Origin of the sequence: Halomicroarcula saliterrae, from assembly GCF_031624395.1 — an archaeon.
Lineage (GTDB): Archaea > Halobacteriota > Halobacteria > Halobacteriales > Haloarculaceae > Haloarcula > Haloarcula saliterrae.
Genome location: NZ_JAMQON010000003.1, coordinates 55,633 through 109,759 on the forward strand (window position 1 = coordinate 55,633; position 54,127 = coordinate 109,759).

Consider the following 54,127-nt stretch of genomic DNA (forward strand, 5'->3'; position numbering starts at 1 on the left):
TTCCCGTCGACGCGGGAGAAGTGCCGTCCTTCAGTGACCGTTTCGATGGGACCGAGCGTCGCGATTTCGGGGGGTTCGTACGCTTTCATATGCTCGTATCTTGGCGGCCGGATACAAGAAGATTACGGCCAGTAGACCCCGGAATATACGCCGCGTTACGAGGGGATTCGCTGTAGCCACCGTTCGAGCGTCGTCGCCATGGCCAGGGTTCTGGCGTCGCTCGCGGTCAGGCCGTTCCGGAGCCGCCCGACGGCGTTCGCGAGCGCGTCGCCGTCGAGATAGCGACCGACTGCCGGCTCGCCGTCGGCCAGCGTCCGCTCGACGAGGTCGGTGTCGTATCGCTGGAGGCCGTAGACGACGTTAGGCGAGAACTCGGCCTTGTCGGTCCGGTCGCGGACAGCCGCGGGCAGGACGTCTGCCAGCGCCCGCCTGACGATGGTCCGGTCGAGGCCGTCGCTGACGGTGTGTCCGGGCGGGAGCGCCACGGCGAACTCGACGAGCCGCTTGTCGAAGTACGGGAACCGCGGTTCGACGCCGTGTGCCGCCCCCGCGATATCGTTGAGTTCGAGGTTGAACGCCGGCTCGTCCGTCGTCAGCGCCCGCCGGCGAATCGCCCGCTGTGTCCGCGGTTGGCCGCGGCGCTGGTCGGCAGCGATGCGGTCGACGAGCCCGGACCGACGGGCGAACCCGCCGTCGAGCGGCGCAAACGCCATGTCGAGGTAGTCCGCCTCGTCGAAGCGCCGGTGGTAGAGCCGCCGGAGCCGGTCGGGCACCAGCGGTCGAGCGATGTCGTCCCACAGCGCGTCCCGGGCGTCGAGCCACGGGTAGTTGTCCAGATACCCCCGGAACTCGCGGGCGAACGTCGGGAGCTGTCCGCGGCCGAGGAGCCCGCGGAGGTAGCCCCGAACGTCGGACCCCATCGTCTGGTCGCCCCCGTAGCCGTTGAGCACGACGCCGGTGTCACACTGCCCGGCGACCTCGAACAGCCGCCAGATGAGCATACACAGCGAGGGGTAGTAGGGCTGGCCGCGGTGGTCGAGATGCCTGTCGAGCCCGACCAGCGGGCCGATTCCGTCGCCGTCGACGTAGTGGGGGTCGAAGGCGCCGCTGCCGAGGACAGCGTCGATGTAGCGCCCCTCGTCGCAGGCCTCGACGGTGTCGAAGACGGCCGAGAACGTCCGCAGCGGCGGCGCTCCGGCCGCGGCTCGCTGTGTGGCGGCGACACCGGCTATCGAGGAGGAGTCCAGCCCGCCGGAGAGCAGCGACCCCACCGGCCCGACGCTGCGGCGGCGGTCGGCGACCGCCCGCTCGAACAGGTCCCGGAACCGCTCGTCGTAGGCGGAGCGGTGGGCCTCGGGCAGCGGGTCGACCTCGGAGAGCGACCAGTACCGCGTGCGGTCGAGCCCGTCGTCGGTCACGACCAGCCGGTGGGCCGGCGGGAGCCGCGAGACGTCCTCGTAGAACGTCCGCGAGGAGTCGGCGAACCGGCCCACCAGGAAGTCGCCGATTCGGTGTTCGTCCGGGGCCGACCGCACGCCGTCGAGTCCCAGCAGTGGCCCCGGCTCCGAGGCGAGCGCGACGCCGCCGTCGGCCGTCTCGGCGTAGTACACCGGCTTGACACCCATGTGGTCCCGGGCACAGACGAGCCGTCGACGCTCGGGGTCCCAGACGACGGCTGCGAACGCGCCGACGAGGTGACGGGGGTAGTCGACCCCCCAGCGGCGGTAGGCGTGGGCGACGAGGTCGGTGTCGGGCACCTCGCTCGCGACGCCGAACGCCGCGCACAGCTCGGCCCGGTTGTCCAGCCGCAGGGCCGCGGTGACGACGACGCCGTCGACCTGTCTCGGGAACGACCGGCCGCGGGCTTCGGGGAGCGTGCAGTTGTGCTGGTGGCCGAGTGCGACGGCGTCGCCACACCAGTACCCCGACCCCTGTGGCCCCCGATGGGACTGGGCCGCCGTCAGCTGCCGAACCGCTGGCGCCGCCGAGGTGCCGTCCCCACACAGCACCGCGCTGATTCCACTCACTGGCACGCAGTTACCGCAGGGCGGCTGAATAATTTTCGGCGGCGCTCGCCACGAACGGAGCGTGACGATAACGGTTTGTCCGTCGAGTCCGTCCACCCGCCAACGTGGAATCACAGGACTGCACCGACCTCGCCGTCGTGGTCGCCAAGCCACGGACCGAATCGGTCATCGACGCGCTCGACACGGAGGGGGTCTACGACGCCGACCGGAGCGTCCAGCCGTGGGACGCGGAGAGCGTCGCCGTCCCCGTGACCGCGCCGCCCGAGACCGTCGAGGTCCGCGAGGTCGTCCGGCAGGTCGGCGAGCGGCGGCTGCGGAACCTGGCGGACCACCTCCGCCAGCGCGGGTGGAGCGAGGCCGAAATCGACGCGGCCCCGTCCTCGTGGGCGGCCATCGGCAGCGTCGTCCTCGTCGAACTGGGCGAGACGCCCCGGCCGGCGGCGGTCGGCGAGGCGCTGCTCGCCCTGCACGGCGAGGCCGACACGGTGCTCGCTCGCAACGGCATCGACGGCGTCCACCGCGAGCCCGACGTGACCGTCATCGCCGGCGAGGGCGACACCGAGACGGTCCACACGGAACACGGGACCGAGTACGCGCTGGACCTCGCCGAGGTGATGTTCTCACCGGGGAACAAGGCCGAGCGGGCCCGGATGGGCGAGCGGGTGCAGGCCGGCGAGCGGGTGCTCGACATGTTCGCCGGCATCGGCTACTTCACGCTCCCGATGGCCCGGGCCGGCGCGGAGGTCACCGCCGTCGAGCACAACCCGACGGCCTTCCGCTATCTCGTCGAGAACACGATGCGCAACGGCGTCGACGGGCTGGTCCACCCCTACCGAGCGGACTGTCGTGACGTCGTCGAGGCGGGCATCGACGGCGGCCCGGTCGACCGCGTGGTGATGGGCCACTACGAGGCGAGCGAGCCGGACGGCGACGGCGGCTACGCGTATCTCGACCACGCCCTCGACGCGCTCGCACCCGGCGGGGTCGTCCACGTCCACGAGACGACCCCGGAGGCGCTGGTGTTCGAGCGCCCCGTCGAGCGCCTGACGGCCGCGGCGGTCGCTGCGGGCCGCTCGGTCGAGGTGCTGGACACCAGACGCGTCAAGAGCCACAGCGAGGGCGTCGCCCACGTCGTCGTGGACGCGAGAATCGAGTAGGGGCTCAAAACAGCGGCTTCAGGTCGCCGTCACCGCTCCACAGCAGGTCCGAGAGGCGGTCGTCGGCCGTCTCGCTGAGCTCGCGCATCGACTGCTGGGTCTCGATGGCGACCGCCTGCAGCTCCTTGACCCGCGGGATGTCGCTCACGCCGGAGAGCAACACCGCCGCCGCGACCTCGTCGGCATCGGGCACCGGGAAGTCCCCGCCCCGGACCTCCATCGTCCCGGTGGCCTCCTCCAGCCACGTTCGGGCCTTCTCGACGCCGCTTCGGGAGAGCATCTCCGGCGGGCCGGCGACGACCACCAGCGCGCGCTCGGCGCTGGTAATCTCACAGGGGAGCGTGAGGCGCCCGAGCGTGGCCTGACGCACCAAAGCGAGGATGCGCGGGGTGGCGTCGCTGACGTCGGCGCGGCCCTTGCCGCCGAAGAGCCCGCGTTTGCGCTCGATTGGCGAACTGGCGTAGCCGAAGGTCGAGACGCCGCCACAGCCCAGCGTGTTGATTATCTCGCTGGCGTCGACCACCTGCTCGGGGACCGCCGTGCCGTCGGTCTCGCCGGCGGCGAAGAGGACGCCAAAGCGGCGGGCCAGTTCCTCGTTCGCTTTCGCGAACCCGCTGGCGAGGCTGTCGGCGCCACTCGCCATCGTGTCGTTGTCGTAGACCACGAGGTTGTCGACTTCGCGGACGAACGTCTGGAACGAGCGGGCGGCGTTGAGCGTGTAGATGCCGCCCTCGTCCTTGCCGGGCAGCAGCCCAAGCCCGTAGACGGGCTCTTCGTAGCGACGGCGCAGTTCCTTCGCGAGATACGGCGCGACGCCCGACCCCGTGCCGCCGCCCAGCCCGGCGACGAGCATGAACGCGTCTATCTCGTGGGTGGGCATCCCCGCGACTGCGTCCATGACCACGTCGCTGTCGTCGGCGGCGATCTCGGCCCCGAGTTCGTTGTCGGCGCCGACGCCGTGGCCCTTGACGCGGTCGGTCCCGATGAGCAGTCGCTTCGAGACGGGAACCCGTTCGAGGCCGAGCAGGTCGGCCTTGGCCGTGTTGACCGCGAGCGCGTCGACGACGATGTCGCTGTCAGTCCGGTCGGCGTACTCTAAGAACGCATCCGTCACCTTGCCGCCGGCCTGTCCGACCCCGAGAAGTGCGAGACGCATGTGGTGACAGTGTGGGACTGTCGGCTTAACAGTATGGAACGATTCGGCCGGAAGTCGGGCGCTTCCGCCGGCTTTCCGGTCGAGATTGGACGAGAGCCCGGCCAGATTCGTGTCAGAGCTCGGGAGATACCCGTCGTATCGAACCCGCTCTGTGCGGCCGATGACGCTGCCGACCGAACCCCGCCCCGCGTTCCCCGGGACGACCGCGGCTCACGCTGGAGTCAGCGGGCGTCGTAACGCCTAATTGGCTGTCGGCGAAAGGGGTGCCATGAACAGACAGCAGATACTCGCCATCATTCTCGTCTTCCTGATGGTCGGTTCGTCGTTTATCTACGGCGCCTCGTTCCTGATCTAGTCCCAGACGTCCGAGAGGGGGTGGGTACCGCTCGACCGGGACCGCGAGCGGTCGTGCCGACGTTTCGAGCCCGCGAGCGCCTGCTCCGGGGAGAACTCCGGAAGCGCCGGCTCGGAGACGCGGTCCACCTGCGCCCCGAACCAGTCGGGCATGTCCGTCCGGGCGCGCTCGAAGAGGTCGAGCAGCGAGCTGTCGGCGAGGTAGGTCGCGCCGTGGTCGTCGGGCGCCCGGACGACTCGCCCACAGGCCTGAATGACGGTTCGGAGCGCGGTCCGGTAGTACCAGCCCCACTGGCCGTCCTCCAGCCGGCGGGCGACCCGTGAGTCCCGGGTGTTGGGATACGGCGCCTTGCACAGCACCTGCCAGCGACAGAGGTCGCCCTCCAAGTCCAGAGCCTCCTCCATCTTCACCGAGAGGAACAGGTCGGGGTTGTCGCTGCGCTTCCAGGCCGAGAGCGCGCCGTCGCGGTCCTCGGTGTCGTGGCTGCGCACGCGCGAGCCGACGCCGAAGTCGGTCAACAGCTCGTCCAGTCGCTCCTGAATCGCGTAGGAGTGACAGTGGACCAGCCCCTTCTCGTCGGGGTGGCGGGCCATCGCCCGGACGATGGCCCGCGCGACTTTCGGAAGGGTGTCGTCACGGTGTTCGAAGGTCATCTTCCCCTGCGTGACGTCGTACAGCGGGCGGTTCTCGACGGGGAAGGTGTGACCGACCTCGACCAGGGCCACGTCGGCGGGGTCGAGGCCGACGTTCCGACAGAACGCGTCCTTGTTGAGGATGGTCGCCGACAGCAGGGCGAACCGGTTGCCCCGGTCCCAGACGGTGTGTTTGAGATACTTCTCGGGGTTCATCGGTTTGACCGTCACCGGCGCGCCCTCGCCGCCGTTCTGGTCGACGACCCACGTGGTCGCGCTCTCGGGGTCCCGGTAGTCCTCCTGAAACCACGAGAGGTCGCTGCGGAGTTTGTTCAGCGAGTCCCGCTCTGCCACCTCGTCGGGCGTGAGTTCGGCGTTGCCCCGCAGCTCTTTGACCCGCCGTTCGGTGACGTGTTCGATGCGCTCGGCGAATCTGACGGCCTCGTCGAGCCCGTCGAGGTCGGGGACGTCGAGTTCGCCCCAGAACGGAATCGTCGAGGGCGACAGCTCGATGGTGGCGTACATCTCGGCCCACTCGCCCAAGCCGTGGGCCTCGTCGACGACGACCACGTCGCGCTTCCCGAACACGTCGCTGCCGGCGGTCTGCATGAAGTACGCGAGCGTCATCGCGGCGATGCGCCGGTTCGAGGCGATAGCGCGGTCCGAGAAGTACGGACACCGGTGTTTCACCTGGCAGTCGAACTCCCGTTCGCGGACACAGGGGGCCTGATTGACCGGCGTGTCCGTCTCCCCCGGGAGGATGCAGTCGTAGTTGTTCTTCCCACGGATGACACAGAGGTCTTCTAACAGACTGTCCTCGGCCACGTCGTCGAGCTGTGAGACCTGCGGCGTCGTGTAGTAGGCGTCGACGACCTGTTCGGGGGCGGCCTCGCCCGCGGTCCGGGCACAGCCGGCGATAGCCCGCGCGAGCAGGGACTTCCCGCTGCCCGTCGGGGCGCGGACGAGGACGACGTCCTTGCCGCGCTCGAAGGCCGCGCGGATGTCGGCGAGCGCCTGCTTCTGGTTCCCCCGATGGCTCGGGGCCGGGAACTCGTCGTGAATCCGCGCGGGGTACACACCGGAGCGAACGGCCGGGTGGGCCTAAACCTTTCCAGTCGCCACAGCTCGAACAGCGCCGTCTCCGCCCGCTCGCCGACTCGGCCGTGGCCCCATCGTGTGCCGTGTTGACACTCTCGGCGTGAGACCGTCACCCTTCGCTCGCGAAAATCGGCCGACGGTGGCGTGGACGGCGCGCAAGCCCGTCGTGTCGTGCCCCGTGGTCACATACACACGGTCGTGATAATGGCACCCTCGCAACTCTTATACATATACCCCCTGTACATTTGATTGCAATGGCAAACGGAAAGGTTGATTTCTTCAACGACACTGGCGGCTACGGTTTCATCTCGACTGAGGACGCGGACGAGGACGTTTTCTTCCACATGGAGGACGTTGGCGGTCCGGACCTCGAAGAAGGCGAGGAGATCGAATTCGACATCGAACAGGCCGACAAGGGCCCCCGCGCGACGAACGTCGTCCGCAACTAATACTGCCGGCTGTAAGTTCGCAGAGATATTCGCCACCCCGATGGGTGGCGAATTACTTTCGTTCGTTACAGCCACCAGTATACTCGGATCTCCGGTCGCTTCGGCGACCACATCTGATACTTTGTTTTATCGACGCTCACCGACGAGCGGTCGCCGTGCCGGACCGGCGCTCGCCGAGCGACTGTATATAAAAGCCGGGGCCGAACTGCTGGGCCTGCAACGCTGGGGTGGGATATAGGGGAACCCGCACCGAACCCGAAAGTGCCGGCGGTGTCCCCGCCACCGGCCCTCTTTGCCCTCACAGCGGTCCCCCCTCCGCTGTGACACCCCCCATCTCCCCAGTGTTAATTAGTTGACAGCTCGTAGCTGTCGGTACCGATGGCAGACACGACCAGTCACGAGACGGAGCTGACCAGAGCGGAGACCGCACAGTTCCTGCGCTCGATCGCCGACGAGCTGGACGCTGACAAGGACCGCATCCGCGTCGCTATCGGGAACAAGCGCGTTCGGCTCTCGCCGCCCGAGCGCATCGCGACGGAGGCGACGGTGACAGAGCGGTCCCGACGCCTTCGGAAGGACGTCGAGGAACTGGAGCTGCGGTTCAGATGGACGCCCACGAAGGCGACCGCGGAAGCGACGACCGGCGGGGGCACCACGGGAGGCGCGGAGCGGGAGTGATGTCCGGCGCACTGGCGGGGCCGGTGCTGCAGGCGAGCGTCGAGACGGCGGCCGTCGTCAGTGGCGTCCTCGTCTTCCTCGTGAGCTTCCTCGTCGGAACCGTGGCGATAGCGCTTGGGGCACAGGTGCTCGTCGACCGGGACACGGGGTTCCGGCGCGCGGCCGTCACGGCCCTGATCGGCGCGCTCGTCTACGCGCTGGTGGGCGTGTTTCTGGGCTGGATTCCGCTGCTCGGCCCGGTGCTGATGCTCCTCGCATGGGTCGCCGTCATCAACTGGCAGTACCCCGGCGGCTGGGGGACGGCGCTGGGCATCGCCTTCCTCGCCTGGCTCGTCGCGGTGCTGATCCTCTACGGGCTCGCACTGCTGGGTATCGCGACCGACGCCTTCGGCATCCCGGGGGTGTAGAGGGGCACCGCCGGGTTGCGAACATTTTTATGCGAAAAATCAGCCATGGATTTTATGCTCAGGAGACGACGAAACGTGCTTCGAGTCGTCGGCGGAGTCTTGGCAGGGAGTCTCGCCGGCTGTCTCGGTTCGGAGTCGGAATCGACGCCCACGAACGAGCCCAGCGAGACACCGGGTAGTACCGACGGGCTACAGCGCAGCGGTATCCCCGAGTGGACCTCGTGGGCGCCGAGCCCCGCCGCGCTGGGCCTCGACGGCGGATACGAAGTGGTGTCGTTCGAGCCGGCCGAGGTCGCGTCCTACAGCGAGATCCTCCCGTCGAGCGCGACGAACTTGTCCACGACCGACCTCGGGATAGACGGCCTCGGGCCGATTACCGACCAGCGGCGAGGGATACTGCTATCGGACGGCATCGCGGCGCTGTTTGGGCCCCACGAGACCGACAACGTCCGGGCCTACCTGACCGACTGGGGGCTGGAACGCCAGCGAACCGTCAACGGCGTGGAGATATACGCGTTCGAGAGTCAGGACCTGCAGGACGCCTTCGGCGTCGCGTCGGACGTCTTCATCCGTGCGGGGACACGCTCGAAGCTGGGTGTCGACACCGTCGAAGCGGTCGCAGCCATGGCCCGGGACGACGAGCGGCTCCCGGCAGCCGTCCCCGATATCGGGACGGTACTGGCGCTCGTTGCGCCGGGCGAATCGGTCGCAGTCCGGTCGAACACCCCCGATATCGCCTCCGTCGACGGCGCGAGCGCCGAAGGGTACAGCTGGCGGCTCGGAACGGACCGCACGACTGTGTCGGCCGCGTTCGTCGGCGACGCCGTGGGAGCCGACGCAGTGCGGTCGTGGGCCAGCGAGAGCGAGCGCTTCGACTCCGCGTCGGTGGCGGCTCCCGCGGACGGGTCGGCCGTCACCGCGACCGCATCTGTCCAGACTGGGGATGTAGGCTCCCTGGACCCGAACTGGGCGACGGAGTCGACCGAACCGGCCCCACAGGTCCAGTGGCGAGCGACGTACGACGCGGACGCCGGTCACGTGACGATCGAGCACCGCGGCGGCGACAATATCGACGCAAGCGACCTCTACGTCCGTGGAAGCGGGTTCGCCGACGCCGGTGGGGCCGACCAGACCGCGGCGGGCCCGTGGCAGGGAGAGACAAGCGACAACGACGGCATCGGCGCCGGCAACACGGTCGCTGTCGGCGTCACGTCATCGTACGATATCCGTCTCGTCTACGAATTCCCGGACAGCGACCGCACGGCGACGCTGTTCAGCGACCGAGGCCCCGATGCCTGATTACGCCAGATCCTCGACATCCGCCGCCCGCACCTCGCGGTCGTCGGGCAGCCGGTCGATGCAGTCGTAACAGAGCAGGTGCTCGGTGCCGTCGCCCAGTTCCAGAATAATCCCCTCGGTGGGGCGACTCTCCTGTGTCCAGATGTTGGCGATACCGCCGCCGATGGACACCGAGTCGTTACAGCCGTCACAGGTGTCCGAAGCCATACCCGCTGTAGCGGCGACGGGCGTAAGGCCCTTTCTTTTTGTTGTTGGATTGTCTACACTACACCATGGAGGTCGACTGCGAGGGGTGTGCGGGCTGTTGTATCGACTGGCGACCGCTCACCGGCCGCGATATCGACCACGAGCGGACGGGGCCGTTCGACCCGTTCGACGACAGCTACAACCTCGTCCCCCTCGGCCGCGAGGAGATTCGGGGCTTCGTCGAAGCGGGCTACGGCGACGCGCTCCGCCCGCGGCTCTGGCGGGCCACCGACGACCGGTCGGTCACCCTCGACGGCGTGGACGTGGCCGCCATCGACGGCCGGCCCGTCTTCTTCGTCGGCCTCCGGAAGCCGCCCAAACCCGTCGCGCCGTTCGACCGGCCGCCGACGTGGCTCCGAAGCTGCGCCTTCCTGGACCCGACGACGCTGCAGTGTCGCATCCACGACGGCGACCTGTATCCGGACGCCTGCAGCACCTACCCCGGCGAGAACCTGCTGCTCTCGACCGAGACGGAGTGTGAGCGCGTCGAACGCGTCCACGGCGGCCGCCGTCTGCTCGACGACGAGCCCCCTGACGTGACGCCGCGCTTTGGCCCCGACGCGGTCGGCGAGCGGGTGTTCGCCCACCCCGAGCCCGACCGGGTGGCCGGTCGCGTCGAGCGCTTTCGCGACGGTGAGCTGACCCCTGCGGACCGCGCCGAGTTCGTCGCCGTCGCCGCCGCGTCGAGTCCGGGGACGCTCGCGGTCAACGGCGACCGCTACGAGCAGGTGCTGGAGACGGTACTGGAGGCCGATTCGTGGGCCGGCCGTGCCATCGAGACGTGGGAACGGGCGGTCGAAGGCATCGGCGAGCGCGCCACGGACGCTCCCGAGCCCAGTGACGTGGAGGACGCCGACGGCGCACCCCCGACGCCCGGCTGGTGACTCGGTCGCAGCGTTCTGCTCGTGGCTATTCAGACCGCGAGAGCCAGAAAGGCCGGCCAGCTCCGTTGGAGGCCTCCCGGTAGTTCGCAACGCTGTCGACAGCCACTGCTGGCGGGGCTGTCCGGCTGTTCAGCCGCGCCGCGATACCGAGACACACCGCTGCGACGACGGTGCATTTTAACCGCCTGCAGTCCTCTCTGTGGGACATGCACGCACGTCCGGTCCCGAGCGGGGGCGAGCGGTGAGCAACGAGAACCCCCACCCCGACTACGGCGAGACGTGGGTGTACGAGAGCATCGTCGGCGCGCTGCCGGGCATCCGACTGCCGACGTGGGCGGCCCTCGCCATCCAGCTCGTCGTCTTCGAGGTTGCCGTCGTCGGGCTGTCGTGGTACTACGACACGTGGAACGTCGCCATCGCGGCGACGGCGGTCATCTTCGTCGCCACCGTCGGCAGTATCGAGATGCTCCGCATCAGCACGCTCGTCCGCCGTATCGACGTCCCGCCGACCTACCGGGCGCTGCTTTTCTCCTCGAACATGGAGGTGGTGCTGTCGGTGCTCGCGTACATCGCCCTGCTGACCCACATCTTCGTCTTCGACCCGCAGACGGCCAGTTCCCCGTTGCTGAACACGCTATTCGGCCCCGAGCCACCGGTGCTGGTGGTGTATCTCATGTTGCTCATCCTGTGGGACATCTGCTATCGCATCGGCACCGGCTGGTGGGCCAGCGTCACCGGGCTCTGGCGGTCGCTGCGTTTCCGGTTCGACCCCGAGACGGCCCGGGTGTTCCAGCGTGCGGATATCGAGACGTGGGGCTTTGGCGTTCTCCAGCTCGTGCTCGTCCCGTTCGTACTGAACCAGTCGGTGCTGCTCGCGGCGTTGCTCGCTCACGTGGTCGCGGTCACGGTCGTCACTGGCGCCTCCGTCGGGCTGTTAGAGGTCAGGTCGAGAAGCGGCGTCAATCGGAGTTGATCTGCTTGAACTGGTCGAGCAGCTCCTCGGTGGATTCGCCGCTGTCGTAGTCGACCGACCCGTGATACGCTGTCCGGTCGTCGTCCTCCGACAGCACTACCTCGTTGTTCTTGCGCTCACGGCGTTCGTGTTCGTCGTCGTCGTATGCTCCCATCGACATAGGTTACCACACTACAAGTTGTGTGGTAGTCGTTATCAATGTAACGGCGCACTTTTTTCCTTGTCGGCGTTTTCCGCTCGTTTCGGTCACCGCGAGATAAGCGGCGACGACACCACGTCGTGCGGGTGTGAGCCGGTAGCCCACGACCCGTTCCCCGAAAAAGCGCCTTCCCCGCGTCCGGTCTCGATGCCGTGAACACCGCGCGGAGAGCGGGGACGAGGCGACGCTCAGAGTTGTTTCTCTATAACGTACCCCCACTTCTCGTACGCTCTGTTCTCGTAGTATCGATGGGTTCCGTCTTTCGCGAGTGGCGATGCCAGCGCGACGTACTCGCATCCTCGCTCTCTGGCCCACTCCTCGACGAACGCGACGAGCGCAGTTCCGTATCCCTCCTCCCTCCGAGCGTCGTCGACGACGAGATCGTAGAGCCACGCGTGGCGAGCATGGTGGAGCAGACACGTGACGAGGACGCCAGCAGCGCCGACTAGCTCCCCCTCAACGAATCCACCGAACAAGCGGTACTCGTCGTCTCCCGTCCACTCCAGTATCTCGTTTGGCTCGGCGTCACACCACAGTTGACGGAGAACTGGAACGGCCTCACGCCGCTCGCTTTCGTCCCGTAGCTCCCGGATTTCCATGCGTTTAAATCATACAGCTGGCGCTGGAAATATGTTCGCGTGATATCTCCGACCGATCGGCTCACACTCCTACTGAGTGGCTGTTCGGGACAGACGACCGAAGCAGGTGTCCTTCGAGACAGTTGCCCGGCTCCAGCAACGGAACGCACAAGAGCACTGACCGGTTATAACACACCGTGGCTGGCCCGATTCGATTTCGACACTCGACAGAACGCTGGAACGAGGACCGTGTCCGGCGTGACCTTCTCTCACCGCTCGACGACACGTTCGGCGCAGAACTGAACGGCCCGTGGTTCGCCCCGCCCGACGGGTGGGCGGCCCGCCGGCTGGAGATGGACAACGGCGACCTGGCGCTCTTTACGTGGAACGGACAAGAGGCGTACTGGCTCGGCAACACGCAGACGCCCGAGACGCTCTGGCGGACGGACAAGCGGACGTTCGAGCGAAGCCCCCGACCGATCGCCGACTGGGCCCAGCGGGAGCTGCTGGCCCAGCTCGAGGTCGAGGACCCGTGGCTCGCCGAGCACGAGACACTGGCGTACTTTTTCCTCCCGGTCTTTCTCTCGAAGGACGGCCGCGACTCCACCCGGACGTTCTTCCGGGACCACGCCGGGGGCTTCCCCGACGCCGGCCGCGACGAGGGACTCCGGTTCTACGACGACTTCCTCGCGACCGGCGTGCTCGACGACTACCGCTACACGATGGCCAGCAAACTGGGCACCAGTCAGGGCTTCGACCTCTCGCGGATGCAGGCGACGATGGGGGAGTTCAACACCGCCAAGCTGCTCGTCGACTCGGGCAACGACATCGTCCCCGAGGTCGAACTGGACTCGGGCCACTCGGTCGATTTCCGCGTCGAGGACACCCTCGTCGAGGTGACCCGCCCGCGCCCGCCCAGCCGGCGGCAGGTCGACACCGCCATCGGCGCCCTGAAAGCGTCGGGCGACGCCAAGACCCGCGACCAGCTGGCGGCCCACCCCGGCGCCGTGCTCGTCGTGGACTGTACCTCCTTCCACGACGACGAGTGGCGGCGCGTGCTCGCCGAACAGCCGAGCGTCGGCTACGAGCCGCTCGTCGTCTTCCGCTACCGACCCGACGGCCGCCTCGAAGGCTACGCCCGCGGCTCGGTCCCGTTCCCGCTCCCGTTCTGACGGCCCCGGCGACGCCGCGCCGATTTTTTCGTTCACGTTACAGTAAATACACCCATCAACAGGACAAACGTTTCATACTCCCGTAGCGAACGCCGCGGTAGCGGCCGACAACTCGGCCGAGATTCAGTATGGACATAGACAAATTCATCAGCGAGAACCGACCGGACGAGGGTGGCGACACCTTCCAGCTCGAAAACAGCAAACTCCTCGACATCGCCGTCGACGGGAAGGTCGTGACCAAGGCCGGGGCGATGGTCGCCTACGAGGGTGACCTCACCTTTACCGGCTCGTCGAACGCCGAAGGCGGTATCAAGGGGTTCATCAAATCCAAGGCGACCAGCGAGGGGACACCCGTGATGAACGTCGAGGGGACCGGCCACCTCTACGTCGCCGACGACGCCAAAGAGATCCAGGTTATGGACCTCGACGCCGGCGAGTCCATCTCCGTCAACGGCAACGACGTGCTGGCGTTCGAGTCGAGCGTCGACTACAGCATCTCGACCATCGGCAGCATCTCCGGCGCCTCCGCGGGCGGCCTGACCAACGTCTTCCTCGAAGGCCCCGGCAGCATCGCTATCACGACCCACGGGAACCCGCTCGTACTGACGCCGCCGGTCAAGACCGACCCACAGGCCACGGTCGCCTGGAGCGCCAACAACTCGCCGTCCAGCAGCGTCAACCGCAGCCTCTCCGATATGGTCGGCCAGTCGTCCGGCGAGCAGTACCAGCTGGAGTTCTCGAACCCCGACGGGTTCGTCATCGTCCAGCCCTTCGAAGAAGGCAACCCACAGCAGTAGCCCGGCGACGACCGGTTTTTAATCCCGGCCGCTCTACGCGGTGGCATGCCCAACGTCGCCGACACGCATATCGTCAACCGCGAGCGCGTCCAGCCGACCCACGCCAACAACTACGACTCCGCCCACGGCGGTCTCGTGATGAAGTGGATGGACGAAATCGGCGCGATGTCCGCCATGCGGGCCGCCGAACAGTCCTGTGTCACCGCCCAGATGTCCCGCGTCGACTTCGAGCGGCCCATCCCCATCGGTGACAACGCCCTCGTCGAGTCCTACGCCTACGCCACCGGCCGCACGAGCGTCCGCGTGCGAATAGAAGTCAGCGCCGAGAACCCCCACACCGGCGAGACCGAGCCGACCACCTCGGCTTACGCCACCTTCGTCGCCGTCGAGGACGGCAAACCGACGCCGGTTCCGGACCTCGAAGTCGAGGGCGAGAAATGCAAGGAACTCCAGGAGAAGGCACTGGCCGAGGAGCCGAGTCGGGAGTGACAGCACGAGAGCGGTCGTGCGTAGCTTGAGGTGTTGCTATAGCGCCCGTCGCAGAGCGGAGCCACCGACACCGCCGAGACCCCCAAGCACCGCGCCGACGACGAACCCAAGTCCCGCACCGAGTGGCGCCCAAGAGCGCGCGAGCCCCGAGAACGTCGGGGTTTCGACGGTGTGTGCCGGTGTCATACCCAGCAGGAGGACGACGAGTCCGAGCGCGAACAGGACACCGACAACCGCGGTTCCGAGGGCGGCCGCGACGCCGGCAAGTAGCATGTCGACCCGCCGCCCAGCCCCGTGCAAGAATCCGGTAAGCGCGCCCCCGACGACGGGACAGACCAGCAGCGGGAGCGCGAACAGCCAGACCGGAAGCGAGTCGCCGACGACGTTGGCCGTCCCGAGGCCGACCAGCGGGAGCAGCACCGCCACGAGAACGGTCGACACGACAGTCGTCGTTGTTCCGACAGCCACACGCACGGCCGCCCAGAGCGCCATACGTCCGCGATAGGCCAGTAGCTAATTAAATGTCAATGGCCCCGGTAGGCGTTCAGGCAACTCCCGGGCCGGACCGCGAATCCGGAGGAGGCGGTTGCTCACGTCGTTCGCACCGACAGACTACCTTCTGAAGGGAAGCAAAACACGCGACCATTCGAGCATATGGATGTTGACCGATGACCGTGCAGTTGCTCACTATCAGCCGTTCGCAGCAAAACAGCCGATTACTTTTCAGCCGTCTTTTTCGTGACTGCAGGAGAGAGTGTCATCGCCTAAAGCTGAGTCAAGTACTGTGACAATATCTGCTATTTCCTGTGTGTATTCTCCCTCTGCGCCGGCTTGTTCGAGCTCTCGCGCGTAGTCGCGGAGGTAATCGGCGGCCGAGGCGGCGGTGATACGCGGGACGGTGACAGTGTTCGATTGCGCCATATGCCGATCTATATCTGGACGAACTTCTTGCTGTGCCCGTCGGACACCGCTTCGACGTCCGGCAACACGGTGAGCCACTGCGCGACAGTACTCGCTCGGCGTGAAACGCTCGTTTCAGCGAGCGTCGTTTCCACAGACAGCTTCTCTTTCAGTGCATCGTAGGTCAATTCCCCCTCACGTTCGATCAGTTCGTACATACGCCGGATGATTTCCACCTCCCGAACTGCATCGACCAGTAACGACTCAGCAGCCTCTGTGTCACCCCGTTCGTGGAGTCTGAGGTACTTTACACCATCACTCGTGAGTCCCCACCGACGTACGTCACGGCCGTCCACCGACTTCGGCGTGTCCTTGTGAACGAACCCCAGTAACCATCCTGCAGTACCATACAGATCAGCGTGTCTCGGGTCGAAATCGGAAACTTCGCCGTGAATCGCTCTCTTGGAGCCATCCGTCTTTTCGATAGCCTTCAGAAAGAGCCGGAGTGTCTCGAAACTGTTCGCGAGCGGGACCTCAGTTGATGGAACAGTATCTTGCTGTTCCGGCTCTTTTAGCGCCTCCCAGAACTCCCCGTCCACCTCGTACCCATCTCGAATTTCGTTCACGCCGATCCGGTGCTGTACCATCGTCATCGCGAGACGTTCACCATCAACGAGATGTATCTGCAGATCTTTGGCCGCCTCTACGGCAGGCGCTGTGAACGAACTGGACGTGATATACGTCCCAGTTTGATAGTTCGCCTGAGTCAAAGCACCGCTAAACCGCTGGACGTGGTTGTTCCCGACGGTGTTACCCTCGGTATAGCGTTTGACCTGTGCCCCGAACAACGCGGTAAAAACGTCCTCGTCGATGTAACCCTCAATATCGATGCCCTCATCTTGGCGGAAAGCCGTCACGTGTAGCGAATCTGTATTCAACCGACGGGCAAGAACCATCTTACACAGAATCTCGAACATCTCCGGAGTAGTTTCGTACATACGATCACGGAGATATTCTCGCATAGAAACCGCTTGCATGAGTTGAGTCTGCGTCTAAGGACATATAAACGTGTGCGCCGAACTCAGAGACCGTCACGAAGCCTCAGTCCGCGATATTAGCTGTTCGCTCGACTCCGTTGCGCGCGACTGGCAGGAATTCAAATTCCGGTGTCGGCTTGCCGACTTCAGCAGTCGCTCGGCGATATGACGCCTCGCGTCCGTTCGTCGCAGAAAGCCTAGGCCGGAATTTGAATCCGGGGTCTCGTCCTTACCAAGGACGCGCTTTACCGCTAAGCTACCCAGGCACGCACTTCCTTCTATCCCGCAATTGTCTTTAGGCGTTTCGATTCCGACCGACGACGGAGCGGTCAGTGGTCGGCGGCGGCTTCGGTCCCCGGGTCGGAGTCCGTTTCGGCCGCCAGAGCCGCGGCCACGTCGCCGTCGACGAGGGCGACGCTCTCCGGGAGCCCGTCCGCGGCGAGGTCGGCCCCGAGCGCGCGCAGGTCGGGGGTGAGCTCGTGGTCGGCGGCGGTCACGCCGGCGACGACGGCGAGCTCGCAGATGTCGACCTCCAGCGCGTCGTCGAGGGCGGTGTCGCCGGTGCTCCGGAGTTCGGTCTGGTCCCGACCGAAGGCCCGGACCACGTCGACGGCGGCCTCGGCGGCGTCGGTGCGGGCCAGCAGGTAAAAGCCGCGGGAGACGAGGATGTCGGCGATGAGGATATCCAGGTCGGCGGCGTCGCGGTCGCCGGTGGTCCAGGGGTCGTCGTGGGCGAGCCGGCGAGTGAGTGTGAGCCCCTCGTAGATGAGCTGGACGCCGGCGGCGATATCCTCGTCGCCGTCGACCGACCGGCCCCGTACCGCTGTCGCGGTGACGAGCGTCAGCACGCCCGGGGCGAACGAGGCATCGTCGAGTCGGGCGGTGATACGTTCACGGAGCCGGTCGGGCTCGATGTCGTCGACGCTCGCCAGTGCTGCCTGGCGGACCGCCGCCACTTCCTCCATTGGTGTGACCTTTCGGAGGCAAGGCCAAAGACCTTTGGAAACACCGATATCAGCGGAACCATGCTCCGGACGACCGTCGACGGCGACGTGCGCGTGCTGACACTCGACCGACCCGCGCGGCGCAACGCGCTCGACCGCGCCGCCCTGCGTGCGCTTTCGGAGGCAATCGCGGACGCGACCGAGCCGGTCGTCTATCTCCGCGGCGCGGGCGAGGCGTTCTGTGCCGGCGCGGACCTCGACGTGGTGCAGGCGCTCGACGCGGCGGGCGCCGCAGACTTCGCCGCGCTGGGCCAGCGGGTCGCGAACGCGTTCGAGGGGTACGACGGCGCGGTCGTGGCCGGTGTCGACGGGCCGGCCCGCGGCGGCGGCGTCGAACTGGCGCTCGCCTGTGACCTGCGGGTGGCGACCCCGGCGGCGACGTTCGCGGAGACTGGCGTGAAACTCGGCCTCTTTGGCGCGTGGGGCGGGACGACTCGTCTCCCGCGAATCGTCGGTGCGGGCACGGCGATGGACCTGGCGCTGTCGGGCCGGACCGTCGACGCCGAGACGGCGCTGCGGATGGGGCTCGTCTCCCGGGTGACCGACACCCCCCGCGACGTGGCCGACGAACTGGCCGCCGTCGACCACCGGGCGCTCCGGACGCTGAAGCGACGGCTCAGAGACGACAGCGACCAGCAGACCGGCGACGAACGCGAGCGAGAGGCCTTCGCAGAGCTGGTAGAGTCGGGGTAGCAATACGTTCAAAACCCCCGCCCGCATACGGTGGCCCAATGGTTGACTGCGACTACTGTGGGGCGTCGTTCGACGGCGAGGAAGCCTATCTCGACCACCTCGCCGACAGTCACGAGGGGGAACTCGGCGCTATCGACCAGCGACGGGTCGACAGCCGCGGGAGTGACGACGACGACGGCGTCTCGCTGAGCGTGGTGGCGGCCGGCGTCGGCCTCGTCCTGGTCGTCGGTGCGGTCCTCTACGTCACACAGCTGAGCGGCGGCGGCGGTGCCGAGGGTATCGAGGGGGCCGCGCTGAACGAGTCGGGCGACAGCGAGCGCCTCTCGTCGGTCGAGCGGTTCCCCAGCGAGGGGAACCAGCACGTCGACAGCGGCACTGATATCAGCTACGCGCAGTCGCCACCGCTGTCCGGCACTCACTACTCCACGGCGGCCCGGGGCGGCTTCTACGAGGAGCCACAGCCGGCGGGTAACATCGTCCACGGGCTGGAACACGGCGCGGTCGTCATCTACTACGACGAGGACGCGATGAACGAGTCGACCCGAACCAGCCTGCAGGCGTTCGCCGACACCCACACCGGCCAGTGGCGCAGCGTCATCGTCGTCCCGAACCCCGACGCCGAGCCCGAGTCCGACTTCGTCCTGACGGCCTGGCGCCACCGCATGTACATGGACAGCTACGACGCCCGGACCGTCTTCGCGTTTCTCTCCGAGTTCCTCGGCCGCGGCCCCGAGAACCCGGTTCGGTAACCGATATTTGTTCTCGAATTAGTCATTGTGCCGAGCTGTTTCCCAGCTCGAACACTGCTGTGAACAGCCAGAAAGCCCCCGAGTTTAGCCAGTCGGGGCTTTTTGGCTGTCCGCAGTGCTGCCGTTGTCCACTGATTCCGTGGCTGTCTGGCCCTCAGCAGTAGCCACCGCCACACAAACCACGAACGCTAGACGCGGAACGAACTTTATGTTTCCTGACGCCCTAGCTGTCCCCGTGAACCGTACGGCAGCGCTCGACGCCGTCATCTTCGGGGTAGACATCCAGAGCGGCGACGTCCGCGGGGACGCCCCCTCCTACGCGCTGGTGGTGTTCGACGGCGACGAGCTCCAGCGAGACGTCGTCTCGCGGCGGAAACTCAGGCGGCGCATCGACGGCGAGGAGCCCGCCATCGTGGCGACGGACAACATGTACGAACTGGCCGCCGACAAGGACCAGCTGGTCCACTTTCTGGGCTCGCTGCCCGACGAGACGATGCTGGTGCAGGTGACCGGCGACGAGCGACCGGAACCGCTCTCTCGGGTGGCCAAGCGCCACGGCGTCCCCTACGGCAAAAAGCCGATGAAGGAAGCGGAGGCGGCGGCCAGACTCGCGGCCGCGAACGTCGGTCAGGAGGTGTCGGCCTTCACCGATACCACGGAGGTGAAGGTCGCCCGGGGCCGCTCGACCGGGAAAGGCGGCTGGTCCGAGGACCGCTACACGCGGCGCATCCACGGCGCTGTCAAGACACAGGCCCGGGAGGTCGAGTCCGAACTCGACGCCGCCGGACTGGCCTACGAGCGCGACGTGACCGAGAAGTACGGCGGTTTCGCCAACGCCGTCTTCCGCGTCGAGGGGCGGCCGCGGGACATCCCGGTCTCGACGCACCGCTCGGGCGATACGCGAATCGAAATCGAGCGCGTGCGCCGTGACGGCATCGAGTTCCGCCCGCTGGCCAAGCGCCGGGACCACGTCGTCGTCGGCGTCGACCCCGGGACCACGACGGCGGTGGCCATCGTCGGCCTCGACGGCGAGGTACTGGACGTCTACTCCTCCCGGACCAGCGACCAGGCCGACGTCATCGAGTGGATTATCGAGCGCGGCCGACCGGTCGTCGTCGCCGCCGACGTGACGCCGATGCCCGAGACCGTCGAGAAGTTCCGCCGGTCGTTCGACGCCGCCGGCTGGAAGCCCGAGCGCGACCTGCCGGTCGACGAGAAGAAACACCGGACCCGCCACGAGAGCTACGACAACGACCACGAGCGGGACGCGATGGCCGCGGCGCTCTATGCCTTCGACCACCACGAGAGCCAGTTCGAGCGCGTCGCCGAGAAGGTGCCGCCCCGCCACGAGGTCGGCCCCGTCGTGGCCCGCGTCGTCGCCGGCGAGGAGTCAGTCGAGAGCGTGCTGCGTGACATCGAGGGCGAGGACGACCCGGAGGAGGAGAGCGCCGGCCACCAGCCCCGGGAGCTCACCGCCGACGAGAAGGAGATAAAGCGCCTGAACGCCCGCATCGACCGTCTCGAAGACCACGTCGAGGAGCTGAAAGGCACAATCCAGCGGAAAGACGAGCAGCTCACGGAGAAGGACAAACAGCTGGAGAAGGCCAGACAGGACGGGCGCCGTGAGGTCCGCAAGGACCGCGAGGTCACCCGGCTGGAGCGGCGCAACGACGCGCTGGAACGCAAAGTCGAGGACGAACAGGCGAAACGCGAGGAGCTGGCCGAGAAGCTCGACCGCCTGAAAGACCTCTGGCGGCTCGACCACTCGAACTTCGCCGACGTCTCCGAGCACGAGGAGGGGCTGGTCCCGGTGAAGGTCGTCGAGCAGTTCACCCGCGACGCCATCGACGAGGCCGACGAGCAGTTCGGGCTCGTAGCGGGCGACATCGTCATGTTCCGGGACGCCTCCGGCGCGGGGAAATCCACGGCCCAGCGGCTGGCCGACGTCGACCCGCGGCTGGTGCTTCGCAACGAGAACCTCTCCGACGCCGCCGACGAGGTGCTGTTCGACCACGAGATTCCCGTCGCTCCCGCCGAGGTGGTCCCCGTTCAAGAGGTCGACGAACTCGCCATCGCCCGCGAGGAGGCCGTCGAGGACGCCATCGACGACTGGCACGACCGGGCCGAGGAGCGCCGGCAGGAGCGGAAAACCGAGATGGTCGACCAGATTATCAGCGAGCATCGGGCCGACAGGCCAGTGAGCGGCGAGTAGCGAGGGTCGCAGGGAAGACCCTCGACGGAACGGCGACCGAAGGGCGCCGTGGAGTAGGAGATACCGAGCGGGGTGAGGTGTCCACGAACGGGCGAGCGGTGACTGGAAGGAATCGCGAGCAGTAGCGAGGTCGCGAAACGCACACGGCGGCTCCCTTCGGTCACCGCGTCGCTTTCGAGGAATCTCCCTGCGGTCGATTCCTCGCGAAGCGGGGGATACTTGACGCCCCCTCGCGTACGCTCGCCCGACACGATGGACGCCCCGCTGTGGACCGAGACGCACGCGCCGGCACTCGAAGATATCCCGCAGCCGGAGGCCCGCGAGCACCTGCAGGGAGCCATCGAGGAGCCGATGAACCTCCTCGTGCACGGGCCGAAGGGGTCGGGCAAGACCGCCGCCGTGCGGGCCTACGCCCGCGAGGTCCACGCGAACCCGGACGCCGATTTCACCGAACTCAACGTCGCCGACGTGTTCGACATGACGAAAAAGGAGGTGTCGAACGACCCCCGTTTTTCCTCCTTTATCGACAGCAAGCGCCGCCGGGAGTCCTCGAAGGCGGACCTCATCAACCACGTCCTGAAGGAGTCGGCGAGCTACACGCCGATGTCGGGCAGCTACAAGACCATCCTGCTGGACAACGCCGAGGGGATTCGCGAGGACTTCCAGCAGGCGCTGCGCCGGGTGATGGAGCAGTACTACGAGGCGACGCAGTTCGTCATCGCGACCCGCCAGCCCTCGGCGCTCATCCCACCGATTCGCTCGCGCTGTTTCCCGGTCGTGATGCGGGCACCGACCCACGCCGAGACCGTCGGCGTGCTCGCCGATATCGTCGAAAGCGAGGGCGTCGAGCACGACGACGACGGGCTGGAGTACGTCGCCGGCTACGCGGAGGGGGACGTCCGGTCGGCGATTCTCGCCGCCCAGACCACCTACGAGGAGACCGGCGAGGTGACCATGGAGACGGCCTACGAGACCCTGACCGGGCTGGAGGCCGACGACGCCGTCGAGTCGATGGTCGAGGCCGCCGAGGAGGGCCGTTTTACCGACGCCCGGTCCGAGCTCGACGACCTGCTCGTCGACGAGGGGTACGGGGCCGACGATGTCGTCGAGGAGCTGCTCGACGTGGCCCGCTCGCGCTACTCCGGACAGCGGCTGGCGACGGTCCACGAACTCGCGGGCGAGACCGACATGGCGCTGACGGAGGCCGCCAACGAGCGGATTCAGCTCTCGCGGCTGCTTGCCGATATCGGCCAGCTGTGACGGCACAGCACGAGGCGGCCGCCGGTGCGTGTCTCAGCGAAGCGACCCGTTCGTCTCCCGCAGGTCGCGGATGTCCTGGGCGAGGTCGGCGACGACGTGGACGTACAGCGTCACGGCGGCCAGTACGGCGAGCGCCGGCGCGGGGACCCAGAGCGCGGCGACCAGCGGTCCGCCGATGAGCATGTGACTGAGGAGGCGGTCGAGCTTGCTTATCTCGTAGGGCTCGAAGATGGACCCCTGGTCGGTAAACACCGCACGCGGGTGTCGCAGGCAGTAGCGAATCGCCCGCGGGTCGCCCGTGTTGTACCAGGCGACGAGGAAGTGGTCGAAGTCGATGCCGACGCCGACGGCAGCGGCGAACGCGACCCAGCCGAGTCCGGTCAGGAGGTCCAGCCCGGCGTACAGCCCGGCGGCCAGCCCGACGGCGACCGAGAGCAGGAAGTGGTCTCGCGAGTAGATAGGAATCCCTCGACAGCCGGTTCGCGCAGCCGGCACTTATGGGTTCAGTTCGGCCGCTGACCGCCGCGGGGTGCAGGGGCTGTCCCCACCCGTGATAGCACGGAGCGTGCGACCGCGAGTTGTGCCTTCGAAATCCTTTTAGGCGCTTCGACGGGAATCTATGGACAACGAACCATGGATATCGACATCATCGAGGAAGACGAAAATCCCATGTTGCACCGAACGGACGTCCGTTTCGAGGTCGTCCACGACGAGGCCACCCCCTCCCGTCTCTCTGTCCGGGACTCGCTCGCGGCGACGCTGAACAAGGACGCCGAAGAGGTCGTCATCCACAAGCTCGACACGAAGTTCGGCATGCGAAAGACCGTCGGCTACGCGAAGGTCTACGACAGCTCCGAGTACGCCCGCGACGTCGAGCAGGACCACATGCTCGAGCGCAACAAGATCGTCGCCGACGGCGAAGAGGAGGCCGAGGAGGCATAATGCCCCGTTCAGACTACTACGAAGACGGCGAACTGACCAAGGAGATGTGCCCGCGCTGCGGTGACACGGTGCTTGCCGACCACGACGACCGGCAACACTGTGGCAAGTGCGGCTACACCGAGTGGAAATAGGGCGCGATGCGGATTCTCGGTATCGAAGGCACCGCCTGGGCAGCCAGTGCTGCGCTCTACGAGACGGAAACCCCTGACAGCGCCGGCGACGACCACGTGCGCATCGAGACCGACGCGTACCAGCCCGACAGCGGCGGCATCCACCCGCGCGAGGCCGCCGAACACATGGGCGAGGCGATTCCACAGGTCGTCGAGACGGCCGTCGGCCACGCACGGGAGCGGGCGGCGGCGGACGGCGACCCGGTGTTCGACGCGGTTGCCTTCTCCCGGGGGCCGGGGCTGGGCCCCTGTCTCCGCATCGTCGCCACCGCAGCGCGGGCCGTCGCCCAGCGGTTCGACGTGCCCCTCGTCGGCGTCAACCACATGGTCGCACACCTGGAGGTGGGTCGACAGCGTTCGGGCTTTGACTCCCCCGTCTGCCTGAACGCCTCCGGCGCGAACGCCCACGTGCTCGGCTACCGAAACGGTCGCTACCGGGTGCTGGGCGAGACGATGGACACCGGCGCGGGCAACGCCATCGACAAGTTCACGCGTCACATCGGCTGGCAACACCCCGGCGGACCGAAGGTCGAACAACACGCCCGCGACGGGGATTACCACCCGCTGCCCTACGTGGTCAAGGGGATGGACTTCTCCTTCTCTGGCGTCATGAGCGCGGCCAAGCAGGCCGTCGACGGCGCGAGCGGCGGTTCGGCAGGCGAGCGCGGCGAGTCCGACGGTGTCCCGGTCGACGACGTCTGTCGCGGGCTGGAGGAGACTATCTTCGGGATGCTGACCGAGGTCTCCGAGCGGGCGCTGTCGCTGACCGGCGCGGACGAACTGGTGCTTGGCGGCGGCGTCGGCCAGAACGAGCGCCTCCAGGGGATGCTCGGGGAGATGTGCGAGCAACGCGGCGCGCAGTTCTACGCCCCCGAGAACCGCTTCCTGCGGGACAACGCCGGAATGATCGCGATGCTGGGCGCGAAGATGTACGCCGCCGGCGACACCGTCGCCATCGAGGACTCCGCCATCGACTCGAACTTCCGGCCCGACGAGGTGGCAGTGACGTGGCGCGGGCGGGACCCCGTGGGTCCCGCCGGACGAGCGAGCGGGCACAGCCCGCGAGCCGACGAGAGCGTCGACCGGCCGGCCGGAGACGGGGCCGAACTGCAGGGCGCCGAGGCGACGGTCACCATCGAGTCCGACCGCGTCCGCAAGGACCGCACGCCGCGGAGTTACCGCCACCCGGAACTCGACGAGCGGCTGCGGACCGAACGCACCAGACAGGAGGTGCGGCTGACGAGCGAGGCCCGCCGCCACGGCGTCCCGACGCCGCTGGTGCTCGACGTGGACCCCGACGAGGCCCGAATCGTGTTCCAGCGCGTCGGCGAGGCGGACCTGCGGGAGTCGCTGTCCGCCGAGACCGTGGCCGCCGTCGGCGGGCACCTCGCCCGTATCCACGACGCCGGCTTCGTCCACGGGGACCCGACGACGCGGAACGCACGCGTCGCGCCGCGAACCGGAGCGAACCGCGAGCGACGCGTCTACCTCATCGACTTCGGGCTGGGGTACCACACCAGCGAGCCCGAAGACCACGCGATGGACCTCCACGTGCTGGCCCAGTCGCTGGCCGGGACCGCCGACGACCCCGACGGGTTGTTCGCCGCGGCCCGTGAGGCCTACCGCGCCGAGAGCGACCACGCCGACGCGGTGGTTGCCAGTCTGGCCGACATCGAGGGCCGCGGGCGCTACCAGTAATCCGGAACGCACACTTTGCTCGCGTGCCTACGGCAGGGAGATGCGCTATCTAATCTGGGCTGTCGTCGCACTGCTTGGCTACACACTCGTCCCGCCGCTGGTGAAGCTGGCCACCGCCGACATCCCCAACGAGGTCGTCCTGCTCATCTCGAACGGGATGCTCGTCGTCGCCGGCATCGCCATCGTCGTCGCCTCCGACATCTCTGTCACGCCGTATCTCACCCACGAGCGGGCTATCTACGCTTACGGCGCCGGTATCGCCCTCACCGTGGGTATCGTCTCGTACTACCGGGCGCTGGCCGCCGGCCCGGTCAGCGTCGTCGTCCCCATCTTCGGGATGTTCATCGCCACCAGCTCTATCCTCGGCATCGCCGTCCTCGACGAACCGCTCACCGGGCGAAAGGTGGCCGGTATCGGGCTGGCCGTCGCCGCGGTCTACCTCACGTCTGTCGAATAGCGGTCGCGGTGGCCGGGAGCGAAGGGTGCGACGACCGTCGCACCCGAGCGACCCGGGGAAGGGCAGGTCGTCCCGAGTGAGCATCCGGCGAGCGCGATGCCCCGGGCGAAAAAAGGTCGGGTGGCAAAGTTGTTTAACGGATGCGTGAGTAACGCCCGATATGGTAGACAAACCCCAGTCAGGGGAACTGTTCGGCGTCCCGTACAACTTCGAGCGGCCCAGTCTGAAGCGGCTCCTCTCCTCGTACTGGCAGCCCGGCGACGGGATGCTCGTCGAGAAGCCCTTCGGCATCGGGTACACGCTGAACCTGGCGAACTGGCGCGCGTGGGTCGTGCTGGCCGTCGCCGGTGCGATGCTGTATCAGGAACGCAGCGGCGGGAGCGACGAGTTCGAGGACGAGGAAGCCGACGAGCCGGTCGAAGTCGTCGTCGACTGAGACGAGCCCCGACCCAGTCGGAAGCGGTTTCGACGCCTCTTTTGCGGCGGTCGGCGGAGTATCGCTATGCTCAACTTCGTGACCACGAACCCCGGCAAGGTCCGGGAAGCGACGGCGTATCTGGACGACGAGGTAGTTCAGTTCGACTTCGACTACCCGGAGGTTCAGGCGGACGACCTCGGCGCGGTGGCGGCCCACGGCGCCCGCGAGGCGTACCGGGCGGCCGACGGGCCGGTCATCGTCGACGACGCCGGGCTCTTCATCGACGCGTTCGACGGGTTCCCGGGGCCCTACTCGTCCTACGTCGAGGACAGGGTCGGCATCGACCGGGTCTGGCGCATGACCGAGCCCGAGAGCGACCACGGCGCGGCGTTCAAGACGGTCATCGCCTACTGCGACGGCGAGGGGTTCACCGCGACGCCGGAGCCCGGCGGTGTCGACCGCGGGGAGACACCAAGCGAGCCCCGCGGGCAGGACCTCGCGGGGGAAGCGAGCCGCGGCGGAGCGACCACCGACGAGCAGGTCGCCGGCGGCGAGGGCGCGCTGCCGGTGAAGCTGTTCGAGGGGCGTGTCCCCGGCGAACTCGTGGCCCCCCGCGGCGAGGGCGGGTTCGGCTTCGACCCCATCTTCGAGCACGACGGCACCACGTTCGCGGAGATGAGCACCGACGAGAAAAACGCCGTCTCCCACCGCGGGCGGGCGCTGGCGAAGTTCGCCGAATGGTATGTCACACGCTGAGCCCGGAACCGCGCTCATCACGGGCGCGTCCGCCGGTATCGGCGAAGCGCTGGCCCGCGAGTTCGCCGCCCACGGCCACGACGTGGTGCTCGTCGCGCGCCGGGCAGAGCGCCTGCGATTACTCGCCGCCGACCTCGAATCGCAGGGCGTGACGGCGACGCCTATCGTTCGGGACCTCGACAGCGCGTCGGCCGCCGTGGAGTTACACGGCGAGGTCACCGACCGCGGGCTCGGCGTCGATATCCTCGTCAACAACGTCGGCGTCGGTACGTACGGCCCCTTCGCCGAGAGCGACCTCGACGAGGAGCGGACCCAGTTACGGCTGAACGTCGTGCTCCCGGTCGAACTCACGCGGCTCTTTCTCGACGAGTTTCAGGGTGGTGGCAAGGTGCTCAATCTCGGCTCGATGGCCGGACGGGCCCCCGGACCGGGGCTGTCGGGCTACTACGCGAGCAAGGCCTACGTCAACAGCTTCACCGAAGCCATCGCCGAGGAGCTGCGCGGCGAGGTAGACGTGACGCTGGTCTGTCCGGGCCCGGTGGACACGGAGTTCACCGAGCGGGCCGGGATGAGCGACTCGTCGATCGGGTCGGTCAGCTCGAACACGCCGGAGGCGGTGGCCAGCGCGGCCTACACCGGACTGATGAACGGGGAGACCGTGGTCGTCCCGAGCCGGGCGATGCGTGTCGTCGACGTGCTGGGCCGGATTGCGCCGCGGTCGGTCGTCCGCCGCGTCACCCAGTGGGTAAACAGCGGCCGCTGACGGCTCCCCGGGCCACGTCGCATGTATTTTCAAGTCGTGGGAACGACGACCGTAGTTGAAGTACCGGAATCCGAGATATGCAGGTATGTCGCGACAGCTCATCGAACAGTACAAGCGGTTAATACGGCGTTCGCTGGACCTCGTCGGCGTGTCAGGCTCTATCGAGCGGAAGGTGCTCGCGGCCGTCGGCCTCCAGTTCGGTGTGTCCGTCGCGCTCGCCGTCGTCGCCGTCCGCTTCAGCGGCCTCGTCCAGTTCGCGCTGACGGCGCTCCTGCTGGCCGGCGCGACGGTCGCGTTCGCCAACACCGTCTTCATCACCCGCGAGGACCTCGTCAACCCGGTCGTGACGCTCTCGGCACGGGCCGACCGCATCGCGGCCGGCGAGATAGCCGTCGCCGTCCCCGACAGCGACCGCGAAGACGAGGTGGCGAGCCTGCTCGACTCGTTCGACGCCATGCAGGCCACGCTGTCGACGGTGGCCGAGCAGGCCGACGCGCTCGCACAGCAGGAGTTCGACGACCCGGTGCTGGAGGAGGAGGTGCCGGGCACCTTCGGCGAGTCGCTGGACCGGATGGCGACCAGCCTCGACACGTACACGACCGAACTACGGGAGACGACCGAGAACCTCGAACAGCAGTCGGCGGCCCTCTCCGAACTGGTGGCGGCCTTCGGCGAGGCGACCCAGCGGGCGAAAGCCGGCGACCTGACGGCGACCATCGACGCCGAGTTCGACGAGGTGGACGAGCAGTTCCAGCGGGTCGTCACCGACTACAACGACCTCCTTCGGACGCTCGCGGACACCGTGGGCGAGGTGACCGACTTCGCCGACGAGGTGGCCGAGTCGAGCCACCGCGTCACCGAGAGCGTCGGCGAAATCGACCGGGCGAGCGACGAGATCGCGCGCTCGGTCCAGGACATCTCGACGGACGCGAGTCGGCAGGCCGACCGCCACGAGGCGGTCGCCCGGGACATGAACACGCTGTCGGCCACCGTCGAGGAGATAGCCGCGACGGCCACCGACGCCGCAGAGACCGCGGAGCGAGCGGCCGAGCGGGGTCGCGAGGGGCGGGCAGAAGCCGCGACGGCCATCGACGAACTGGAGCTGATGACCGCCCGTATCGACGAGATCGCCGACTCGGTCGAGGGGCTCGTAGCGGAGATTGCCGAGATAGACGAGGTGGTCGACCTCATCACCGAAGTGGCCGAACAGACCAACATGCTGGCGCTGAACGCCTCCATCGAGGCGGCGCGGGCCGACGCGGACGGCGACGGCTTCGCGGTCGTCGCTCGGGAGGTGAAATCGCTGGCCGAGGAGACTCGGGACGCCGCCGCGGAGATATCCGAGCGCATCGACGCCGTACAGGACACGGCCGGCGAGACGGTCAGCGACGTGGAGGCGACCAGCGAGCGCGTGGCGGACAGCACCGACAGCATCGAGGCGACGCTGCGTGACTTCGAGGACATCGTCGGCGTGGTCGGCGAGGTCAACACCGCCATTCAGGAGATATCCGACGCGACCGGCGAGCAGGCCGAGACGACTCAGGAAGTCGTGTCGGCCGTCGACGAGGTCGCGACGGTCAGCGACCGGACGAAGGCCGAGGCCGAATCCGTCGCCGCCGCCACGGAGGAACAGACCGCCACCATCTCCGAGGTGACCGGGGAGGTCGAATCGGTCGCGATGCGCACCGACGACCTGCACGACCTCCTCCAGCAGTTCGACGTGACCGAGTCGCGGACGACCGCCACCGAGGTGTTCGCCACCGGCGCGGACGACTAGCCCCGCGGGTCGCGGTCCGGACCGGGGTACGCGCCGCCCTCGACGAACCCGTACAGCGACTCGGCGTCGAACAGCGCGGCGAAGGCGTCCGGCGTCCGGACGCTGACCTGCATGTGCTCTTTGAGCGCCATCCCGGTCTTCGCGCTGCGGAGCGTCTCGTCGTAGCTGAGCACGTGCGCGGCGTCGCCCCGATAGGCCGAGGCGAGCGCCGGGTGGTCGCCGTCGGGGTGGTCGACCGGTTCGCGCTCGGCCTCGATACGCTCGCGCCAGTCGGCCGCCAGCGCGTCGTCGGCCAGCGCCGCGACGACGGCCTCGGCGTCGGCCAGAAGCTGGTCGCTGGCGACGAGCGTGACCCAGGAGTGTCGGCGGACGTGGTCGAGCGCCTCGCGGGCGTCACCGCCACACAGCAGGTCCGCGGCGAGCACGTCGGCGTCGGCGACGACGCGAGCGGCGACCTCAGACATCGTCGGCCTCCTCGCGCCGCGCGGCGAGAGCGTCCCGGACGTCGTCGACGGTGGTTCGGTGCTCCGTGGCGCGCTCGAACAGGTCGGCCCAGTCCATACCCGAGCGTACGAAGCGGGGACAAAAATCGGTGCCGTCTGCCACCTGTCTGACGGGAGTTTATGTCGGGGCCACCCTTCCCACCGATACGGGCGCGCACTGGCAGCTACGTTCGCTACCCATGCTATCGGTAGCACGTCCCATCCTCCTGTCACGCGCCCGGATACTTGCACCCCCTTTTGCCGCCGTCGACCCGACAGCCACACCGCCGGCTGTCCGTTCGCGGGGTCGTTCACGTCCCGGACCGCCGGACCCGTTCGAGGCGGAGCAGCCGGGGTATCAGGCCTCGCTACGCAGCGCCGAGCGGACCTCGTCGAGCCCGTCGTGTGTCGTCATCACGGCGAGGCTGTCCCCGGCCTCGATGGTCGTCTGTGGCAGCGGAATCGTCATCGACTCGTGGGCCCGGCCGTGGGCGTAGATATGTGCGTCGCCGGGTAGTGACACCTCGACGACGCGCTTGCCGATAGCCGAGGAGCCCTCGGGCACGTCGACCGAGGCGATGGAGAGCTGTTCGGTCAGGTCGGCGAGCACGTTGAAGTCACCGCCCAGCAGCGCGGTCTTGGCGCCGGCAGCGCCCAGCCGCTCGGGGTAGATGATGTCGTCGACGTCGGCGGCGTACTTCTCGTATATCTCCTCGCGGTAGTCGGCGTCGATGCGCAAGACGGTGCGACAGCCGTGTTCCTTGGCTATCATGCAGGCGGTGAAGTTGGTGTTCAGGTCGCCCGTGAGCGCACCGATGGCGTCCGCCTCGTCGATGTCCGCCTCCAGTAACGTGGACTCCTCGCTCCCGTCACCGTGGACGACCCGGAACCCGGCCTCAGTCGCGCGGTCGACCTTCCCCCTCGCGCGCTCGACGATGACGACCTCGTGGCCTTCGCTCTGGAGGATGTGGGCTGTCCGGGTCCCGACACGGCCGTAGCCGACGATGACGAACTTCATGCACCGGGATACGACAGCCAGCACCAAAAATGTGAACGTGTGTCAGGGTCGGGTCGCCCGCGACCGTCGCGCCGAGACACAGCGCCACACCGGTATCTCCTAGCCCGGCGTGAGAGAGGTGGTGTCCCGTCTGGCGGCTGCCGGCAACTGACCAGCCTGTCGAGACGGGTCACCGGAACGAGAAGTGTCGTCTTACCGCATCAGGACCGGGTTCACGGAGTTCCAGTGGGCGTCTCCGTTCCGGCCTCGGTTTCGGTCGGAGTTTCGGTCTCAGTCGGGGTTTCAGTCTCAGTCGGGGTTTCGGTCTCAGTCGGGGTTTCGGTCTCGTTCGCAGTCGTTTCGTTCGCAGTCGTCTCGTTGACGACAGTCACGTTCGCGGTGTCCGTGACCGGGGTGTCGTTGACCAGCACCGGGTCGTCGAGCAGCCCCGAGGTCTCGACGTAGTCGAGCGTCTGGTTCCCGGAGTTCTCGAGGTGGAGCATCGCGGTGAGCTCCTGTCCCGTCGCCAGTTGCAGTTGCGTCTCGTTCGTCTCGTTGCCCATCTCGGCGGGCGTTTCAGTCGGCGTCTCGTTGCCCATCTCGGCGGGCGTTTCAGTCGGCGTCTCGTTGCCCGTCTCGGCGGGCGTTTCAGTCGGCGTCTCGGTCGGCGCTTCAGTCGTCGTCTCGTTGTCCGTCGCGTTCTCTATCAGGGAGTCCTGGGCGTCGTAGTTGGCTCCGGGCACGTCGAACAGCGTGATGGTCACGTCGCTGTACGTCCCGGCGGGTAGATACTCAGAAGCGCCGACGACGCTGCCGACAGTCTGTTCGCTGGCGAGGCTCTCGTCGTGGATGACGACGTAGCCGGGTTCGGTCAGCGTCACCTCGGAGACCGTCACCGTCTGGCCGTCGGTCTCCTGGTCGTCGAACGTCACCGACGGTGTCTCGGTCGTTTCGTTGTCCGTCGGCGTTCCGACGCCGTCGTCCGGCGTCGGCGTCTCATCGGTCGGCGTCTCGTCAGTTGGCGTCTCGCCGTCGGGGGTCGGCGTCTCGTTGGTCGGTGTCTCCTGCTGTGCTACCGGACCGGATACGGCACCGGCCTGTGCTGTGAGGGCCGCGACTGCGACCACGGCAGCGATGGCGACGAGTGTTTTGTTCCGTGTCATGTCTTTTCCTTGTAACGCAGGCGAGGGGACAAAAGGCGGATAGATAAACGGAACCGACAGTTCAGAACCGAAGAGACTGGCATCCGTCACGGACAGACCGGTCGGTGAGCGAAGGGACATCTTATCCGACCGGCTTTCGACACGCGTTTACGCCGGGGCGGCCGACAACTGGCAATATGCGAGTGACGTTCCTCGGGACGAGTGGGGCCATCCCGACGACCCAGCGCAACACAAGCAGTGTCTTTTGCAACCGGGACGGCGACTATCTCCTCTTTGACTGTGGCGAAGGCACCCAGCGCCAGATGATGCGCTACGGGACCGGCTTCGCCATCGACCACCTGTTCGTGACCCACCTCCACGGCGACCACGTGCTGGGGATTCCGGGCCTGCTACAGACCTTCGATTTCAACGACCGCGAGGCGCCGGTGGCGATTCACACGCCCGCGGGCACCCGCGGCAACGTCAAGCAACTCATCGAGGCCAACGGCACCACGCCGTCCTATCCGGTCCGCATCAACGAGGTGTCGGCGGGCGACACCGTGCTGGACCGGTCGGAGTACGAGGTCCGGGCGATAGCCACCGAGCACCGCTGTACGTCGGTCGGCTACGTCGTCGCCGAGGACGACCGCAAGGGCGAGTTCGACCGCGAGAAAGCCGAGGAAGAGCTTGGCATCCCGCCGGGGCCGAAATACTCGAAGCTCCACCGCGGCGAGGCGATAGAACACGACGGCCGCACCGTCGAGCCCGAGGAAGTGGTCGGGCCGCCCCGGCCCGGACGCACCGTGGTCTACACCGGCGACACCCTGCCGACCGAGAGCGTCGTCGCGGCGAGCGAGGGAGCGGACCTGCTGGTCCACGACGCGACCTTCGCCCAGGACCGGGCGGACCGCGCGGCGGCGACGGCTCACTCCACCGCGGCGGAAGCCGCCGACGTGGCTCGCCGCGCCGGTGTCCGAACGCTCGCCCTGACACACCTCTCGACGCGCTACGCCGGTCAGGCCGACACGCTCGGCGCCGAGGCCCGCGAGGTCTTCGACGGCGAGGTCGTCGTCGCCGAGGACGGGATGGAGCGCCACGTCCAGTTCCCCGACTAGCGAGGTCACGACCGACGGGAACCGCGAGCAGCGGCGCGAAAGCGGACTCCGGGCGGCTTCGCGGAATAAGGCGGGACCGCGGCCCGATAGTGTGAGCTTTACGTTTCCACGCGCATCGATACGCATGGCATACCGGATGGTACACGTCGGTCTCGGCGGGCAGGGCGAAACGTGGCTCACTGAGGCGATTCCACCGAACGTCGAAGCGGACCGAATCGAAGTCGTCGCCGCAGTCGACACCGACCCCGAGCGACACGAGCTCGCCCAGGAGAAACTCGACCTCTCACCCGAGCGCTGTTACACCGACCTCGACACCGCTCTCTTCGAGCACGAGGCAGACTTCTGTTCCGTGGTCACGCCGCCGGCGGCCCACGAACCGGTCGTCGACATCGCCCTCAACCACGGGCTCGACATCCTCTCGGAGAAGCCGATCGCCGACACGCTCGAAAGCTCGGTCCGAATCGCGCGGGCCGTCGAGGCCGCCGGCGCGAAGATGGGGCTGACGATGACCCACCGCTTCGACCGGGACAAGACGACGTTCCGGAAGGCCGTCAATCAGGCGAGCCCCGTGGACTACCTCACGGCGCGGTTCACCGGCAACGTCCGCGAGCGTGGCCACTACTCCACGTACGTCCACGAGATGGAGAACATGCTCCTGCTGGACGGGGCCATCCACCATCTGGACATGCTCGCAGACTTCGCCGACGCCCCCTGTGAGCGGGTGTACGCCGAGACGTGGGTGCCCGAGGAAGCAGATTACGAGGGCGACTGCGCCGGGTTCGTGACGCTCACCTTCGCCGACGGCACTCGCGCCCACTACGAGGGGAGCTACGCGAACGCGGCCACGCTCAACGGCTGGGGCCACGAGCAGTTCCGCGCCGAGTGCGGCGACGAGACCGTCGTCCTCGACAACCGCGGGGTCGAGCGGTTCCCCCGCGACCCCGACCGGGTCGGCGAGAGCGCGCGCCGCGACGAGGGCGAGTGGGTCGACCCCGTCGAGCGTCCCACGTGGACCAACGCCTGGCTCATCGAGCAGTTCTGTGACTGGCTCGACGGCGACGAGCGGATGGCGACCGACGTGGAATCGACGCTGGAGTCGATGGCCATCGTCTTCGCCGCGATAGAGAGCAGCGAGACCGGAGAGGCGGTTGAGGTGCCGCGGCTCCTCGACGAGGCGCGAGCCATCGCCTGAATTCGGACGACGCGGTACCTGAGCTGAAGACGCCGTATCCGTCGCCTTCTGGAGCCGAAAGACCGGGTTACCGAGTCCGCTCGGCCCGAAAGCTGACCATACTTAACAGACGGAGCGACGCAGCCACGGCGTATGCACGTGGCCGTCATCGGGTTCGGGAACGCCGGCGGAAAGATCGCGGACGCCATACTGGAGTTCGAGGCCGACACCGGCCGCGCGCTCTGCAAGGACGTCCTCGCCGTCAACGCCGCCGAAATCGACCTGTCGAAACTCCAGCGTATCCCCGAGGAACGGCGGCTGCTCGTCGGGCAGACCCACGAGCGTGTCAAGGGCCGCGGCGTCGGTGCCGACCCCGAATTGGGCGCCGAGGTGACGCGTCGCGACCTCGGCGAGATAGACCGGGCGCTCGACAGCGTCCCGATGTACGAGGTCGACGCGTTCCTCGTCGTCGCCGGCCTCGGCGGCGGCACCGGCAGCGGCGGTGCCCCCGTTCTCAGCGAACACCTCCGGGAGATGTACGCCGAGCCGGTGTACGGCCTGGGTGTCCTCCCCAGCACTGACGAGGGCGGGCGGGCGTCACTGAACGCTGCCCGCTCGCTGCAGTCCTTCACCGACGCGACGGACAGCCTCGTCCTCTTCGACAACGACGCCTGGCGACAGGCCGGCGAATCGATGGAGAGCGGCTACGACCACGCCAACACCGAACTCGCTCGCCGGGTGACGACACTGCTCGGTGCCGGCGCGCTCGACGACTCGATGGTCTCGGAGACCGCGATGGACGCGAGCGACATCAACCGGACGCTGTCGACCGACGGCGTGAGTACCATCGCCTACGCGAGCGCCGAACTGGACCGCACCACCAGGTCCGGCCTGCTCGACCAGTTCCGGGAGAACGGCCACGCGGAGAGCGACACCGACTACGCACAGAAGGTCCACGGGCTCGTCCGGCGGGCCGTCAGAGCGCGCCTGACCTGTCCCGCCGAGGTCGACTCCGCGGAGCGCTCGCTCGTCGTCGTCTCCGGCCCGCCCGAAGAGCTCTCCCGGAAGGGGCTCCAGCACGCCCGCCAGTGGCTCGAATCGGAGACCGACAGCGTGGAAGTGCTGGCCGGTGACGACCCGCGTGAGAACGCGACCGAGCTCTCCGCAGCCGTGCTCCTCTCGAACGTGACGACCGTTCCGCGCGTCGACGAACTCCAGAAGCGGGCCGTCGACGCCCAGTCGAGAATCGAGGCCGACGAGGCGGCCCGCGACGACGAGGTCGCCGAGCTGATCACGGACGAGAACGACCAGCTCGACCCGCTCTGACGTGGTCCCGTGGGCCGTCTCCGGGGTCGGTGTCAGCCGGTGCGGTGAACCGATCCCCGCGGCTCGTACTCCATCTCCGTAGTCACGGCGTCGGCGACCGACGGCCCCCACTCGCGCTCGACCACGTGAACGGCCAGGTCCAGTCCGGCGGTGACGCCGCCGGCGGTCAACACGTCGCCGTCGTCGACGACCCGGGCGTCGACCACCTCGGCGCCGCTCGCCCGCAGGTCCCTCATCGCATCGCCGTGGGTGACCGCTGGCCGGCCGTCCAGCAGGCCGGCGCGTTCGAGCAACATTCCGCCGGTGCAGACGCCGGCGACGGTCGTCCCGGCGTCGTGAGCCGAGGCGAGCGCGTCGGGAAGCCGACCGCGTTCGGCCTCGGCGCGGGCTCCCGCGTCGGCCCCGTCGGCCCAGCCGCCCCCGGGAACCACGAGCAGGTCCGGCGCGGAATCAGCCAGCCGCCCTTCGGCCCCGATACTGAGGCCGTGGCTGGCTGTGACCGTCGGCTGGTCTCGAAGGGTACGAAGTGACACGTCCCACGGCGCCCCGGCCAGCGCAGCGGTCTCGAACACCTCGTACGGCCCGATGGCGTCGAGTTCGTCGAACCCGTCGAAGCAGGCGATAGCGACGGTGTCCATACCGTTGCCACTCGCAGAGTCCACAAATAGATATGGAATGGCACAACACGCTCGCGACAGCTTTTTTCGCCGCTCCGCCGATGCTCTCGACGTGTCCCACCCCCTCCACATCCTCGACGTGTTCGCCCGCGAACCGTACACCGGAAACCAGCTCGCGGTCGTCACGGACGCCGGCGACCTCACCGACGAGCGGATGCAGGCCGTCGCCGCCGAGATGGACTACTCCGAGACCACGTTCGTCACCGGCCCGCCCGACGAGGGCGCGTGGCCGGTCCGCATCTTCACGCCGACCGCCGAGATACCCTTCGCCGGCCATCCGACCCTCGGGACCGCGGCGGTGGTTCGTGACCATCTCGCCGACGGTCAGCCGGAGACGGTCACGCTGGACCTCGACGTGGGCGAGATACCGGTCTCGGTCGACGCCACCGACGGTCGCGAGCGGTTCTGGATGCGCCAGCGGCCCCCGGCGTTCGGCGACCGACTCGACCACGACGCCCTCGCGGAGGTGCTGGGGCTGCCGGCGGACGCGCTCGACAGCGCCTGGCCCGTCCAGGTGGTCTCGACCGGGCTCCCCACTATCGTCGTCCCGCTCGGCGACCGCGACGCGCTGGCGGCCATCGACCTCGACCGCGCGGCCTACGACCGCGTGACCGGCGGCCGCGACGCCAAGAACGTGCTCGCGTTCTGTCCGGACCCGCGCGAGGCCGACAACGACCTCGCTGCGCGGGTGTTCGCCCCGTTCTACGACGTTCCGGAGGACCCGGCGACCGGCTCCTCGAACGGCTGTCTGGCGGCGTATCTCGCCCGGTACGAGTACTTCGGCGGCCCGAGCGTGGCCGCTCGCGTCGAACAGGGCCACGAGATGGGGCGTCCGTCGCTGCTCCATCTCGACGCCGACGCTACCGGCGACCCCGTCGACGTCGAGGTCGGCGGCGGCGTCGTCCCCGTCGTTCGCGGTGCGTTGCTGTAGCCAGTTCTACGCAGCGTCGCCTGTGGCCGTTGCACGGTCGGGAGACCCCTGACCCCGGCATCGGTAGAGAGTGGAAAGCATACGTGAGTTCGATTCGAAACGAGAGTATGGCTCGGCGACCGACTCGCTCGGCGCTGCTGCTGGTAGCAGGGGTGAGCGGTATCGCAGTCGGTGTGTATCTCCCGTGGGTCCAGACAAACCCGAGTTTCCCATCTACCGCGGAGGTCCCGACAGTTCTACTCGACGGGATGCTTCCGGGGATTAGGGGACTCGATTTTGTGCTGCTCGGCGGGGCTGGTCTCGTGGCTGTGTTGTACGTGGCCAGCGTCGGGGAAGGGGCGCGGTCAGTACTGACGGTGCTGTCCGGTCTCGGAACCGTACTCCTGTGTCTGTATCGTCTGTTCGCTACTCCGATTACCGGGTTCGACGCCGCGATCGGATTCGATGCGACGTTCGTCCCCGCCGAGGGATGGTATCTCACAGTTCTCGGCGGGTTGCTACTGGCCGTCGCGGGGGCGGTCCAGCGACCCGATAACCCGGTGCGTAAAACCCTCAGAACTGCGCTGACGGGTTAGAGACGGCGGCTTATTCGTGCCCGTACACCGGAACGGGCTCGTAGGGCTCCTCCAGATACGCCACGTCCGACGCCGAGAGAGAGATATCGAGCGCCCTGACGGCGGCTTCCAGATGCTCGATGCTGGACGTGCCGACGATTGGAGCGGTGACGTTGTCGTTTTCGAACTGCCACGCCAGCGCGATCTGGGCCATCGTCACGCCGTAGTCGGCGGCGAGTTCCTGGACGCGCTCGTTTATCTCCCGACTGCCCGGTCCCTCGGCGTAGGGCACTTCGGCGTTCTCCGTCTCGTGGACGCCCCGCGTCGTCGACGTGAACTCCTCGTGGGGCCGCGTCAGGTAGCCCGCACCCAGCGGGCTCCACGGAATCGTCCCGACGTTCTCGCGGTCACAGAGCGGGTACATCTCGCGTTCCTCCTCGCGGTAGGCCAGGTGATAGAGGTCCTGCATCGTCTCGAAGCGGGCCAGTCCCTCGCGGTCGCTGACGTGGAGCGCGCGCTGGAACTGGTGGGCCCACATCGACGACGCGCCGATGTGACGGACCTGCCCGCGGGAAACGGCGTCGTCGAGCGCCCGCAGCGTCGTCTCGATGGGCGTGTCCTCGTCCCAGCGGTGAATCTGATAGAGGTCGACGGTGTCCATCCCCAGTCGGGAAAGCGAGTTCGACAGCTCCTGCTCGACGGTCTTTCGGGAGAGCCCGGTGGCGTTCCGGTGGTCGCTCGCGCCGGGGAACCGGACTTTCGTGGCGACGACCTGCTCGTCGCGGTCGTAATCGGCCAGCACGTCGCCCAGAATCGCCTCGCTCTCGCCGGCCGAGTAGACGTTCGCCGTGTCGAAGAAGTTCACCCCGAGTTCGATGGCGCGGTCGATGAGGTCGCGGCTCTCGCCCTCGTCGAGCATCCACTCGCGGCCGCTCCCGAAGCTCATACAGCCCAGACATATCTTGCTGACCTCGATACCCGTCGATCCCAGCGTCGTGTACTCCATAGATACCACATCCGTTGTAAATACATATGCGTTCGGACCGGTACAGTCATTCCCCGGCCGGACACACCGGCCGGTATGGAACTGGCACACGTCGCCGTCTGTGTCTCGGACCTGGACCGCGCGCTCGATTTCTACGGGGAGCTCGGCTTCGAGGAGACCCACCGCTTCACGCTCGGCGGCGTGGAGAACGTCTACGTGGGAAAACCGGGGAGCGACGCCGACCTCCAGCTTCGCTACGACCCCGACCGAACGACGCCCATCGCGCCCTCGCGAGCCGACACCGACCATATCGCGTTCACCGTCGACGACGTCGAGGCGACCTTCGAGAGCGCTATCGAGGCCGGCGCGGCGACAGTGCTGGAACCGACCGAAATCGAGCCGGCCGACGCCTACGCCGCCTTCGTCGAGGACCCCGAGGGGTACACTCTGGAGTTCTACCGCGGGCTGTAGCCCCGAGGAGCTACCCCTGTGGGGACCGAAGCCCTGGCATGGTCACGGGCGGCGAGCTATACCTCCTCGCGGTGACCGTGCTGGCCCTCGTCGCGCTCGCTGTGGCGGTTCCCGTGCTGCTCGACATCGCGCGCGAAGGCCGCGAGCGACTGCGAGCGGGCGGACCGACGCGGCCGGCGGACGACGCGGACAGCGACGGGGCGGACGGCGTACGCTGTCCCCACTGCGAGACCGAGAACGAGCCGGGCTACGCGTACTGCGAGGAGTGTTCTCGGGCGTTATAACCCGTCAGAGCAGGCTGAGCGCCCAGCGGACGAGCTCCGAACCGGCGAAGAGGCCGCCCTCGGCGCGGGAGAGCTCGCGGCCGGTCCAAAGGGCGGCGACGACCAGGGTCGAGACGACGACGAGCCACCAGAGCGTCGACAGCGCCGTCTGGCTCACCGAAAGCGGCCGGACGAGCGCCGCCAGCCCCAGGACGCCGAGGAGGTTGAAGATATTGCTCCCGACGATGTTGCCCACCGAGACGCCGAGACTCCCCCGGCGGACGGCCACGAGCGAGACCGCGAACTCCGGGGTCGAGGTCCCGGCCGCGACGATTGTCCCCCCGATGACCCACTCGGAGATGCCCGCACTGCGTGCGAGTGTCGAGGCCGCGCCGATGAGCAGGTCACCGCTCACGAGCACCACCGCCAAGCCGGCGACCAGAAGGCCGATATCCCGCCCGGGGACCGAGAGCCGCTCGGGCAGCCCCCGCGTAACGTCCGGCTGGTCGGTCGGCGGCTCCTCGTTCGAGGACGACCCCCCGCGCCGGAGCAGATACACCGTGTAGGCGACTAACAGCCCCGCCAGCACGGCCCCGTCGAGACGGCCGACGGTGCGGTCGAGCAGGACTGCGGCGCCGACGGCCGTACTGGCGAGCAGCGCGACGCCGTCCCGTCTGACGAGCGACGACTCGACGGGGATAGCCCCGAACAGCGAGACCACGCCGAGGATAAAGGCGAGGTTGTAGATGTTCGACCCGAGGACGTTGGAGACGGCGATGTCACTGAAACCTTTGAACGCCGCGTCGAGCGAGACGGCGAGCTCGGGTGTCGACGTGCCGACAGCGACGACCGTCAGCCCGATAACGAGCTCCGAGAGCCCGGCGCGCCGGGCCAGTCGCACCGCCGAATCCACGAGGAGTCGCGCGCCGACCCACAGCCCGACGACCGTCAGCGCTACGACGACCAGCTGGACGACTGGCCCGCCTCCTATCATTACGTGGACCGAGCAGCGGCGCAGTTATGAAGGTTCGTGAGGGCTCCAGACGGTACCAGGGTCTGAATCACCACGCCAAATTCCAGTCGTTGCGGTGCTGTAGCATACGGCGGCCGCAGGCCGCCGTTTCACCGGAATCGAGGCCGAAGGCCGAGATTCCGGCCTTTTTCGCCCACGTTTTTCAAGGAGCCCTCTCCGCAGCGAGCCGCAGGCTCGCGAGGAAGGGCGACGCTGAAAAAGGTGGTACGTCAGGACTGGGAGTGAGCGAACCCTCCGGGTTCGCGAACGCCGAGAGACGAGCGGCGCTCGTCTCTCGGAATTTGAACAGATGGGAGACGTTCCGGGGTGCTCGCTTCGCTCCCGGGGCTGCGACTCCCGTGCTCAAATCCCAGCCGGCCGCTTCGCTCCCGGGGCTGCGACTCCCGTGCTCAAATCCCAGCCGGCCGCTTCGCTCCCGGGGCTGCGACTCCCGTGCTCAAATCCCAGCCGGCCGCTTCGCTCCTCGCGTATTGCTCGGGGCAGAAGACGCCAGGACTGGGATTTGAACCCAGAATCCCGAAAGGGAACACGCTTTCCAGGCGTGCGCCTTACCGTTCGGCCATCCTGGCTCATCGGAGTGTCCGAGGGCGGTCGGTTAAGGGCTTTCGTTTCCGGGCAGACGGCCGTGGGCCGCGTAGGTGAGCGCTGTGGCACCGACCAGCACGACGATCGTGACACCGGCTTTCGCGCCGAGCGTGACCCGCAGGTCGGCAAGCAGCTCGTACCCCTGCAGCAAGACGAGGAAGGCCAGCGCGGCGACGACGCCCCACAGCAGGCTCGACTTGGTGCGAAGGTCCATCAGCGGACGGCGACGGCCTCGATCTCGACGGCGACGCCCTTCGGGAGCGCGTCGACCCCGACGGCCGAGCGGGCGGGCGGTTCCTCGTCGAAGAAGTCGGCGTAGGTGTCGTTCATGGCGTCGAAATCGTCGATGTCGTCGAGGAAGACAGTGACTTTCAACACGTCGTCCATCCCCGCGCCGGCCTCGTCGAGGACGGCCGCGACGTTTGCGAGCGCCTGCTCGGTCTGGGTGGCGACCGGTGCGTCGTCGAGCAGCTCACCGTCGGGAGTCAGCGGAATCTGGCCGGCGGTAAAGACGAGGTCGTCGGTCGCCGTCGCCTGGCTGTACGCGCCGACGGCGGCGGGCGCGTCGTCGGTGTGGACGATGTCTTTCATGCCTGAGAGGGGGCCCGCGAAGCCTATAAAACCGCCGTCAGACCAGCACTTCGACGGGGTAGCCGCGGTCGCGCAGCGCGGCGAGCAACTGGTCGACGTGGTCGGGACCGCGGGTTTCGAGGTCCAGTTCGACCTCGGCGTCGTTCATCGCCACGTCGCGGTTGGTGCGGTCGTGCTCGATGGCGTAGATGTTGACCTGCTGGGCCGAGAGCACGCCGACGAGTTCCTCCAGCGCACCGGGGCGGTCCTTCAGTACCGTCTTGATGCGGAGATAGCGGCCGGTCTCGACGAGTCCGCGGACGATGACGTTCGTGAGCGTGTTCAGGTCGATGTTGCCCCCACACAGCGCCGGGACGATGACTTCGTCGTCGTCGTAGTCGAACTTCGACTCCACGACGGCGGCGAGCGCGACGGCGCCGGCCCCCTCGGCGAGGGTCTTCGAGCGTTCCAGCAGGGTGGTGAGCGCCACGGCTATCTCCGAGTCCGAGACGGTCACCACGCTGTCGACGCGGTCGCGGATGACCTCGAAGGTGTGCTCGCCCACGGTCCGGGTGGCGATGCCGTCGGCGATGGTCTCGACGCTGTCGCGTTCGATTCGCTCGCCCTTGCGCAGCGACTCCGCCACGCTGGAGGCCCCCTCGGCCTGGACGCCGACGACGCGAATCGAGGGGTCCATCCCCTTCAGCGCGGTGGCGATGCCGCTGATGAGCCCCCCGCCGCCGATGGGGACCACGACGGTATCGACCTCGGGGAGTTCGTCGTAGATTTCCAGCCCGATGGTCCCCTGGCCGGCCATCACGTAGTCGTCGTCGAAGGCGTGGACGTAGGTCCGGCCCTCCTCGCGCTCTATCTCGTGGGCGCGTTCAGCGGCCTCGTCGTAGTCCTCGCCGTACAGCACCACGTTCCCCCCGTAGCTCCGGGTCGCCTTCACCTTCGAGATGGGCGCGTGTTCGGGCATCACGATGGTCGAGTCGACGCCGATTCGGGTGGCCGCCAGCGCGACGCCCTGGGCGTGGTTGCCGGCGCTCGCGGTGACGACGCCGTTCTCGCGCTGTTCGTCCGACAGCGTCGCGATGCGGTTGGTGGCACCACGCAGCTTGAACGAGCCGGTGCGCTGGAACAGTTCGAGTTTCAGATGGACCTCGGCACCGGTCATCGCGGAGAAGGTGTGAGAGTACTCCAGCGGCGTCTGCCGTGTGGTCTCGGCGACCCGGTCCCTGGCCGCCTGCACGTCCTCTACAGAGAGCATAGCACCGGCTACTGGGCGTGGCGAGTTATACATAGTGCACGGTGAGTCCCTACCCTTTCGGGAGTGAAACGAAGCCGTCCGCTTCGTGCAACAACCCCAGAAGAACGGGAAGAGAGGCTCGAAACCCACGGTCACCAGTTCGCACGTCGTCTCCGACGAACGCATTACGACGACTACATCTCCCTCCTAGAACCGACGGTCGCATGGAAGGCGACCAGATCCTGCACGACGGGGACACGATATCATTGCTGTGGCGACGCACTGTCCTCCGAACTGACAAATGAAAATCAAAAGCTATAAACATGATGGCTGATATTAATCTAGTGGAGTTCACTTAATGGCAAACGTTGATTTCCGAGCCGACCTGAAGCACCGCGTTGATATGCTCAACGACTCAGCAGTTCCGCCGCTGAGGGCAAGCTGCCACACCCCCGACGACGTCGGAGACTGGTTCTAGGGTCAGTCGCAGTGATCGATCGGTGAGTGTCGACACCGCGTCGGCGGTATCCCGAACCATCTTTTGGGTCCGCGAGTTCCCGTACGTGACGAGTGAGCCGAGGTGCTGTCGGTATTGCGGAGTGAACAGGGCAGGAGCGTACGTCTACTCCCCCCGGAAACAGTCAGCACAGACCCACAGTGTGTAGGAGCGCTCCAGCCAGTGACTCAGAGACGGAGACACTCCGTTCGACTGGCCGGTCACCACTGGAATGGCGTGGTCAACCACCAATGGCGACGGCGCTCTGCAAATCCCGACAACGGGTGTGAGCGGACCCGAAACGGGAACCGCGAGGTCAACCCCCACGGAGAGCGCCGCAATGGGAAACTGCGGGGCGATGACTCGGGTGGTGGATGGCAGCCGCGCCGGTGACGGCGCGAATGACGTCACTCGCTCGGTTGTCGGGCCACACGTTCGGAATCGACGTCTGCAGAGCAACGACCGGATGGTCCAGTCGACACAGGCTAGTAATGACCCATAATTCCGCGTCGTTTTGTCACCTTCATCGCGTATCCGAAGACACCGTACCCGACCACCAGATATCCTATCGTCACCGCGCTCACCCCGCCAAGGTCGGTCAGCGGGAGTTGCCAGAGTGACGTTCCCTGGGAGATTACCACCACGATGAGGTCGGTTCCCCACGCGAGCGGAAGCAGGTTCGTAAACAGGGTGGCGGGGGAACTGATGGCGCCCAGAAGCAGCACCTGCACTATCATGAAGATACTGCTGACACGTTTGTACACCAGCGCCAAACCCCCGAAGGCGTAGCCGAGTCCAGTGGCAGACAACATCGTGACGACGGCCAGCGGGACGACACTGAGGGGGTCTATCCAGACCCATGTCCCCGTGGGAATCATCATGAAGAGGAGCATGATATGGCCGATGACAAGCGTGTAACTCAGTTGTACGGTGATTCGCGTCGAAATTACAGTAAACAGCCCGAATGGACTCATGTACGTCTGTTCCAGCGTTCCCCATCTCGCTTCCCGGGAGAGTGTCTGGGCAGAGGTCTGAAACGAGCTCCAGGACATCGTCCAGATGAAAAAGCCGACGATGATTCCAGTCAGGTTCTCGGTGACGAGCGTCGGTGTCACCGTCCGACCGCCGAAGAAGATCAACAGGAACATGACGTAGGTCGCGCCGATACCGCCGACAGTATTGAACCAGTATCGTCGAAGAATGATGGATTCTTTCTCGAACGTGACGCGAACCAGCGCCCGCAGGCTCGTCTCGTTCGCTGTCGATGACCCCGACTGCTCGACCTGGTTGCTCACGAGTCGACACCCTGTTGGCCCGTGACGAACCCGGACTGTCCATCCGTGGCCGGTGTCTCCTGTCTCTGGACATCGGCTTCTTCCTCGAGTATCGAGACGAACACGTTCTCGAGGTCGGCCGTGATCGGCTCTATCCGGTCCAGACTTGCATCGGATGCTTCGAGCACGTCGGTGAAGTTGTAGAAGTCAGTCTCGTCGCGGAGGGTCACACTGAACGACCTTCGGTCTCCCGCCCAGTCGGGGTCGTACCCCTCGAGTGATTGCTCGGCGGGAAATCTCTCGCTGAGATGGACCCGATAGGCCTGGGTCGAAAACGCCCCGAGCAGTGACTCCAGGCGGTCTTCGACGGCGAGTTCCCCGTCGTCGAACAAGAGCACCCTATCACAGACGGACTCGATCACGTCCATGTCGTGACTGGAGATGATTACCGTCCGGTCTTCCTCTGTCGCCAACCGACGGAGTTCCGACTGGAGGTCGCGGCTCCCTTCGACGTCGAGCCCGAGGGTCGGTTCATCGAGGAAAACAATCGGCGTCGAGCGGGCCAGGACGCAGGCGAGACAGGCCTTCTGTTTCATGCCCCGAGAGAGCGACCGAACCTGTTCGTCAGCCTTCGATTCGAGGTTGACCAGCGAGAGCAGTCGTTCGTGTCGCTCGGTTTCTCTGTCCGGATGTCGACCCTGCAGCCCGGTGAAATACCGGAGGTTCTCCCGGACGGTAAGCCGCCAGTAGAGATTGCGTGCCCCTTCGAGCATGCCACTCACGCGGTTGTACACCTGTTTGGTCTCGACAGTGGGGTCGAGGCCGTCTATCAACGCTGTTCCGTCGGTCGGTTCGATGATGCCGAGGATGGATTTGATCGTCGTGGTCTTTCCGGCACCGTTCGGACCGAGAAAGCCGACGATTTCACCTTCGTTTATATCGAACGACACACCGTCGACAGCAGTTATCTCGCCTTCAGGGCCGGAAAATCGCTTTGTGAGTCCCCGGACCTCGATTATCGGGTGGGAACTCCCGGCAACTCCTGTCGAATGATTTCTCATTATATTTTTATATTTTATGAGCGATAATAAACGTACACCCTGAAAGTTCAGACGGAGTGACAACCCACGCTAGCGAAAGCCGCTTCTGGACATCGTGGCGACCATCAGTGGACCGTCATGAGAGGGGTGTGTGCGTGCAGCCGTTGTCACGGTGGCCGCTGGTTACACCGTCCAGTTTACAACATAAAATTAATAAATATTATTGTAGATATATAGGTATGGAGACAGATGGAGGTAACAGTCTTGAGGGCTCCGGAGACTATCTTCAGGAGTTCTACGAGCAAAAACTAATCCAGGTTCAGACACTTCTAGAAGAGGAGTTCGGGTCCGATGAGACCCGACAGTACGTCTATCGGCTCGCGTTTAAAGGAAACGACGTGTTACCGAAGCGTGATCGGCGTCCGAAACCCACGACCGCGTTTCAGGCAGACCAGATTCACCGTATCCACGGCGGTGACGAGGAGACCCGCCAGACACTGCTGCAGTTCGCTATCATCGTTGCAGAGTACTACGATATCGTCGACGATGTGATAGATGGCGATGTGAAACCGGGTCACGAGCGGGAAGCCATAGTGGCCCTCCAGTTCCTCATGCCGGTACTCGTCCGACTCCTCCACCGGCTCGGTGACGATGCCGTGGAGTACTGGACGTGGGAAGCGACGGAACTGGTCGAGTGCTGTGTCCACGAGCCGACTGCGGACGAGAAACAGACCGAAGCGGGGTATCTCGACCTGCTCGAAGAACAGGCACTCTTGCGGAGTTCGATAACTGGACTCGCCGCCATCGTGGCCGGTGCCGACGACGAGGAGATCGCCCGCGCGGAGGAGGTCGGACGGACGGTTCATAAACTCATGCAGTTCACGACCGATCTCAACCAGTACGGCTCCGACGACGACCCGTCGAATGCTGTTGCACTATTCGATAAGGAAGCGTTTTCGGGACAGTATCAGCAGTTCAAAGACGAACTCGACGAGACACTCGCTGCCTATCCCGAAGACTATGCCTCTCAGATGCGGGCGCCGTGGCAGGGCGGACACATGTCGAAATATCCCGACGAATCAAAGGATAATTGATATTTTAGCTGGTGTTGTCCGAGTTGGCTGCACCGCTCTCGGCTCACCGAAGGCAGGGTCGCCTGTCCGCCCGTGGCGGCCCAGCGGGCGTATCTCGTCGACCGTGGGACGCTGACACCCGAGGAAACCGAGGCGTGATACGACCGCCAAGAGTCGATGGAACGGTCAGACGTTCTGGTCGCGTCGCAGAACCGTTCAGCGTCGCAGTGTCGAACACAGTTCAGTGGCGTGATTGAACATTACCCGTCCAGACGACCGAGCGGGCGAGGAGTCCGAGGGTCTGAACTGTCGGTGCGAATATCATCCTGAATCCCACGACGACAGTCGTGCGTAGCTCCAACTGCTGGGATCGGCGAAAACGGATAGGGTGGAGCGTGTGACTGCAGTCGAAGCGAACAGGCGAGAGTACTTAAACCCAGCCGAAGCGGAGTGAAAGTGTAATCACGGGACGAGGAGACCGTGCAGACAGCCATCACTGCGGTGTCAGGACCGGGGAACGCGATAAATAACTGACGGCCGACTCGCTTGGCAGAACTGTTTTAGGCGGCCTCGGCAAGATATGGAGTAGATGGATACGTGGCAGCGGCGGACGCTGATATACATCGTCGGGCTGGCCGGCGTCATTCTGGGTTTTGCAGCCGTCTACGACTACGGGATGTCGGCCTTCGAGAACGACCCTCGCAGCTTCCTCCGGTCGCTCCAGTTCGTCGTCGAGACGTTCACGACCACCGGCTACGGCTCCGACTCACCGTGGCAGAGCGCGGAGATGCTCGTCCTCGTGATGGTGATAGACATCACCGGCGTCATCCTCATCTTCCTCGCGCTGCCGGTCCTCCTCTTCCCACTGTTCGAGGAGGCAATAGAGACGAACGCCCCGACCACCGTCGAGCGCGACCTGGAAGACCACGTCGTTATCTGCCAGTTCACCCCCCGTGGCGAGACGCTCGTCACCGAACTCGAATCGTGGGATGTGGACTACATCGTGGTCGAACCGGACAGCGACCGGGCCGACGACCTTTACGAGGAGGGATACCACGTCATCCACGCCGACCCCCAGTCCGTCGAGGGGTTAGAGCAAGCCCGCCTCTCCAGCGCCCGCGCACTCGTCGCCGACGCCTCCGATCAGGTCAACACGAGTATCGTTCTCACCGCCCGCGAAGTCGACGAAGACGTGCGGCGGGTCAGCGTCGTCGAGGAGCCCGACCGGGCGAAGTACCACGACCTCGCCGGCGCCGACGCCGTCCTCTCGCCGCGCCGGCTGTTGGGCGAGAGCCTCGCCAGCAAGGTCACGACCGGCGTCTCGACGACGCTGGGCGACTCCATCGAGGTCGGCGAGGACTTCGACATCGCGGAGCTGCCGATCCACCGGGGGAGCGGCCTCGTCGGGACGACCCTCGCCGAGAGCCAAATCCGCGAACAGACCGGCGTCAACATCATCGGGGCGTGGTTCCGCGGCCAGTTCGTCAGCCCGCCCTCGCCCGACGCCGAACTCGACGGCTCGACCGTCCTGCTGGCCTCCGGGACCGCCGACCAGCTCGAATCGCTGAAGTCGATGACCCTCTCCAGCGTGCGGGGCTTTCGCCGCGGCGAGACGGTCATCGTCGGCTACGGCGAGGTCGGACAGACCGTCGCCGGCCACCTCGAAGAGGCCGCCGTTCCGTACACGGTGCTCGACCGGAAAGCGAATGACGGCGTCGACGTTGTCGGCGACGCCACGGAGCCCGACGACCTGCGAGCGGCCGACGTGCAGAACGCCCGCACGGTCATCCTCGCGCTCTCGGCGGACACCGACACCGAGTTCGCGACGCTCGTAATCCGGGACCTCAACCCCGAGGTCGAAGTCATCGCCCGCGCCGAGGAGACCGAGAACGTCACCAAGATGTACCGCGCGGGGGCCGACTACGTCCTCTCGCTGGCGACCGTCAGCGGCCGGATGCTCGCGTCCACGATTCTGGAAAACGAGAACGTCATCTCCATGGACCAGCAGGTCGAAATCATCCGGGTCGACGCCGGCAAACTCGCCGGGACGAGCCTCGGTGACGCGGACGTCCGCTCCCGGACCGGCTGTACGGTCGTCGTCGTCGAGCGCAACGGGACCGTACTGACCGACCTCGGACCGGACGTGCGCGTCCAGTACGGTGACAGCCTCGTCATCGCCGGAACGGATGCCGGTGTGGCGCAGTTTCAGCGCCTCTTCTAAAGTACCTTTTTCCGGCTCGGGTGTCCTCGCGGCGCTTCGCGCCACTGCGGGCACCACTCGCCGCAAAAATCTACGCTAAAATGGCCGAAAGCGCGCCATCGGCGCGCTTTCGGAGAACCGGCGGCTCCGCCGCCGGACGCACTCAGCGCCAGCCTGCCCTTCCCCGTGTTCGCGCGATGGAACGCGCTCACGGCCACAGACAGTCGTGAAGGCGGCTGTCACAGAACCCATCGCGGTGGGGCTCACGCGCCAAAGCGACTGTAACTTGCGACAGCAAGCATTCCTTTTCACCGGTTGCGAGCGGTATCTCTCGTCGAGCGGTCTCCAGACAGATGTCTTCGGACGACGACACCACCAGCACGGCGGAAATAGAGAATCGAATGCAACAGCTGGGCCGCTACTCTCAGTTCGTAAAGGCCGGGCTCGGTGTCATTCTCGGTGCGTTCCTCCTGGCGGTGGTCGTTCTGTTGCCGGCGAATCTGGACGCTGCCACGGCCGCGGTCGACGCGATTCTCCTCCCCCTGATATTCGTCGGAATGGGGCTCCTGTTGTTCGGTATCGGGATGCATCTGCACCTGCTGCATCTGAATCTGGTGCGGCAGTTGCGGAAGGAGAGGGACTAGGCTATCGCTCGTCCAGCGGCACGAACGTCGTCTCGGCCGGGTCCGGGCCGACGTACCGGGCGCGGGGGCGAATGAGCCGGTTGTCCTCGATGTACTCGATGACGTGGGCGACCCAGCCGCCGACGCGGGACATCGCGAAGATGGGGGTGTAGATGTCGATGGGGATGCCCATCTGGTAGTACGTCGAGGCGGAGTAGAAGTCGACGTTGGGGGCGAGCCCCTTCTCCTCCATGAGGTAGTCCTCGATGGTCGTGGACATCTCGTACCACTTCAGCGAGCCGGCGGCCTCGCCGAGCTCCTTCGAGCGCTCGCCCAGAATCTTCGCGCGGGGGTCCTTGACGTTGTAGACGCGGTGGCCAAAGCCCGACACCCGGCGACCCTCGTCGAGAGCGGTCTTCACCCAGTCGAGGGGGTCCTGTTCGGCGTCGTCGACCTCTTTGAGCATCTCCATGACGTCCTGATTGGCGCCGCCGTGCAGCGGTCCTTTCAGCGTGCCGATAGCGGCGGTGACCGAGCTGTGGAGGTCCGACAGGGTGGAGGCGGTGACCATCGCCGAGAACGTCGAGGCGTTGATACCGTGGTCGGCGTGGAGGACGAGGGCCTGGTCGAAGACGTCCGCGAGGACGTCGTCGGGCACCTCGTCGTTGAGCATGTAGAGGAAGTTCTCGGCGTGGCCCAGGTCCTCGCGGGGCTCGACCGGGTCGTCGCCGCTGCGGATGCGGGTGAAGGCGGCGATGATGGTGGGGACCTTCGCCGTGATTCGGCGACCGGTGGCGAGGTTCACGTCCTCGTCGGTCGGGTCGGCGTCCTCGGGCGCGGGGTCGAACCCGGAGAGCATCGAGACGGCCGTCCGGAGCGCGGCCATCGGGTTCTCGTCGGCCTCGGCCATCTCGCGGACCGTCGCGAGCACGGCGTCGTCCACCTCGCGCTCGCCCGCCATCTCCGAGGCGAACGCGTCGAGTTCGCCGCTGTCGGGCAGGTGGCCGTACCAGAGGAGGTACAGGACCTCCTCGTAGCTGGCACCGTTCGCGAGGTCCTCGATGGTGTACCCCCTGTAGACGAGTTCGCCCGCGTCACCGTCGATCACGCTGAGACCGGATTCGGTGACGAGGACTCCCTCCAGCCCTTTCTTGAGGTCGTCGGACATACCCAAACCGTATCCGACCGGTCGGGAAAAGCATTTTCTTTCCGGGCGTCACTGTCACATGGTCGCCGTCACGAAACTGGACGTTCAGTCACCCGAATGCGGTTGGATTAGGATTTCTCTAACTCCAGACGGCTCGAATAGCGATTCCGTCGCCGAAGCGCGAGAAGAGCTGTCGTGGGAGAAGATGCCATAGAGCGAACCCTTTTCAACAGCGGTGTCAAATCGGGGAGTATGGAGCCCACGGGTACGGTCAAGTACGAGCCGGTGAGTGTCAAAGCGGTGCTTTCGGAGATGAAAGACACCGCCGAGTTGCTCATCGACCTCTCGTACTCGGCCGTGTTGCTGGGAAGCGACGACGTGGCCAGCGAGGTGCTGGAGCTCGAAGCCAAGATGGACGTGCTCCAGCTTCGCGCGCGGATGAGCCTGCTGATGGCCTGCCGGTCGACGGACGACGCCGAGACGCTGGCACCGGTGCTGGGGATGGTCGGGGCCGCCGAGAAGATAAGCGACGCCGCCGGGGATATCGCCAAAGTAGTACTGGAGGATATCGGCCTGCCGGACACGATGCGAGCGGCGCTGCCCGAGGCCGTCGAGACGCTCGTTCGAGCGACGGTCACCGCCGACTCGCCGCTCGCCGGTCAGACGCTCGGTGCGCTGAACCTCGAAACGGAGACCGGCGTACGCGCGCTAGCCATCCGCCGGCAAGGGAACTGGCTGCTCAACCCCACCCGGGAGACGGAGCTGGCAGCCGACGACGTGGTCCTGCTTCGCGGGCCCGAAGACGGCGTCAGCGACGTCTACCACGACGCCACCGGCGAGCGCTACGAGCCGCCCGAACCGCCGGAGGGCGACACGCAGGACCTCGAACGCGCCGTCGACTCCATCGTTCTGATGAAAGACATGGGCGAGCTCGCCGTCGACCTGGCCTACGGCGCCGTGCTCTTCGACAGCGAGGCCGTCGCCGAGGAGGTCGTCGAACTCGAAGCCGAGGTCGACGCCCTCCAGTCCAGATTCGAGGCGTGGACCCTCCGGGCGGCCGCCGACATGGACGACCCCGTCTCGCTGCGCGGGCTGGTCCACCTCGCCCGCTCGACGGAGGTCATCTCCGACGCCGCCCTCGAAATCAGCGAGGGGGTGTTGCGGGGGCTCTCGACACACCCCGTCGTCGCCGAAGCGGTGCGCGAATCCGACGAGATACTCGTCCGCGCGACGGTGACCGACGACAGCGCGCTGGCCGGCCGGACCATCGGCGACGCCGCGGTCAAGACGGAGACTGGGATGCGAATCATCGCTATCCGGCGGGCGACTGGCCAGAGCGACCGCACCGGCCGCGAGGGCGGCGAGTGGGTCGTCTCGCCGGGACCGGAGACACCGCTACGGGCCGGTGACGTGTTGCTCGCGAAGGGGACCCGCACGGGCGCGGAACGGTTCACGACGCTCACGGAGACGAGCGGGCCAGCCTGACCGCCGACACGACGGTGAACACCGCCGTCAGCAGGCCGCCAAGCGAGACGACCAGCACGAAGGCGAGCGCCCCGTAGAGGTACGTCGGGCGCGTGGTCCCGGGGAGGACGAAAAGCGGGGCGAGGACGAAGAAGGCGACCAGCCCCGCCGTCACGAGAGCGGCGAGGCCGAAGCCGTACTTCGCGTTGCGCACCACGTTCAGCGCGGCGACCATCGCCGCCGCGCCACTCTCGGGCTCGGACTCTGACACGGGCCGACGTACGGACTGGGGCAAAAAGACCCCATCGGTGTCGTCGCGGGGCGTGCGGGCGGTTTCGCGCCGCCGAATCCGAACCAGTAAAGTCGGACAACTCCAATGGGCGGGTAATGGTAACTCTCGGTACGGCGAGTGCCGCTCCCGGTGAGATAGACACCGGGCGTCTGGAGGTCGGCGAGAGTCGCGACGGCAGTCCCATCGGTCTGCCGGTCGCGGTCGTCAACGGGTCCAGAGACGGAAAGACGCTCTACATGCAGGCGGCGAGCGACGGCGACGAACTGAACGGCGTGGGCGTCATCCAGCGGGTCGTCCCACAGATAGACCCGACGGAGCTTTCGGGGACGATTCTCGTCTGTGGCATCGTCAACTACCACGCGTTCCAGGTCGCACAACACCGCAACCCCATCGACGACACGAAGATGAACCGGGCCTACCCCGGCGACGCCTCCGGTACCTCCAGCGAGCGGATCGCGGCGGCCACCTACGACGCCGCCGTCAGCGCCGACCTCGTCGTCGACCTCCACCAGGGGTCGACCTCGCGGATGATAGAGGAGGTCCGCGTCCGCTGTGGCTCCCGGCACCGCCTCCACAGCGAGTGCCTCGAACTCGCGAAGGTGTTCGACTGTGGCCACATTCTGGACCAGAAGGGCCCGGACGGCCAGCTCGCGCGGGCCGCGCCGGACGAGGGCGTCCCGACCATCGACCCCGAACTCGGCGGCTGTGTCGGCTGGGACGAACAGTCGATACGGGCCGGCGTCGACGGCGTGTTCAACGTGCTCCGGTACTACGACTTCCTGACCGGCACGTACAGCCCGTCGCCACAGGCCCGCGCCACCGGCTTCGAGCAGTACGGCTCACCGGTCGGCGGGCTCGTCGATTTGCGCCCCGAACTCGGTGACCGCGTCAGTCGCGGGGACACGCTGTTCGAGGTGACCGACGTGTTCGGCGCGACGAAATCCGAGATAACCGCCGACTCGGCCGGCATCTTCTGGCGCTCGCGCCGGCTCCCGCAGGTCGCCACCGGCGAGTACGTCTGTTCGGTCGGGACGAACATCGACACGTACTAGCGCCACAACACCAGCGACACGGGTGTCTCGGCGTCGACCGAGACCCACTGTGAGTCGACCTCGGCCGGGTCCACGTCGGCGGCGTAGCAGATGTATCGCTCCGTCCCGTCCGAGCGACTTCTGACGACCGCCGGGAGGACGCCCTCTTCCGGGTCCGGCGACGGCGTGCGCTCGCCAGCTGACTGGTGTTCAGTACCCATAGACGGTCTCAGACCCGGAAACAGTATTGTTACCAGTCGATTACGTGATAGAAGGCGTCACCGAATGTCGTCGAGGTCGACGAGGAGGGTCTCCGGGGCCGCGAGCCAGTGGGTTGCCAGCTCGACGTCGGGCCTATCTTCCGGGTACAGGAGCGCACGCTGGCCGCCGTCGGCAGTCGGTTCCAGCTCCGCGGTGAGGAGTGCCTCGCTGAACTCGTCCTGTGGAAGTGGCGGTCGTGTCTCGATCTCCGGTTGCGACGACTCACTGCTCATACGGTCGCTA

61 protein-coding genes and 2 tRNA genes (1 of these 63 cut by a window edge) are annotated in these 54,127 nt (G+C 66.7%); 34 read left to right on the forward strand and 29 right to left on the reverse strand.

The window, feature by feature from the left end; all coding sequences use genetic code 11:
- A protein-coding gene (locus NDI56_RS11570; protein ID WP_310919690.1) for a hypothetical protein crosses the window boundary here: on the reverse strand, positions 1 to 89 show its 5' portion. Its footprint begins 43 nt before the window's first position; only the first 89 of its 132 coding nucleotides appear in the window; its start codon is at positions 87 to 89; the stop codon falls past the left edge of the window.
- Positions 90 to 155: 66 nt separating this feature from the next.
- Entirely contained in the window at positions 156 to 2,027 is a 1,872-nt protein-coding gene (locus tag NDI56_RS11575) for an asparagine synthase-related protein (RefSeq protein ID WP_310919691.1), read from the reverse strand.
- Between the two features lie 104 nt (positions 2,028 to 2,131).
- On the opposite strand from NDI56_RS11575, the gene NDI56_RS11580 reads away from it, so the two are divergent.
- Positions 2,132 to 3,184: a class I SAM-dependent methyltransferase gene (locus NDI56_RS11580; protein ID WP_310919692.1), complete on the forward strand. Its 1,053-nt coding sequence runs from the start codon at positions 2,132 to 2,134 to the stop codon at positions 3,182 to 3,184.
- Positions 3,185 to 3,188: 4 nt separating this feature from the next.
- On the opposite strand, the gene NDI56_RS11585 is transcribed toward NDI56_RS11580, so the two are convergent.
- Both NDI56_RS11585 and NDI56_RS11590 read right to left on the reverse strand, forming a co-directional pair.
- Positions 3,189 to 4,340 carry a tubulin/FtsZ family protein gene (locus NDI56_RS11585; protein ID WP_310919693.1) on the reverse strand — a complete coding sequence of 384 codons (1,152 nt, stop codon included), beginning with the start codon at positions 4,338 to 4,340 and terminating at the stop codon, positions 3,189 to 3,191.
- Positions 4,341 to 4,691: 351 nt separating this feature from the next.
- Complete coding sequence (locus tag NDI56_RS11590) at positions 4,692 to 6,404, reverse strand: ATP-dependent DNA helicase (RefSeq protein ID WP_310919694.1); 1,713 nt, start codon at positions 6,402 to 6,404, stop codon at positions 4,692 to 4,694.
- Positions 6,405 to 6,679: 275 nt separating this feature from the next.
- Between NDI56_RS11590 and NDI56_RS11595 the strand changes: the two genes are divergently transcribed.
- From NDI56_RS11595 to NDI56_RS11610, 4 genes are all read left to right on the forward strand, one after another.
- Positions 6,680 to 6,874, forward strand: coding sequence for a cold-shock protein (locus NDI56_RS11595; RefSeq protein ID WP_166967680.1), 195 nt, complete (start codon positions 6,680 to 6,682; stop codon positions 6,872 to 6,874).
- 378 nt (positions 6,875 to 7,252) lie between these two features.
- A complete protein-coding gene (locus NDI56_RS11600) occupies positions 7,253 to 7,552 on the forward strand; it encodes an amphi-Trp domain-containing protein (protein ID WP_310919695.1) in 300 nt (99 codons plus the stop codon).
- Positions 7,552 to 7,959: a hypothetical protein gene (locus NDI56_RS11605; RefSeq protein WP_310919696.1), complete on the forward strand. Its 408-nt coding sequence runs from the start codon at positions 7,552 to 7,554 to the stop codon at positions 7,957 to 7,959. Before NDI56_RS11600 ends, NDI56_RS11605 begins: the two co-directional genes overlap by 1 nt.
- A 54-nt stretch (positions 7,960 to 8,013) precedes the next feature.
- Complete coding sequence (locus NDI56_RS11610) at positions 8,014 to 9,258, forward strand: hypothetical protein (RefSeq protein WP_310919697.1); 1,245 nt, start codon at positions 8,014 to 8,016, stop codon at positions 9,256 to 9,258.
- Here NDI56_RS11610 and NDI56_RS11615 read toward each other — a convergent pair whose 3' ends face one another.
- Positions 9,259 to 9,465, reverse strand: coding sequence for a DUF7561 family protein (locus tag NDI56_RS11615; protein WP_310919698.1), 207 nt, complete (start codon positions 9,463 to 9,465; stop codon positions 9,259 to 9,261).
- 65 nt (positions 9,466 to 9,530) lie between these two features.
- Between NDI56_RS11615 and NDI56_RS11620 the strand changes: the two genes are divergently transcribed.
- Both NDI56_RS11620 and NDI56_RS11625 read left to right on the forward strand, forming a co-directional pair.
- The gene (locus tag NDI56_RS11620) at positions 9,531 to 10,388 is read left to right on the forward strand and encodes a YkgJ family cysteine cluster protein (protein WP_310919699.1); all 858 of its coding nucleotides are present in this window, start codon (positions 9,531 to 9,533) and stop codon (positions 10,386 to 10,388) included.
- A 241-nt stretch (positions 10,389 to 10,629) separates the two neighbouring features.
- Positions 10,630 to 11,361: a DUF7530 family protein gene (locus NDI56_RS11625; protein ID WP_310919700.1), complete on the forward strand. Its 732-nt coding sequence runs from the start codon at positions 10,630 to 10,632 to the stop codon at positions 11,359 to 11,361.
- Here the strand turns inward: NDI56_RS11625 and NDI56_RS11630 are convergent.
- Together NDI56_RS11630 and NDI56_RS11635 are read right to left on the reverse strand one after the other, a co-directional pair.
- Positions 11,348 to 11,521 carry a DUF5786 family protein gene (locus tag NDI56_RS11630; protein ID WP_310919701.1) on the reverse strand — a complete coding sequence of 58 codons (174 nt, stop codon included), beginning with the start codon at positions 11,519 to 11,521 and terminating at the stop codon, positions 11,348 to 11,350. The two genes, NDI56_RS11625 and NDI56_RS11630, sit on opposite strands and share 14 nt — an antisense overlap.
- A 227-nt stretch (positions 11,522 to 11,748) precedes the next feature.
- Positions 11,749 to 12,159, reverse strand: a complete 411-nt coding sequence (locus NDI56_RS11635; RefSeq protein WP_310919702.1) for a GNAT family N-acetyltransferase — start codon at positions 12,157 to 12,159, stop codon at positions 11,749 to 11,751.
- 176 nt (positions 12,160 to 12,335) lie between these two features.
- On the opposite strand from NDI56_RS11635, the gene NDI56_RS11640 reads away from it, so the two are divergent.
- From NDI56_RS11640 to NDI56_RS11650, 3 genes are all read left to right on the forward strand, one after another.
- Positions 12,336 to 13,310, forward strand: coding sequence for a DUF5784 family protein (locus tag NDI56_RS11640; protein WP_310919703.1), 975 nt, complete (start codon positions 12,336 to 12,338; stop codon positions 13,308 to 13,310).
- 128 nt (positions 13,311 to 13,438) lie between these two features.
- A complete protein-coding gene (locus NDI56_RS11645) occupies positions 13,439 to 14,107 on the forward strand; it encodes an AIM24 family protein (RefSeq protein WP_310919704.1) in 669 nt (222 codons plus the stop codon).
- Positions 14,108 to 14,152: 45 nt separating this feature from the next.
- Entirely contained in the window at positions 14,153 to 14,596 is a 444-nt protein-coding gene (locus NDI56_RS11650; RefSeq protein WP_310919705.1) for an acyl-CoA thioesterase, read from the forward strand.
- 36 nt (positions 14,597 to 14,632) lie between these two features.
- On the opposite strand, the gene NDI56_RS11655 is transcribed toward NDI56_RS11650, so the two are convergent.
- The 5 genes from NDI56_RS11655 to NDI56_RS11675 all read right to left on the reverse strand — a co-directional run bounded on the left by NDI56_RS11655 (position 14,633) and on the right by NDI56_RS11675 (position 17,498).
- Positions 14,633 to 15,088, reverse strand: a complete 456-nt coding sequence (locus tag NDI56_RS11655; RefSeq protein WP_310919706.1) for a hypothetical protein — start codon at positions 15,086 to 15,088, stop codon at positions 14,633 to 14,635.
- Positions 15,089 to 15,319: 231 nt separating this feature from the next.
- Positions 15,320 to 15,517: a hypothetical protein gene (locus tag NDI56_RS11660; RefSeq protein ID WP_310919707.1), complete on the reverse strand. Its 198-nt coding sequence runs from the start codon at positions 15,515 to 15,517 to the stop codon at positions 15,320 to 15,322.
- An 8-nt stretch (positions 15,518 to 15,525) separates the two neighbouring features.
- Positions 15,526 to 16,494 (reverse strand): restriction endonuclease, encoded by a 969-nt coding sequence (locus NDI56_RS11665; RefSeq protein WP_310919708.1) that lies wholly within the window; start codon positions 16,492 to 16,494, stop codon positions 15,526 to 15,528.
- A 233-nt stretch (positions 16,495 to 16,727) separates the two neighbouring features.
- A tRNA-Thr gene (locus NDI56_RS11670) sits at positions 16,728 to 16,799 on the reverse strand.
- A gap of 63 nt (positions 16,800 to 16,862) precedes the next feature.
- The gene (locus NDI56_RS11675; RefSeq protein WP_310919709.1) at positions 16,863 to 17,498 is read right to left on the reverse strand and encodes a DUF7114 family protein; all 636 of its coding nucleotides are present in this window, start codon (positions 17,496 to 17,498) and stop codon (positions 16,863 to 16,865) included.
- A gap of 60 nt (positions 17,499 to 17,558) precedes the next feature.
- Here NDI56_RS11675 and NDI56_RS11680 point away from each other — a divergent pair, with 60 nt between their 5' ends.
- The 4 genes from NDI56_RS11680 (at position 17,559) to NDI56_RS11695 (ending at position 22,451) form a co-directional block, all read left to right on the forward strand.
- Positions 17,559 to 18,230 carry an enoyl-CoA hydratase/isomerase family protein gene (locus tag NDI56_RS11680; RefSeq protein ID WP_310919710.1) on the forward strand — a complete coding sequence of 224 codons (672 nt, stop codon included), beginning with the start codon at positions 17,559 to 17,561 and terminating at the stop codon, positions 18,228 to 18,230.
- A gap of 38 nt (positions 18,231 to 18,268) precedes the next feature.
- Positions 18,269 to 18,979, forward strand: a complete 711-nt coding sequence (locus NDI56_RS11685; RefSeq protein ID WP_310919711.1) for a DUF3105 domain-containing protein — start codon at positions 18,269 to 18,271, stop codon at positions 18,977 to 18,979.
- A 235-nt stretch (positions 18,980 to 19,214) separates the two neighbouring features.
- Positions 19,215 to 21,191, forward strand: a complete 1,977-nt coding sequence (locus NDI56_RS11690) for a DUF460 domain-containing protein (protein WP_310919712.1) — start codon at positions 19,215 to 19,217, stop codon at positions 21,189 to 21,191.
- 252 nt (positions 21,192 to 21,443) lie between these two features.
- Entirely contained in the window at positions 21,444 to 22,451 is a 1,008-nt protein-coding gene (locus tag NDI56_RS11695) for an AAA family ATPase (RefSeq protein ID WP_310919713.1), read from the forward strand.
- Between the two features lie 33 nt (positions 22,452 to 22,484).
- Here NDI56_RS11695 and NDI56_RS11700 read toward each other — a convergent pair whose 3' ends face one another.
- Entirely contained in the window at positions 22,485 to 22,946 is a 462-nt protein-coding gene (locus NDI56_RS11700) for a hypothetical protein (protein ID WP_310919714.1), read from the reverse strand.
- A gap of 138 nt (positions 22,947 to 23,084) precedes the next feature.
- On the opposite strand from NDI56_RS11700, the gene NDI56_RS11705 reads away from it, so the two are divergent.
- The 8 genes from NDI56_RS11705 (at position 23,085) to NDI56_RS11740 (ending at position 29,432) form a co-directional block, all read left to right on the forward strand.
- Positions 23,085 to 23,393, forward strand: coding sequence for a 30S ribosomal protein S24e (locus NDI56_RS11705; RefSeq protein ID WP_310919715.1), 309 nt, complete (start codon positions 23,085 to 23,087; stop codon positions 23,391 to 23,393).
- A complete protein-coding gene (locus tag NDI56_RS11710; protein WP_276251967.1) occupies positions 23,393 to 23,524 on the forward strand; it encodes a 30S ribosomal protein S27ae in 132 nt (43 codons plus the stop codon). Before NDI56_RS11705 ends, NDI56_RS11710 begins: the two co-directional genes overlap by 1 nt.
- Positions 23,525 to 23,530: 6 nt before the next feature.
- Positions 23,531 to 25,261, forward strand: a complete 1,731-nt coding sequence (locus NDI56_RS11715) for a bifunctional N(6)-L-threonylcarbamoyladenine synthase/serine/threonine protein kinase (RefSeq protein ID WP_310919716.1) — start codon at positions 23,531 to 23,533, stop codon at positions 25,259 to 25,261.
- A 40-nt stretch (positions 25,262 to 25,301) separates the two neighbouring features.
- Complete coding sequence (locus NDI56_RS11720; protein WP_310919717.1) at positions 25,302 to 25,718, forward strand: EamA family transporter; 417 nt, start codon at positions 25,302 to 25,304, stop codon at positions 25,716 to 25,718.
- Between the two features lie 160 nt (positions 25,719 to 25,878).
- A complete protein-coding gene (locus NDI56_RS11725) occupies positions 25,879 to 26,154 on the forward strand; it encodes a DUF5808 domain-containing protein (protein WP_310919718.1) in 276 nt (91 codons plus the stop codon).
- 66 nt (positions 26,155 to 26,220) lie between these two features.
- Positions 26,221 to 26,892 carry a non-canonical purine NTP pyrophosphatase gene (locus NDI56_RS11730; protein WP_310919719.1) on the forward strand — a complete coding sequence of 224 codons (672 nt, stop codon included), beginning with the start codon at positions 26,221 to 26,223 and terminating at the stop codon, positions 26,890 to 26,892.
- A complete protein-coding gene (locus NDI56_RS11735) occupies positions 26,879 to 27,655 on the forward strand; it encodes an SDR family NAD(P)-dependent oxidoreductase (protein WP_310919720.1) in 777 nt (258 codons plus the stop codon). Before NDI56_RS11730 ends, NDI56_RS11735 begins: the two co-directional genes overlap by 14 nt.
- 85 nt (positions 27,656 to 27,740) lie before the next feature.
- Complete coding sequence (locus tag NDI56_RS11740; protein WP_310919721.1) at positions 27,741 to 29,432, forward strand: methyl-accepting chemotaxis protein; 1,692 nt, start codon at positions 27,741 to 27,743, stop codon at positions 29,430 to 29,432.
- Here NDI56_RS11740 and NDI56_RS11745 read toward each other — a convergent pair.
- The 3 genes from NDI56_RS11745 to NDI56_RS11755 all read right to left on the reverse strand — a co-directional run bounded on the left by NDI56_RS11745 (position 29,429) and on the right by NDI56_RS11755 (position 32,074).
- Positions 29,429 to 29,896 (reverse strand): DUF7384 family protein, encoded by a 468-nt coding sequence (locus NDI56_RS11745; RefSeq protein ID WP_310919722.1) that lies wholly within the window; start codon positions 29,894 to 29,896, stop codon positions 29,429 to 29,431. The genes NDI56_RS11740 and NDI56_RS11745 overlap by 4 nt on opposite strands.
- Before the next feature lie 376 nt (positions 29,897 to 30,272).
- A complete protein-coding gene (locus NDI56_RS11750; RefSeq protein ID WP_310919723.1) occupies positions 30,273 to 30,932 on the reverse strand; it encodes a potassium channel family protein in 660 nt (219 codons plus the stop codon).
- Positions 30,933 to 31,144: 212 nt separating this feature from the next.
- Positions 31,145 to 32,074, reverse strand: coding sequence for a DUF7282 domain-containing protein (locus NDI56_RS11755; RefSeq protein ID WP_310919724.1), 930 nt, complete (start codon positions 32,072 to 32,074; stop codon positions 31,145 to 31,147).
- A 176-nt stretch (positions 32,075 to 32,250) separates the two neighbouring features.
- Here NDI56_RS11755 and rnz point away from each other — a divergent pair, with 176 nt between their 5' ends.
- The 3 genes from rnz (at position 32,251) to NDI56_RS11770 (ending at position 35,665) form a co-directional block, all read left to right on the forward strand.
- Positions 32,251 to 33,168 carry a ribonuclease Z gene (gene rnz / locus NDI56_RS11760; protein ID WP_310919725.1) on the forward strand — a complete coding sequence of 306 codons (918 nt, stop codon included), beginning with the start codon at positions 32,251 to 32,253 and terminating at the stop codon, positions 33,166 to 33,168.
- Positions 33,169 to 33,292: 124 nt separating this feature from the next.
- Positions 33,293 to 34,360: a Gfo/Idh/MocA family protein gene (locus NDI56_RS11765; protein ID WP_310919726.1), complete on the forward strand. Its 1,068-nt coding sequence runs from the start codon at positions 33,293 to 33,295 to the stop codon at positions 34,358 to 34,360.
- 132 nt (positions 34,361 to 34,492) lie between these two features.
- On the forward strand, positions 34,493 to 35,665 hold the full coding sequence (locus NDI56_RS11770; RefSeq protein ID WP_310919727.1) for a tubulin/FtsZ family protein: 1,173 nt from the start codon (positions 34,493 to 34,495) through the stop codon (positions 35,663 to 35,665).
- 32 nt (positions 35,666 to 35,697) lie between these two features.
- On the opposite strand, the gene NDI56_RS11775 is transcribed toward NDI56_RS11770, so the two are convergent.
- Positions 35,698 to 36,303, reverse strand: a complete 606-nt coding sequence (locus NDI56_RS11775) for a DJ-1/PfpI family protein (RefSeq protein WP_310919728.1) — start codon at positions 36,301 to 36,303, stop codon at positions 35,698 to 35,700.
- 91 nt (positions 36,304 to 36,394) lie between these two features.
- Between NDI56_RS11775 and NDI56_RS11780 the strand changes: the two genes are divergently transcribed.
- Together NDI56_RS11780 and NDI56_RS11785 are read left to right on the forward strand one after the other, a co-directional pair.
- Positions 36,395 to 37,273, forward strand: coding sequence for a PhzF family phenazine biosynthesis protein (locus tag NDI56_RS11780; RefSeq protein ID WP_310919729.1), 879 nt, complete (start codon positions 36,395 to 36,397; stop codon positions 37,271 to 37,273).
- 152 nt (positions 37,274 to 37,425) lie between these two features.
- Entirely contained in the window at positions 37,426 to 37,848 is a 423-nt protein-coding gene (locus NDI56_RS11785) for a hypothetical protein (RefSeq protein WP_310919730.1), read from the forward strand.
- Positions 37,849 to 37,858: 10 nt separating this feature from the next.
- On the opposite strand, the gene NDI56_RS11790 is transcribed toward NDI56_RS11785, so the two are convergent.
- Positions 37,859 to 38,833 carry an aldo/keto reductase gene (locus NDI56_RS11790; protein ID WP_310919731.1) on the reverse strand — a complete coding sequence of 325 codons (975 nt, stop codon included), beginning with the start codon at positions 38,831 to 38,833 and terminating at the stop codon, positions 37,859 to 37,861.
- 75 nt (positions 38,834 to 38,908) lie between these two features.
- On the opposite strand from NDI56_RS11790, the gene NDI56_RS11795 reads away from it, so the two are divergent.
- The gene (locus NDI56_RS11795) at positions 38,909 to 39,283 is read left to right on the forward strand and encodes a VOC family protein (protein WP_310919732.1); all 375 of its coding nucleotides are present in this window, start codon (positions 38,909 to 38,911) and stop codon (positions 39,281 to 39,283) included.
- A 38-nt stretch (positions 39,284 to 39,321) separates the two neighbouring features.
- A complete protein-coding gene (locus NDI56_RS11800) occupies positions 39,322 to 39,567 on the forward strand; it encodes a DUF7577 domain-containing protein (protein WP_310919733.1) in 246 nt (81 codons plus the stop codon).
- Between the two features lie 4 nt (positions 39,568 to 39,571).
- On the opposite strand, the gene NDI56_RS11805 is transcribed toward NDI56_RS11800, so the two are convergent.
- The 7 genes from NDI56_RS11805 to NDI56_RS11835 all read right to left on the reverse strand — a co-directional run bounded on the left by NDI56_RS11805 (position 39,572) and on the right by NDI56_RS11835 (position 45,814).
- On the reverse strand, positions 39,572 to 40,540 hold the full coding sequence (locus NDI56_RS11805) for a calcium/sodium antiporter (protein WP_310919734.1): 969 nt from the start codon (positions 40,538 to 40,540) through the stop codon (positions 39,572 to 39,574).
- Positions 40,541 to 41,066: 526 nt separating this feature from the next.
- Positions 41,067 to 41,148: transfer RNA gene (locus tag NDI56_RS11810), tRNA-Ser, on the reverse strand.
- 26 nt (positions 41,149 to 41,174) lie between these two features.
- A complete protein-coding gene (locus tag NDI56_RS11815) occupies positions 41,175 to 41,378 on the reverse strand; it encodes a DUF7981 family protein (protein ID WP_310919735.1) in 204 nt (67 codons plus the stop codon).
- Positions 41,378 to 41,755, reverse strand: a complete 378-nt coding sequence (locus NDI56_RS11820) for a Rid family detoxifying hydrolase (protein WP_310919736.1) — start codon at positions 41,753 to 41,755, stop codon at positions 41,378 to 41,380. Before NDI56_RS11820 ends, NDI56_RS11815 begins: the two co-directional genes overlap by 1 nt.
- A gap of 37 nt (positions 41,756 to 41,792) precedes the next feature.
- On the reverse strand, positions 41,793 to 43,004 hold the full coding sequence (ilvA, locus tag NDI56_RS11825) for a threonine ammonia-lyase (RefSeq protein ID WP_310919737.1): 1,212 nt from the start codon (positions 43,002 to 43,004) through the stop codon (positions 41,793 to 41,795).
- Between the two features lie 960 nt (positions 43,005 to 43,964).
- Positions 43,965 to 44,774, reverse strand: a complete 810-nt coding sequence (locus tag NDI56_RS11830) for an ABC transporter permease (RefSeq protein WP_310919738.1) — start codon at positions 44,772 to 44,774, stop codon at positions 43,965 to 43,967.
- Complete coding sequence (locus NDI56_RS11835) at positions 44,771 to 45,814, reverse strand: ABC transporter ATP-binding protein (RefSeq protein WP_310919739.1); 1,044 nt, start codon at positions 45,812 to 45,814, stop codon at positions 44,771 to 44,773. The genes NDI56_RS11830 and NDI56_RS11835 overlap by 4 nt, the downstream gene beginning before the upstream one ends.
- A 218-nt stretch (positions 45,815 to 46,032) precedes the next feature.
- On the opposite strand from NDI56_RS11835, the gene NDI56_RS11840 reads away from it, so the two are divergent.
- From NDI56_RS11840 to NDI56_RS11850, 3 genes are all read left to right on the forward strand, one after another.
- Positions 46,033 to 46,887, forward strand: coding sequence for a hypothetical protein (locus NDI56_RS11840; RefSeq protein ID WP_310919740.1), 855 nt, complete (start codon positions 46,033 to 46,035; stop codon positions 46,885 to 46,887).
- A gap of 568 nt (positions 46,888 to 47,455) precedes the next feature.
- Entirely contained in the window at positions 47,456 to 49,087 is a 1,632-nt protein-coding gene (locus NDI56_RS11845; protein ID WP_310919741.1) for a potassium channel family protein, read from the forward strand.
- Positions 49,088 to 49,419: 332 nt separating this feature from the next.
- Positions 49,420 to 49,710, forward strand: a complete 291-nt coding sequence (locus NDI56_RS11850) for a hypothetical protein (RefSeq protein ID WP_310919742.1) — start codon at positions 49,420 to 49,422, stop codon at positions 49,708 to 49,710.
- 1 nt (position 49,711) lies between these two features.
- On the opposite strand, the gene citZ is transcribed toward NDI56_RS11850, so the two are convergent.
- On the reverse strand, positions 49,712 to 50,857 hold the full coding sequence (gene citZ / locus NDI56_RS11855) for a citrate synthase (protein WP_310919743.1): 1,146 nt from the start codon (positions 50,855 to 50,857) through the stop codon (positions 49,712 to 49,714).
- A 231-nt stretch (positions 50,858 to 51,088) separates the two neighbouring features.
- Here citZ and NDI56_RS11860 point away from each other — a divergent pair, with 231 nt between their 5' ends.
- Positions 51,089 to 52,321 (forward strand): potassium channel family protein, encoded by a 1,233-nt coding sequence (locus NDI56_RS11860; RefSeq protein ID WP_310919744.1) that lies wholly within the window; start codon positions 51,089 to 51,091, stop codon positions 52,319 to 52,321.
- On the opposite strand, the gene NDI56_RS11865 is transcribed toward NDI56_RS11860, so the two are convergent.
- Positions 52,296 to 52,571 carry a DUF7536 family protein gene (locus NDI56_RS11865; RefSeq protein WP_417936014.1) on the reverse strand — a complete coding sequence of 92 codons (276 nt, stop codon included), beginning with the start codon at positions 52,569 to 52,571 and terminating at the stop codon, positions 52,296 to 52,298. The genes NDI56_RS11860 and NDI56_RS11865 overlap by 26 nt on opposite strands.
- Before the next feature lie 116 nt (positions 52,572 to 52,687).
- Between NDI56_RS11865 and NDI56_RS11870 the strand changes: the two genes are divergently transcribed.
- Positions 52,688 to 53,644 (forward strand): succinylglutamate desuccinylase/aspartoacylase family protein, encoded by a 957-nt coding sequence (locus NDI56_RS11870; protein ID WP_310919745.1) that lies wholly within the window; start codon positions 52,688 to 52,690, stop codon positions 53,642 to 53,644.
- Here the strand turns inward: NDI56_RS11870 and NDI56_RS11875 are convergent.
- On the reverse strand, positions 53,641 to 53,844 hold the full coding sequence (locus NDI56_RS11875) for a hypothetical protein (RefSeq protein WP_310919746.1): 204 nt from the start codon (positions 53,842 to 53,844) through the stop codon (positions 53,641 to 53,643). The two genes, NDI56_RS11870 and NDI56_RS11875, sit on opposite strands and share 4 nt — an antisense overlap.
- A gap of 57 nt (positions 53,845 to 53,901) precedes the next feature.
- Complete coding sequence (locus tag NDI56_RS11880; protein WP_310919747.1) at positions 53,902 to 54,117, reverse strand: DUF7511 domain-containing protein; 216 nt, start codon at positions 54,115 to 54,117, stop codon at positions 53,902 to 53,904.
- Positions 54,118 to 54,127: the final 10 nt, after the last annotated feature.

Excerpts from the sequence above, each read along its gene's own strand:
- NDI56_RS11585 (WP_310919693.1), bottom strand. The coding sequence starts at position 4,340 with ATGCGTCTCGCACTTCTCGGGGTCGGACAGGCCGGCGGCAAGGTGACG.
- NDI56_RS11595 (WP_166967680.1), top strand. The coding sequence starts at position 6,680 with ATGGCAAACGGAAAGGTTGATTTCTTCAACGACACTGGCGGCTACGGT.
- NDI56_RS11600 (WP_310919695.1), top strand. The coding sequence starts at position 7,253 with ATGGCAGACACGACCAGTCACGAGACGGAGCTGACCAGAGCGGAGACC.
- NDI56_RS11605 (WP_310919696.1), top strand. The coding sequence starts at position 7,552 with ATGTCCGGCGCACTGGCGGGGCCGGTGCTGCAGGCGAGCGTCGAGACG.
- NDI56_RS11610 (WP_310919697.1), top strand. The coding sequence starts at position 8,014 with ATGCTCAGGAGACGACGAAACGTGCTTCGAGTCGTCGGCGGAGTCTTG.
- NDI56_RS11615 (WP_310919698.1), bottom strand. The coding sequence starts at position 9,465 with ATGGCTTCGGACACCTGTGACGGCTGTAACGACTCGGTGTCCATCGGC.
- NDI56_RS11620 (WP_310919699.1), top strand. The coding sequence starts at position 9,531 with ATGGAGGTCGACTGCGAGGGGTGTGCGGGCTGTTGTATCGACTGGCGA.
- NDI56_RS11630 (WP_310919701.1), bottom strand. The coding sequence starts at position 11,521 with ATGTCGATGGGAGCATACGACGACGACGAACACGAACGCCGTGAGCGC.
- NDI56_RS11635 (WP_310919702.1), bottom strand. The coding sequence starts at position 12,159 with ATGGAAATCCGGGAGCTACGGGACGAAAGCGAGCGGCGTGAGGCCGTT.
- NDI56_RS11645 (WP_310919704.1), top strand. The coding sequence starts at position 13,439 with ATGGACATAGACAAATTCATCAGCGAGAACCGACCGGACGAGGGTGGC.
- NDI56_RS11650 (WP_310919705.1), top strand. The coding sequence starts at position 14,153 with ATGCCCAACGTCGCCGACACGCATATCGTCAACCGCGAGCGCGTCCAG.
- NDI56_RS11655 (WP_310919706.1), bottom strand. The coding sequence starts at position 15,088 with ATGGCGCTCTGGGCGGCCGTGCGTGTGGCTGTCGGAACAACGACGACT.
- NDI56_RS11660 (WP_310919707.1), bottom strand. The coding sequence starts at position 15,517 with ATGGCGCAATCGAACACTGTCACCGTCCCGCGTATCACCGCCGCCTCG.
- NDI56_RS11665 (WP_310919708.1), bottom strand. The coding sequence starts at position 16,494 with ATGTACGAAACTACTCCGGAGATGTTCGAGATTCTGTGTAAGATGGTT.
- NDI56_RS11675 (WP_310919709.1), bottom strand. The coding sequence starts at position 17,498 with ATGGAGGAAGTGGCGGCGGTCCGCCAGGCAGCACTGGCGAGCGTCGAC.
- NDI56_RS11680 (WP_310919710.1), top strand. The coding sequence starts at position 17,559 with ATGCTCCGGACGACCGTCGACGGCGACGTGCGCGTGCTGACACTCGAC.
- NDI56_RS11685 (WP_310919711.1), top strand. The coding sequence starts at position 18,269 with ATGGTTGACTGCGACTACTGTGGGGCGTCGTTCGACGGCGAGGAAGCC.
- NDI56_RS11695 (WP_310919713.1), top strand. The coding sequence starts at position 21,444 with ATGGACGCCCCGCTGTGGACCGAGACGCACGCGCCGGCACTCGAAGAT.
- NDI56_RS11705 (WP_310919715.1), top strand. The coding sequence starts at position 23,085 with ATGGATATCGACATCATCGAGGAAGACGAAAATCCCATGTTGCACCGA.
- NDI56_RS11710 (WP_276251967.1), top strand. The coding sequence starts at position 23,393 with ATGCCCCGTTCAGACTACTACGAAGACGGCGAACTGACCAAGGAGATG.
- NDI56_RS11715 (WP_310919716.1), top strand. The coding sequence starts at position 23,531 with ATGCGGATTCTCGGTATCGAAGGCACCGCCTGGGCAGCCAGTGCTGCG.
- NDI56_RS11720 (WP_310919717.1), top strand. The coding sequence starts at position 25,302 with ATGCGCTATCTAATCTGGGCTGTCGTCGCACTGCTTGGCTACACACTC.
- NDI56_RS11725 (WP_310919718.1), top strand. The coding sequence starts at position 25,879 with ATGGTAGACAAACCCCAGTCAGGGGAACTGTTCGGCGTCCCGTACAAC.
- NDI56_RS11730 (WP_310919719.1), top strand. The coding sequence starts at position 26,221 with ATGCTCAACTTCGTGACCACGAACCCCGGCAAGGTCCGGGAAGCGACG.
- NDI56_RS11735 (WP_310919720.1), top strand. The coding sequence starts at position 26,879 with ATGTCACACGCTGAGCCCGGAACCGCGCTCATCACGGGCGCGTCCGCC.
- NDI56_RS11740 (WP_310919721.1), top strand. The coding sequence starts at position 27,741 with ATGTCGCGACAGCTCATCGAACAGTACAAGCGGTTAATACGGCGTTCG.
- NDI56_RS11745 (WP_310919722.1), bottom strand. The coding sequence starts at position 29,896 with ATGTCTGAGGTCGCCGCTCGCGTCGTCGCCGACGCCGACGTGCTCGCC.
- NDI56_RS11750 (WP_310919723.1), bottom strand. The coding sequence starts at position 30,932 with ATGAAGTTCGTCATCGTCGGCTACGGCCGTGTCGGGACCCGGACAGCC.
- NDI56_RS11755 (WP_310919724.1), bottom strand. The coding sequence starts at position 32,074 with ATGACACGGAACAAAACACTCGTCGCCATCGCTGCCGTGGTCGCAGTC.
- rnz (WP_310919725.1), top strand. The coding sequence starts at position 32,251 with ATGCGAGTGACGTTCCTCGGGACGAGTGGGGCCATCCCGACGACCCAG.
- NDI56_RS11765 (WP_310919726.1), top strand. The coding sequence starts at position 33,293 with ATGGCATACCGGATGGTACACGTCGGTCTCGGCGGGCAGGGCGAAACG.
- NDI56_RS11770 (WP_310919727.1), top strand. The coding sequence starts at position 34,493 with ATGCACGTGGCCGTCATCGGGTTCGGGAACGCCGGCGGAAAGATCGCG.
- NDI56_RS11775 (WP_310919728.1), bottom strand. The coding sequence starts at position 36,303 with ATGGACACCGTCGCTATCGCCTGCTTCGACGGGTTCGACGAACTCGAC.
- NDI56_RS11790 (WP_310919731.1), bottom strand. The coding sequence starts at position 38,833 with ATGGAGTACACGACGCTGGGATCGACGGGTATCGAGGTCAGCAAGATA.
- NDI56_RS11795 (WP_310919732.1), top strand. The coding sequence starts at position 38,909 with ATGGAACTGGCACACGTCGCCGTCTGTGTCTCGGACCTGGACCGCGCG.
- NDI56_RS11800 (WP_310919733.1), top strand. The coding sequence starts at position 39,322 with ATGGTCACGGGCGGCGAGCTATACCTCCTCGCGGTGACCGTGCTGGCC.
- NDI56_RS11805 (WP_310919734.1), bottom strand. The coding sequence starts at position 40,540 with ATGATAGGAGGCGGGCCAGTCGTCCAGCTGGTCGTCGTAGCGCTGACG.
- NDI56_RS11815 (WP_310919735.1), bottom strand. The coding sequence starts at position 41,378 with ATGGACCTTCGCACCAAGTCGAGCCTGCTGTGGGGCGTCGTCGCCGCG.
- NDI56_RS11820 (WP_310919736.1), bottom strand. The coding sequence starts at position 41,755 with ATGAAAGACATCGTCCACACCGACGACGCGCCCGCCGCCGTCGGCGCG.
- ilvA (WP_310919737.1), bottom strand. The coding sequence starts at position 43,004 with ATGCTCTCTGTAGAGGACGTGCAGGCGGCCAGGGACCGGGTCGCCGAG.
- NDI56_RS11835 (WP_310919739.1), bottom strand. The coding sequence starts at position 45,814 with ATGAGAAATCATTCGACAGGAGTTGCCGGGAGTTCCCACCCGATAATC.
- NDI56_RS11840 (WP_310919740.1), top strand. The coding sequence starts at position 46,033 with ATGGAGACAGATGGAGGTAACAGTCTTGAGGGCTCCGGAGACTATCTT.
- NDI56_RS11845 (WP_310919741.1), top strand. The coding sequence starts at position 47,456 with ATGGATACGTGGCAGCGGCGGACGCTGATATACATCGTCGGGCTGGCC.
- NDI56_RS11850 (WP_310919742.1), top strand. The coding sequence starts at position 49,420 with ATGTCTTCGGACGACGACACCACCAGCACGGCGGAAATAGAGAATCGA.
- citZ (WP_310919743.1), bottom strand. The coding sequence starts at position 50,857 with ATGTCCGACGACCTCAAGAAAGGGCTGGAGGGAGTCCTCGTCACCGAA.
- NDI56_RS11860 (WP_310919744.1), top strand. The coding sequence starts at position 51,089 with ATGGAGCCCACGGGTACGGTCAAGTACGAGCCGGTGAGTGTCAAAGCG.
- NDI56_RS11870 (WP_310919745.1), top strand. The coding sequence starts at position 52,688 with ATGGTAACTCTCGGTACGGCGAGTGCCGCTCCCGGTGAGATAGACACC.
- NDI56_RS11875 (WP_310919746.1), bottom strand. The coding sequence starts at position 53,844 with ATGGGTACTGAACACCAGTCAGCTGGCGAGCGCACGCCGTCGCCGGAC.
- NDI56_RS11880 (WP_310919747.1), bottom strand. The coding sequence starts at position 54,117 with ATGAGCAGTGAGTCGTCGCAACCGGAGATCGAGACACGACCGCCACTT.